Annotated in this window: 51 protein-coding genes, 1 tRNA gene and 2 pseudogenes (2 of these 54 only partly in view); 32 read left to right on the forward strand and 22 right to left on the reverse strand. The window is 73.8% G+C overall.

Annotation, left to right across the window (positions count from 1 at the left end; translation table 11 throughout):
• From ACFYYN_RS28560 to ACFYYN_RS28575, 4 genes are all read left to right on the forward strand, one after another.
• Positions 1 to 655, forward strand: the final stretch of a protein-coding gene (locus ACFYYN_RS28560) for a molybdopterin oxidoreductase family protein (RefSeq protein ID WP_500548050.1). Its footprint begins 1,580 nt before the window's first position; 655 of the gene's 2,235 nt are visible here — the last part of the coding sequence; its start codon lies off the left edge, out of view; it ends in the stop codon at positions 653 to 655.
• A gap of 88 nt (positions 656 to 743) precedes the next feature.
• Complete coding sequence (locus ACFYYN_RS28565; RefSeq protein WP_500548051.1) at positions 744 to 2,138, forward strand: aldehyde dehydrogenase family protein; 1,395 nt, start codon at positions 744 to 746, stop codon at positions 2,136 to 2,138.
• A gap of 17 nt (positions 2,139 to 2,155) precedes the next feature.
• On the forward strand, positions 2,156 to 3,238 hold the full coding sequence (locus tag ACFYYN_RS28570) for a zinc-binding dehydrogenase (protein WP_500548052.1): 1,083 nt from the start codon (positions 2,156 to 2,158) through the stop codon (positions 3,236 to 3,238).
• Between the two features lie 589 nt (positions 3,239 to 3,827).
• Positions 3,828 to 4,133, forward strand: a complete 306-nt coding sequence (locus tag ACFYYN_RS28575) for a hypothetical protein (RefSeq protein WP_500548053.1) — start codon at positions 3,828 to 3,830, stop codon at positions 4,131 to 4,133.
• A 3-nt stretch (positions 4,134 to 4,136) separates the two neighbouring features.
• Here the strand turns inward: ACFYYN_RS28575 and ACFYYN_RS28580 are convergent, their stop codons facing one another.
• On the reverse strand, positions 4,137 to 4,793 hold the full coding sequence (locus tag ACFYYN_RS28580; protein ID WP_500548054.1) for a TetR/AcrR family transcriptional regulator: 657 nt from the start codon (positions 4,791 to 4,793) through the stop codon (positions 4,137 to 4,139).
• Between the two features lie 68 nt (positions 4,794 to 4,861).
• Between ACFYYN_RS28580 and ACFYYN_RS28585 the strand changes: the two genes are divergently transcribed.
• Entirely contained in the window at positions 4,862 to 6,013 is a 1,152-nt protein-coding gene (locus tag ACFYYN_RS28585; RefSeq protein ID WP_500548055.1) for an acyl-CoA dehydrogenase family protein, read from the forward strand.
• A 71-nt stretch (positions 6,014 to 6,084) separates the two neighbouring features.
• Complete coding sequence (locus ACFYYN_RS28590; protein ID WP_500548056.1) at positions 6,085 to 6,717, forward strand: TetR/AcrR family transcriptional regulator; 633 nt, start codon at positions 6,085 to 6,087, stop codon at positions 6,715 to 6,717.
• On the opposite strand, the gene ACFYYN_RS28595 is transcribed toward ACFYYN_RS28590, so the two are convergent.
• A complete protein-coding gene (locus ACFYYN_RS28595; RefSeq protein WP_499511013.1) occupies positions 6,708 to 7,169 on the reverse strand; it encodes a MaoC family dehydratase in 462 nt (153 codons plus the stop codon). The two genes, ACFYYN_RS28590 and ACFYYN_RS28595, sit on opposite strands and share 10 nt — an antisense overlap.
• A gap of 126 nt (positions 7,170 to 7,295) precedes the next feature.
• Between ACFYYN_RS28595 and ACFYYN_RS28600 the strand changes: the two genes are divergently transcribed.
• Both ACFYYN_RS28600 and soxR read left to right on the forward strand, forming a co-directional pair.
• On the forward strand, positions 7,296 to 8,633 hold the full coding sequence (locus ACFYYN_RS28600; RefSeq protein ID WP_500548057.1) for a glycosyltransferase 87 family protein: 1,338 nt from the start codon (positions 7,296 to 7,298) through the stop codon (positions 8,631 to 8,633).
• Positions 8,634 to 8,642: 9 nt separating this feature from the next.
• Positions 8,643 to 9,188 (forward strand): redox-sensitive transcriptional activator SoxR, encoded by a 546-nt coding sequence (gene soxR / locus ACFYYN_RS28605; protein WP_500439033.1) that lies wholly within the window; start codon positions 8,643 to 8,645, stop codon positions 9,186 to 9,188.
• Here soxR and ACFYYN_RS28610 read toward each other — a convergent pair.
• Positions 9,121 to 10,566, reverse strand: coding sequence for an amidase (locus tag ACFYYN_RS28610; RefSeq protein WP_500548058.1), 1,446 nt, complete (start codon positions 10,564 to 10,566; stop codon positions 9,121 to 9,123). The two genes, soxR and ACFYYN_RS28610, sit on opposite strands and share 68 nt — an antisense overlap.
• Before the next feature lie 257 nt (positions 10,567 to 10,823).
• The gene (locus ACFYYN_RS28615) at positions 10,824 to 11,423 is read right to left on the reverse strand and encodes a hypothetical protein (RefSeq protein WP_499511009.1); all 600 of its coding nucleotides are present in this window, start codon (positions 11,421 to 11,423) and stop codon (positions 10,824 to 10,826) included.
• A gap of 190 nt (positions 11,424 to 11,613) precedes the next feature.
• Here ACFYYN_RS28615 and ACFYYN_RS28620 point away from each other — a divergent pair, with 190 nt between their 5' ends.
• A complete protein-coding gene (locus ACFYYN_RS28620) occupies positions 11,614 to 14,361 on the forward strand; it encodes a penicillin acylase family protein (protein ID WP_500548059.1) in 2,748 nt (915 codons plus the stop codon).
• 44 nt (positions 14,362 to 14,405) lie between these two features.
• Here the strand turns inward: ACFYYN_RS28620 and ACFYYN_RS28625 are convergent, their stop codons facing one another.
• Complete coding sequence (locus ACFYYN_RS28625; protein WP_500548105.1) at positions 14,406 to 15,710, reverse strand: lipase family protein; 1,305 nt, start codon at positions 15,708 to 15,710, stop codon at positions 14,406 to 14,408.
• Between the two features lie 181 nt (positions 15,711 to 15,891).
• On the opposite strand from ACFYYN_RS28625, the gene ACFYYN_RS28630 reads away from it, so the two are divergent.
• From ACFYYN_RS28630 to ACFYYN_RS28645, 4 genes are read left to right on the forward strand one after another with little or no spacing between them, the layout of a single operon-like run.
• The gene (locus ACFYYN_RS28630) at positions 15,892 to 16,659 is read left to right on the forward strand and encodes an SDR family oxidoreductase (protein WP_500548060.1); all 768 of its coding nucleotides are present in this window, start codon (positions 15,892 to 15,894) and stop codon (positions 16,657 to 16,659) included.
• Positions 16,656 to 18,311 carry a long-chain-fatty-acid--CoA ligase gene (locus ACFYYN_RS28635; RefSeq protein ID WP_500548061.1) on the forward strand — a complete coding sequence of 552 codons (1,656 nt, stop codon included), beginning with the start codon at positions 16,656 to 16,658 and terminating at the stop codon, positions 18,309 to 18,311. The genes ACFYYN_RS28630 and ACFYYN_RS28635 overlap by 4 nt, the downstream gene beginning before the upstream one ends.
• 53 nt (positions 18,312 to 18,364) lie before the next feature.
• On the forward strand, positions 18,365 to 18,973 hold the full coding sequence (locus ACFYYN_RS28640; RefSeq protein ID WP_500548062.1) for a TetR/AcrR family transcriptional regulator: 609 nt from the start codon (positions 18,365 to 18,367) through the stop codon (positions 18,971 to 18,973).
• A gap of 21 nt (positions 18,974 to 18,994) precedes the next feature.
• A complete protein-coding gene (locus tag ACFYYN_RS28645) occupies positions 18,995 to 19,981 on the forward strand; it encodes an NADPH:quinone oxidoreductase family protein (protein WP_500439035.1) in 987 nt (328 codons plus the stop codon).
• A gap of 277 nt (positions 19,982 to 20,258) precedes the next feature.
• Here ACFYYN_RS28645 and ACFYYN_RS28650 read toward each other — a convergent pair whose 3' ends face one another.
• Together ACFYYN_RS28650 and ACFYYN_RS28655 are read right to left on the reverse strand one after the other, a co-directional pair.
• Positions 20,259 to 21,482: an acyl-CoA dehydrogenase family protein gene (locus ACFYYN_RS28650; protein WP_500328430.1), complete on the reverse strand. Its 1,224-nt coding sequence runs from the start codon at positions 21,480 to 21,482 to the stop codon at positions 20,259 to 20,261.
• A 3-nt stretch (positions 21,483 to 21,485) separates the two neighbouring features.
• Positions 21,486 to 22,511 carry a phosphotransferase family protein gene (locus ACFYYN_RS28655; RefSeq protein WP_500548063.1) on the reverse strand — a complete coding sequence of 342 codons (1,026 nt, stop codon included), beginning with the start codon at positions 22,509 to 22,511 and terminating at the stop codon, positions 21,486 to 21,488.
• A 129-nt stretch (positions 22,512 to 22,640) separates the two neighbouring features.
• On the opposite strand from ACFYYN_RS28655, the gene ACFYYN_RS28660 reads away from it, so the two are divergent.
• Positions 22,641 to 23,558 (forward strand): ADP-ribosylglycohydrolase family protein, encoded by a 918-nt coding sequence (locus tag ACFYYN_RS28660; protein WP_500548064.1) that lies wholly within the window; start codon positions 22,641 to 22,643, stop codon positions 23,556 to 23,558.
• Between the two features lie 112 nt (positions 23,559 to 23,670).
• Positions 23,671 to 24,960 carry a glucarate dehydratase family protein gene (locus ACFYYN_RS28665; RefSeq protein ID WP_500548065.1) on the forward strand — a complete coding sequence of 430 codons (1,290 nt, stop codon included), beginning with the start codon at positions 23,671 to 23,673 and terminating at the stop codon, positions 24,958 to 24,960.
• Between the two features lie 12 nt (positions 24,961 to 24,972).
• Here ACFYYN_RS28665 and ACFYYN_RS28670 read toward each other — a convergent pair whose 3' ends face one another.
• The 3 genes from ACFYYN_RS28670 to ACFYYN_RS28680 all read right to left on the reverse strand — a co-directional run bounded on the left by ACFYYN_RS28670 (position 24,973) and on the right by ACFYYN_RS28680 (position 27,956).
• Positions 24,973 to 25,893 carry an MBL fold metallo-hydrolase gene (locus ACFYYN_RS28670; protein ID WP_500548066.1) on the reverse strand — a complete coding sequence of 307 codons (921 nt, stop codon included), beginning with the start codon at positions 25,891 to 25,893 and terminating at the stop codon, positions 24,973 to 24,975.
• 75 nt (positions 25,894 to 25,968) lie between these two features.
• On the reverse strand, positions 25,969 to 27,372 hold the full coding sequence (locus ACFYYN_RS28675) for a GntP family permease (protein WP_500548067.1): 1,404 nt from the start codon (positions 27,370 to 27,372) through the stop codon (positions 25,969 to 25,971).
• Between the two features lie 62 nt (positions 27,373 to 27,434).
• Positions 27,435 to 27,956, reverse strand: coding sequence for a gluconokinase (locus ACFYYN_RS28680; protein ID WP_500328421.1), 522 nt, complete (start codon positions 27,954 to 27,956; stop codon positions 27,435 to 27,437).
• Positions 27,957 to 28,069: 113 nt separating this feature from the next.
• On the opposite strand from ACFYYN_RS28680, the gene ACFYYN_RS28685 reads away from it, so the two are divergent.
• Complete coding sequence (locus ACFYYN_RS28685) at positions 28,070 to 28,777, forward strand: FadR/GntR family transcriptional regulator (protein ID WP_500548068.1); 708 nt, start codon at positions 28,070 to 28,072, stop codon at positions 28,775 to 28,777.
• 10 nt (positions 28,778 to 28,787) lie between these two features.
• On the opposite strand, the gene ACFYYN_RS28690 is transcribed toward ACFYYN_RS28685, so the two are convergent.
• Complete coding sequence (locus tag ACFYYN_RS28690; protein ID WP_499510995.1) at positions 28,788 to 29,324, reverse strand: nucleoside/nucleotide kinase family protein; 537 nt, start codon at positions 29,322 to 29,324, stop codon at positions 28,788 to 28,790.
• A 152-nt stretch (positions 29,325 to 29,476) separates the two neighbouring features.
• Between ACFYYN_RS28690 and ACFYYN_RS28695 the strand changes: the two genes are divergently transcribed.
• The gene (locus tag ACFYYN_RS28695) at positions 29,477 to 30,424 is read left to right on the forward strand and encodes a hypothetical protein (RefSeq protein ID WP_500548069.1); all 948 of its coding nucleotides are present in this window, start codon (positions 29,477 to 29,479) and stop codon (positions 30,422 to 30,424) included.
• 3 nt (positions 30,425 to 30,427) lie between these two features.
• Here the strand turns inward: ACFYYN_RS28695 and ACFYYN_RS28700 are convergent, their stop codons facing one another.
• The 3 genes from ACFYYN_RS28700 to ACFYYN_RS28710 all read right to left on the reverse strand — a co-directional run bounded on the left by ACFYYN_RS28700 (position 30,428) and on the right by ACFYYN_RS28710 (position 31,728).
• On the reverse strand, positions 30,428 to 30,886 hold the full coding sequence (locus ACFYYN_RS28700; protein WP_500328415.1) for a MarR family winged helix-turn-helix transcriptional regulator: 459 nt from the start codon (positions 30,884 to 30,886) through the stop codon (positions 30,428 to 30,430).
• A 102-nt stretch (positions 30,887 to 30,988) separates the two neighbouring features.
• The gene (locus ACFYYN_RS28705) at positions 30,989 to 31,324 is read right to left on the reverse strand and encodes a DUF202 domain-containing protein (protein WP_500548070.1); all 336 of its coding nucleotides are present in this window, start codon (positions 31,322 to 31,324) and stop codon (positions 30,989 to 30,991) included.
• Entirely contained in the window at positions 31,324 to 31,728 is a 405-nt protein-coding gene (locus ACFYYN_RS28710; RefSeq protein WP_500548071.1) for a YidH family protein, read from the reverse strand. Before ACFYYN_RS28710 ends, ACFYYN_RS28705 begins: the two co-directional genes overlap by 1 nt.
• 99 nt (positions 31,729 to 31,827) lie before the next feature.
• On the opposite strand from ACFYYN_RS28710, the gene ACFYYN_RS28715 reads away from it, so the two are divergent.
• On the forward strand, positions 31,828 to 32,403 hold the full coding sequence (locus tag ACFYYN_RS28715) for a TetR/AcrR family transcriptional regulator (RefSeq protein ID WP_500548072.1): 576 nt from the start codon (positions 31,828 to 31,830) through the stop codon (positions 32,401 to 32,403).
• A gap of 53 nt (positions 32,404 to 32,456) precedes the next feature.
• Positions 32,457 to 33,227 (forward strand): annotated as a pseudogene (locus ACFYYN_RS28720) (DUF817 domain-containing protein); the annotation flags it as partial.
• Here the strand turns inward: ACFYYN_RS28720 and ACFYYN_RS28725 are convergent.
• A complete protein-coding gene (locus ACFYYN_RS28725) occupies positions 33,178 to 33,714 on the reverse strand; it encodes an NUDIX hydrolase (protein ID WP_500548073.1) in 537 nt (178 codons plus the stop codon). The pseudogene ACFYYN_RS28720 and the gene ACFYYN_RS28725 overlap by 50 nt on opposite strands.
• A gap of 127 nt (positions 33,715 to 33,841) precedes the next feature.
• Here ACFYYN_RS28725 and ACFYYN_RS28730 point away from each other — a divergent pair, with 127 nt between their 5' ends.
• The 4 genes from ACFYYN_RS28730 (at position 33,842) to ACFYYN_RS28745 (ending at position 39,603) form a co-directional block, all read left to right on the forward strand.
• Entirely contained in the window at positions 33,842 to 35,206 is a 1,365-nt protein-coding gene (locus ACFYYN_RS28730; RefSeq protein ID WP_500548074.1) for a cytochrome P450, read from the forward strand.
• Between the two features lie 208 nt (positions 35,207 to 35,414).
• Positions 35,415 to 36,776 carry an NAD(P)/FAD-dependent oxidoreductase gene (locus tag ACFYYN_RS28735; protein ID WP_500328405.1) on the forward strand — a complete coding sequence of 454 codons (1,362 nt, stop codon included), beginning with the start codon at positions 35,415 to 35,417 and terminating at the stop codon, positions 36,774 to 36,776.
• A gap of 93 nt (positions 36,777 to 36,869) precedes the next feature.
• Positions 36,870 to 38,627 carry an acyclic terpene utilization AtuA family protein gene (locus ACFYYN_RS28740; protein ID WP_500548075.1) on the forward strand — a complete coding sequence of 586 codons (1,758 nt, stop codon included), beginning with the start codon at positions 36,870 to 36,872 and terminating at the stop codon, positions 38,625 to 38,627.
• 7 nt (positions 38,628 to 38,634) lie between these two features.
• Entirely contained in the window at positions 38,635 to 39,603 is a 969-nt protein-coding gene (locus tag ACFYYN_RS28745) for a pirin family protein (RefSeq protein WP_500548076.1), read from the forward strand.
• A 1,039-nt stretch (positions 39,604 to 40,642) separates the two neighbouring features.
• Here the strand turns inward: ACFYYN_RS28745 and ACFYYN_RS28750 are convergent.
• The 3 genes from ACFYYN_RS28750 to fahA form a co-directional block, all read right to left on the reverse strand.
• Positions 40,643 to 42,121, reverse strand: a complete 1,479-nt coding sequence (locus ACFYYN_RS28750; protein WP_500548077.1) for a pyridoxal phosphate-dependent decarboxylase family protein — start codon at positions 42,119 to 42,121, stop codon at positions 40,643 to 40,645.
• Complete coding sequence (locus tag ACFYYN_RS28755) at positions 42,111 to 43,535, reverse strand: MFS transporter (protein ID WP_500548078.1); 1,425 nt, start codon at positions 43,533 to 43,535, stop codon at positions 42,111 to 42,113. Before ACFYYN_RS28755 ends, ACFYYN_RS28750 begins: the two co-directional genes overlap by 11 nt.
• A gap of 145 nt (positions 43,536 to 43,680) precedes the next feature.
• Positions 43,681 to 44,940, reverse strand: coding sequence for a fumarylacetoacetase (gene fahA / locus ACFYYN_RS28760; protein WP_500548079.1), 1,260 nt, complete (start codon positions 44,938 to 44,940; stop codon positions 43,681 to 43,683).
• 229 nt (positions 44,941 to 45,169) lie between these two features.
• Between fahA and ACFYYN_RS28765 the strand changes: the two genes are divergently transcribed.
• A complete protein-coding gene (locus ACFYYN_RS28765) occupies positions 45,170 to 46,462 on the forward strand; it encodes a chloride channel protein (protein ID WP_500548080.1) in 1,293 nt (430 codons plus the stop codon).
• A 48-nt stretch (positions 46,463 to 46,510) separates the two neighbouring features.
• Here ACFYYN_RS28765 and ACFYYN_RS28770 read toward each other — a convergent pair whose 3' ends face one another.
• Positions 46,511 to 47,911, reverse strand: coding sequence for a DUF2252 domain-containing protein (locus ACFYYN_RS28770; protein WP_500548081.1), 1,401 nt, complete (start codon positions 47,909 to 47,911; stop codon positions 46,511 to 46,513).
• A 259-nt stretch (positions 47,912 to 48,170) separates the two neighbouring features.
• Between ACFYYN_RS28770 and ACFYYN_RS28775 the strand changes: the two are divergent.
• The 3 genes and pseudogenes from ACFYYN_RS28775 (at position 48,171) to ACFYYN_RS28785 (ending at position 50,270) form a co-directional block, all read left to right on the forward strand.
• Positions 48,171 to 48,752: pseudogene (locus ACFYYN_RS28775) on the forward strand (GAP family protein).
• Between the two features lie 61 nt (positions 48,753 to 48,813).
• A complete protein-coding gene (locus tag ACFYYN_RS28780; RefSeq protein ID WP_500328390.1) occupies positions 48,814 to 49,770 on the forward strand; it encodes a DUF389 domain-containing protein in 957 nt (318 codons plus the stop codon).
• Positions 49,771 to 49,826: 56 nt separating this feature from the next.
• Complete coding sequence (locus tag ACFYYN_RS28785; protein ID WP_500328388.1) at positions 49,827 to 50,270, forward strand: DUF6325 family protein; 444 nt, start codon at positions 49,827 to 49,829, stop codon at positions 50,268 to 50,270.
• A gap of 10 nt (positions 50,271 to 50,280) precedes the next feature.
• Here the strand turns inward: ACFYYN_RS28785 and ACFYYN_RS28790 are convergent, their stop codons facing one another.
• Positions 50,281 to 50,634 carry a hypothetical protein gene (locus ACFYYN_RS28790; RefSeq protein ID WP_500535594.1) on the reverse strand — a complete coding sequence of 118 codons (354 nt, stop codon included), beginning with the start codon at positions 50,632 to 50,634 and terminating at the stop codon, positions 50,281 to 50,283.
• A 196-nt stretch (positions 50,635 to 50,830) separates the two neighbouring features.
• Here ACFYYN_RS28790 and ACFYYN_RS28795 point away from each other — a divergent pair, with 196 nt between their 5' ends.
• Complete coding sequence (locus tag ACFYYN_RS28795; protein ID WP_500328384.1) at positions 50,831 to 51,142, forward strand: SHOCT domain-containing protein; 312 nt, start codon at positions 50,831 to 50,833, stop codon at positions 51,140 to 51,142.
• Positions 51,143 to 51,224: 82 nt separating this feature from the next.
• On the opposite strand, the gene ACFYYN_RS28800 is transcribed toward ACFYYN_RS28795, so the two are convergent.
• Positions 51,225 to 51,312, reverse strand: a tRNA-Leu gene (locus ACFYYN_RS28800).
• 173 nt (positions 51,313 to 51,485) lie between these two features.
• Between ACFYYN_RS28800 and ACFYYN_RS28805 the strand changes: the two genes are divergently transcribed.
• The 3 genes from ACFYYN_RS28805 (at position 51,486) to ACFYYN_RS28815 (ending at position 54,290) form a co-directional block, all read left to right on the forward strand.
• Positions 51,486 to 52,814, forward strand: coding sequence for a M20/M25/M40 family metallo-hydrolase (locus ACFYYN_RS28805; RefSeq protein WP_500439832.1), 1,329 nt, complete (start codon positions 51,486 to 51,488; stop codon positions 52,812 to 52,814).
• A 141-nt stretch (positions 52,815 to 52,955) separates the two neighbouring features.
• Positions 52,956 to 53,189 carry a chaplin gene (locus tag ACFYYN_RS28810; RefSeq protein ID WP_018559022.1) on the forward strand — a complete coding sequence of 78 codons (234 nt, stop codon included), beginning with the start codon at positions 52,956 to 52,958 and terminating at the stop codon, positions 53,187 to 53,189.
• A gap of 189 nt (positions 53,190 to 53,378) precedes the next feature.
• Positions 53,379 to 54,290: a chaplin gene (locus ACFYYN_RS28815; protein ID WP_500548082.1), complete on the forward strand. Its 912-nt coding sequence runs from the start codon at positions 53,379 to 53,381 to the stop codon at positions 54,288 to 54,290.
• Positions 54,291 to 54,359: 69 nt separating this feature from the next.
• Here ACFYYN_RS28815 and ACFYYN_RS28820 read toward each other — a convergent pair whose 3' ends face one another.
• Positions 54,360 to 54,548 carry a DUF5703 family protein gene (locus ACFYYN_RS28820; RefSeq protein ID WP_319133625.1) on the reverse strand — a complete coding sequence of 63 codons (189 nt, stop codon included), beginning with the start codon at positions 54,546 to 54,548 and terminating at the stop codon, positions 54,360 to 54,362.
• A gap of 47 nt (positions 54,549 to 54,595) precedes the next feature.
• Between ACFYYN_RS28820 and ACFYYN_RS28825 the strand changes: the two genes are divergently transcribed.
• Positions 54,596 to 54,788, forward strand: partial view of a hypothetical protein gene (locus ACFYYN_RS28825; protein ID WP_500548083.1) — the start only. It continues 419 nt past the right edge of the window; the window shows 193 of its 612 coding nt (coding positions 1-193); its start codon is at positions 54,596 to 54,598; the stop codon falls past the right edge of the window.

A 54,788-nucleotide genomic window follows, 5' to 3' on the forward strand; every position in this document is an offset into this window, starting at 1 on the left:
CGCCGCGCTCACCGGAGGCACCGGCTACGAGCGGCGGCTCGACATGATGCTGCGGCTCGGCCCGTACGGCGACGGCTTCGGCGCCGACCCCGACGGCCTCACCCTGCGCAGCCTCCTCGACCGGCCGCACGGCATCGACCTCGGCCCGCTGCGCCCCCGCGTCCCCGAGGTGCTGCGCACCGTCTCCGGCACGATCGAACTGGCGCCCGCGCCGCTCACCGCCGACGTGCCCCGGCTGCTGGCGGCGGTCACCGGCAGGTCCGGGGACGGGCTGGTCCTCATCGGCCGCCGCCACCTGCGCTCCAACAACAGCTGGATGCACAACGTGCCCGCGCTCACCGGCGGGAGCAACCGCTGCACCCTCCAGGTGCACCCCGAGGACGCCACCCGCCTCGGCCTCACCGACGCGGCGCCCGCCCGCATCAAGGGCGACGGCGGCGAGATCGAGGCCCCGGTCGAGATCACGGACGCGGTCCGGCCCGGCGTGGTGAGCCTGCCGCACGGCTGGGGGCACGACCGCGCGGGCACCCGGCTGACGGTCGCGTCCCGCGAACCGGGCGCCAACCTCAACCAGTTGCTCGACGGCACCCTGCTCGACCCGCTGTCGGGCACGGCCGTCCTCAACGGATTCCCCGTCCAGGTCGCCCCGGCGTGACCCACCGCACGGGGTGCCGCCCTGGAAACGGAAAACTATCGGCGCTAGTTTGGGCGGGCCACGGCAGGTCCGCCCGGGAGGACAAGGGATGAAGCCGCACGACGGGATGTACATCGACGGCGAATGGCGGCCCGCCGCCGGCACGGAGACGATCGACGTCGTCAACCCCGCCGACGAGCAGGTGTTCGCCACCGTGCCCGCGGGTACCGCCGCCGACGTCGACGCGGCGGTCAGCGCCGCCCGGGCCGCGTTCCCCGGCTGGGCCGCCACGCCGCCCGCCGAACGGGCCGCCCGGATCGCCGCGCTGCGCGACACCCTCGCAGCGCGCCGCGACGAGATCGCCGAGACCGTCACCGCCGAACTGGGCGCGCCGCTGCCGTTCAGCCAGGCGGTCCACGCGGGGCTCCCGGTCGCGGTCGCCGGCTCGTACGCCGAACTCGCCGCCGGCCACGCCTTCGAGGAGCGGATCGGCAACTCCACCGTCCTCCACGAGCCCGTCGGAGTGGTCGGCGCGATCACCCCCTGGAACTACCCGCTCCACCAGATCGTCGCCAAGGTCGCCCCCGCGCTCGCCGCCGGCTGCACGGTCGTCCTCAAGCCCGCCGAGGACACCCCGCTGGTCGCCCAGCTCTTCGCCGAGGCCGTCCACGAAGCGGGCGTGCCCGCGGGCGTTTTCAACCTCGTCACGGGTCTCGGCCCGGTCGCCGGACAGGCCCTGGCCGCCCACGAAGGAGTCGACCTGGTCTCCTTCACCGGATCCACCGCCGTCGGCCGGCAGATCGCCGCGACCGCGGGCGCCGCCGTCAAGCGCGTCGCCCTGGAACTCGGCGGCAAGTCCGCCAACGTCATCCTCCCGGGCGCGGACCTCGCCAAGGCCGTCAACGTCGGCGTCGCCAACGTCATGTCCAACAGCGGCCAGACGTGCAGCGCCTGGACCCGGATGCTCGTCCACCGGGACCGGTACGAGGAGGCGGTGGCCCTCGCCGTGACGGCCGCCGCCAAGTACGTGCCCGGCGAGCGCATCGGCCCCGTCGTCAACGCCAAGCAGCACGAGCGCGTCCGCGGCTACATCGCCAAGGGCGTCGAGGAGGGCGCCCGCCTCGTGGCCGGCGGCACCGACGCCCCCCGGGAGCGCGGCTACTGGGTCAGCCCCACCGTCTTCGCCGACGTCACCCCGGAGATGACGATCGCCCAGGAGGAGATCTTCGGCCCCGTCCTGTCGATCCTGGCGTACGAGGACGAGGAGGACGCGCTGCGCATCGCCAACGGCACCGTCTACGGCCTCGCCGGGGCGGTCTGGGCGGCCGACGAGGCGGCGGCCGTCGCCTTCGCCCGGCGCATGGACACCGGCCAGGTCGACATCAACGGCGGCCGCTTCAACCCGCTGGCCCCGTTCGGCGGGTACAAGCAGTCCGGTGTCGGGCGCGAACTCGGCCCGCACGGCATCACCGAATACCTCCAGACCAAGTCCCTCCAGTTCTGAGCGCAGGAGAAAACACCGTGGTCCGCGCCGCCGTACTGCCCGCCGTCAACGCGCCCCTGACCCTCGCCGAGATCGACCTGCCCGAACCCGGGCCGGGCCAGGTACGGGTCAGGCTCGCCGCGGCCGGGGTGTGCCACTCCGACCTGTCCCTGTCCAACGGGACGCTGCGGCAGCCCGTGCCCGCCGTCCTCGGCCACGAGGGCGCCGGCAGGGTCGTCTCCGTGGGCGAGGGCGTCACGGGCGTGACGCCGGGCGACCCCGTCATCCTCAACTGGGCGCCCTCCTGCGGCGCCTGCCACTACTGCGGGCTCGGCGAGCCCTGGCTGTGCGCCGCCGCGGGCGCGGCGGCGGGCGTGCCCTACGCCAAGCTCGTGGGCGGCGGGGACGAGCTCTACCCGGGGCTCGGGACGGCCGCGTTCGCCGAGGAGACCGTGGTCCCGGCGGCCGCGGTGCTGCCCCTCCCGGACGGGGTGCCGCTCACCGAGGCCGCGCTCCTCGGGTGCGCCGTGCTCACCGGCTACGGGGCGGTCCACCACAGCGCCGGGGTGCGCCCCGGGGAGTCCGTCGCCGTCTTCGGCGTCGGGGGCGTCGGCCTCGCCGTCCTCCAGGCCGCCCGCATCGCGGGGGCGGGCGCCGTCGTGGCCGTCGACGTCTCCCCGGCGAAGGAGGCCCTGGCGCGGGCCGCGGGCGCCACGGAGTTCCTCCTCGCGGGGGATGACGTCGCGAAGCGCATCCGCGCGCTGACCGGCGGGCACGGGGCGGACGTCGCCATCGAGTGCGTGGGGGGCGGCGAGACGATCCGCTCCGCGTGGTCCTCGACGCGGCGCGGCGGGCGCACGACGGTGGTGGGCATCGGCGGGAAGGGGGACCTGGTCTCCTTCTCCGCGCTGGAGCTCTTCCACTTCGGGCGCACGCTGTCCGGGTGCGTGTACGGGAACAGCGACCCGGCGCGGGACCTGCCGGTGCTGGCGGAGCACGTGCGGGCGGGGCGGCTCGACCTGTCGGCGATGGTCACGGAGCGGATCGGGCTGGAGGGGATTCCGGGGGCGTTCTCGGCGATGCTTTCGGGGAAGGGCGGGCGGGCGCTGGTCGTCTTCTGACCGGTTCGTCGCCGTCCGCGGGTTCGTTGCGCCTGCGGCGGGCATCCCCCGCCCTCCCGCCCTCCCCCAGCCTTCGGCCGGGGGGACCCCCATCCGGCGCGGTCAGTGCGGGTCTCGCATCGTGTGCCTGGGTCGGGGCCGCGCCGGCGCACTCCCCCAGCCTTCGGCCGGGGGGACCCCCACAGCGCTCGCGGTTTGGCCCTACGTCATTCGGCGCCCGGGTCCGCCGCTCGTCGCTTCCGGGCGCACCCCGCCACACCCCCTCCCGTAGTGCGGGCGCATGACGGCCGGGGGGGGGTGAGTAAGGCACTTGCGGCGACCCCGGACCGCCTTCTGAACCCCGTCCGGCCGTTAGTCGCCGCACGATACGGAGGGCGCGGGGCGGGGCACTCCCCCGGCCGAAGGCTGGGGGAGGGAGGGCGGGAAACTCCCAACCGCAACCACAACTGCGCCGCACCCGCACATGGACGCCTCAACCGTGTCAAGCCACGAAATGAAGGGGCGTGACCGGGAGGGGGCACGCACCGCCTACTGGAGGGAGTCCAGATACGCGGGCCGCACAGGCGGCCCCCGCCCGAGGGGAACTCCCATGCCGCACAAGATCCTGACCCGCCGCTTCTTCGCGCTCGCCGCCGCCTCCGCCTTCGTGACGGGAGGCGCGCTGCTGCCCACGACCGCGTTCGCCGATGACTCCGGGTCGTACTCGACGCTCCTCCACACCGACGACATGAGCCAGGACGGTTCCGGCGGCCGGATCGGGTCCGACGGCTGGGACGGCGGCCACTGGGACCCGGGCCGCGGTGACCACGACGGGGACGGCTACGGCGGCGGCGTGGACGCCGACGACGACTGGCGCACGCACCCCGTCTGCTTCGCCGCCCCCTGCGAGCTGTGAGGCCTACTGGGCCTCGGGGGCCGGTGCCCGGCCGAGCGCAGCGAACTGCACCGCGAGGCCGTCGACGAGGGCGCGCAGGCCCGTCTCGAAGGCGCCCTCGTCCACCTGTGCCTGCCGCTGCGCGAGCAGGTGGGCCTGCCCGAGGTGCGGGTAGTCCGCCGGGTCGTACGCCGACGGGTCGTCGACGAACCCCCGCGCGAAGGACCCCAGCGCCGAACCCGCCACGAAGTACCGCATGAGCGCGCCCACGCGGGTGGCGTGGGCCGGGGGCCAGCCGGCGGCGGTCATGCCGCCGAAGACCGCGTCGGCCATGCGCAGGCCCGCCGGACGGCGGCCCGGGCCCTGCGCGAGGAACGGGACGATCTGCGGGTGGGCCGCGAGCGCGGCGCGGTAGGAGCGCGCCCAGGCGACCAGGGCGTCGCGCCAGTCGCGGCCGTCGTCGAACATGGAGAGGTCGACCTCGCCGACGACCGCGTCGGCGACCGCGTCCAGGATCCCGTCCTTGGTCGTGAAGTGGTTGTAGAGGCTCGGCCCGCTGACGCCGAGCTCCGCCGCGAGACGGCGCGTGGAGACGGCCTGCAGTCCCTCCCCGTCCACGAGCGCGAGTGCCGTGGCGACGATGCGTTCTCGGCTGAGCAGGGGCTTGCGGGGGCGGGCCATGCGGCACATAGTAGAGGCTGCCGCCAGGAAACTAGCAGTGATAATTTAAGGCCGAACCGAGGTGCGCCGTGAATCTTGAGCTGTCCGAGGAGCAGGCCGCGGTCCGCGCGCTGGCCGCCGAGTTCGCCGAGCGCGAGATCGTGCCGCACGCGGCCGCGTGGGACCGGGCGGAGCGCGTGGACCGGGGCATCGTCAAGAAGCTGGGTGCCGTGGGCTTCCTCGGGCTGACCATCCCGGAGGAGTACGGCGGCTCGGGCGGCGACCACCTGGCGTACTGCCTGGTCACCGAGGAGCTGGGGCGCGGTGACTCGTCCGTGCGCGGGATCGTCTCCGTCTCGCTCGGGCTGGTGGCGAAGTCCGTCGCCCACTGGGGCACCGAGGAGCAGAAGCGGGCCTGGCTGCCCCGGCTGGCCTCCGGCGAGGCGGTGGGCTGCTTCGGGCTGACCGAGCCCGGCACCGGGTCGGACGCCGGCAGCCTGACCACGCGGGCTCGGCGCGAGGGCGGCGACTACGTGATCAACGGCGCCAAGATGTTCATCACGAACGGCACCTGGGCGGACGTGGTCCTGCTCTTCGCCCGCACCAACGACCTCCCCGGCCACAAGGGCGTCAGCGCCTTCCTCGTGCCCACCGGCACCCCCGGCCTCGCCCGGCACGAGGTGCACGGGAAGCTGGGGCTGCGCGGCCAGGCCACGGCGGAGCTGGTGCTGGAGGACGTGCGCGTGCCGGCCTCGGCGATGCTCGGGCCCGAGGGGAAGGGCTTCTCGGTGGCGATGTCCGCCCTGGCCAAGGGCCGCATGTCGGTCGCCGCCGGGTGCGTGGGCATCGCGCAGGCGGCGCTGGACGCGGCCGTGGGCTACGCCAAGGACCGCGTGCAGTTCGGCAAGCCGATCGCCGCGCACCAGCTGGTGCAGGAGCTGCTCGCGGACATCGCCCTGGACGTGGACGCGGCCCGGCTGCTGACCTGGCGGGTCGCCGACCTCATCGACCGGGGCCGGCCCTTCGCGGCGGAGTCGTCCAAGGCGAAGCTCTTCGCGAGCGAGGCGGCGGTGCGCTGTGCCAACAACGCGCTGCAGGTGTTCGGCGGCTACGGCTACATCGACGAGTACCCCGTGGGCAAGCTGCTGCGGGACGCCCGCGTGATGACCCTCTACGAGGGCACGAGCCAGATCCAGAAACTGCTGATCGGCCGGGAGCTGACGGGGATCGCGGCCTTCTGACGGGGCCGGCCGGCGCCGACCGACCGCTCGGTATCTAAGCGCTTGCTCAGCGTCCATGTAGGGTGTCCGCCATGGACGTGGAGGCGGAGCAGTCGGAGCGGACCGAGGCGTGGACCGGCATCACCCCTGATGCCGCCAGGCGGCTGGTGATCGCCGCGGTCGAGGCGTTCGCGGAGCGCGGCTACCACGCGACGACCACGCGCGACATCGCGGGCCGGGCCGGCATGAGCCCCGCGGCGCTCTACATCCACTACAAGACCAAGGAAGAGCTGCTCTACCAGATCAGCGTGGTCGGGCACCGGCTCTCCCTCGGGCTGCTCCAGGACGCCGCGGACGGCGGGGGCGGCCCCGCCGAACGGCTGGCCACGGCCGTGCGCTCCTTCGTCCGCTGGCACGCGGAGCACCACACCACGGGCCGCGTCGTGCAGTACGAGCTCGGCGCGCTCGGCCCCGAGCACTACACCGAGGTGGTGGAGCTGCGCCGGGAGAGCGAGGCCGCGGTCCGCTCGGTCATCCACGACGGCGTGCAGGCCGGGGACTTCGACGTGCCGGACGTCTCCGGGACCACCGTCGCGCTGCTGTCGCTCTGCATCGACGTGGCCCGCTGGTTCAACCCCGGCGGGCGCAGGACGCCGGACGAGATCGGCGCGCTGTACGCCGATCTCGCCCTGCGCATGGTCGGGTACGCGCCCCGTCAGAGGTAGAAGCGGACGACCGTCTCGGCCACGCACACCGGCTTGTCGCCGCCCTCCCGTTCCACGGTGATCGCCACGACGAGCTGGGCGCCGCCGGGGACCTCGCTCACCTCGGCGATCCGGCCGCCGGCCCGCAGCCGTGAGCCGACCGGCACGGGGGAGGGGAAACGGACCTTGTTCACGCCGTAGTTGACGCCCATCTTCACGCCCTCGACCCGCAGCAGCTCCGGGGTGAGGGACGGGATCAGCGACAGCGTCAGGTAGCCGTGCGCGATGGTGGTGCCGAAGGGGCCCTCGGCCGCCTTCTGCGGATCCACGTGGATCCACTGGTGGTCCCCGGTGGCGTCCGCGAACAGGTCGATCCGCTTCTGGTCGACCTCCAGCCAGCCGGTCGTCCCGAGGTCCTCCCCGATGGCGTCCTTCAGTTCGCCGACCGAGGTGAAGATCCTGGGCTGTCCCATGTCATGCCTCCCGTACTGTCCAAGCGCTTGCTCAGCATGGTCTCCGCGGAGGATCCGTGTCAACGCCCCGCACCCGGCGCGTATCAAGGGCCGTTCATCCGGTTTGTGACTATCTTTCATCTCCGTATGCCCCTGTTCGCGCCGGTGGAGGAGACGGAAGTGGCCGAGGCCCCCACGGAGACCAGCCCGTCCGACTGGCACCCGGTGGAGGTCCGAAGCGGCGACGGCACCCCTTCCCCGGCGGCCGTCCGCACCGTCCTGCTGCGCCCCGCGACCTGGCCCCAGAGCTGGCTCGCCCTCGCCGTCTACTGGCTCGCCAGCCGGGTGGTCATGCTGGCCCTGCTGCGCAGCGGGCAGGGCGACATCGCCCGCGAGGTGCACTTCCTCTACCGCCACTGGAGCGAGGGCTTCGCGCACGGGACCTTCCCCGTGGGCGACGTGACCTGGCAGTACCCGCCCGGGGCCGCGCTGGTGATGCTCGCCCCGGCGCTGCTGCCCGGGCTCAGCTACCTGCAGGGCTTCGTCCTGCTGTCGCTCGCCGCCGACGCCGTCGTCCTGCTCCTCCTGCTGCGGGCCGGGACCGGCCGGCCCGGACGCAGCACGGCCGGTGCGTGGCTGTGGGCGCTCGCCCTGCCGCTGCTGATGCAGCTGCCCTACGCCCGGTACGACCTGATGGTCACCGTCGTCGCCGTCGGCGCGCTGCTCGCGCTGCCCGCGCGGCCGCGGCTCGGCGGCGCGCTCGCCGGGCTCGCCGCCCTGATCAAGCTCTGGCCCGTGCTGACCGTGCTCGGCACCCCGCGCGGCCGGACCACCCGGCAGGCCTGGACCGCGCTCGCCCTGTCCGCGGGCGGGCTGCTGCTGGTGCTGTGCACCGCGTTCCGCGGCGCCCTCGGCTTCCTGTCCGCGCAGCACCACCGCGGGGTCGAGATCGAGTCCCTCGGCGGCACCTTCCTGCACGTCGCCGAGATGTTCGGCTGGCCCGGGCGCGTGGTCGCGCACTACGGGTCGCTGGAGTTCACCGGCCCGTACGTCGCCGAGATCACCACCGCCTCCCTGCTGCTCACCGGGATCGCCCTGGTGTGGCTGCTGATGTGGCGCGTGAGGGCGGCCCGTTGGACCCCGGCCACGCCGTACGACGCGGCGCTCACCGCCGTGCTCCTGTTCACCGTCACCAGCCGGGTCATCAGCCCCCAGTACCTGGTCTGGCTGATCGGCCTCGGCGCGGTCTGCCTCACCGTGCGGCAGACCACCCAACGGCCGGTCGCCGCGCTGGTGCTGCTCGCCACCGCCGTCACCACGGTCGACTACCCGCTGTTCTTCACGGACGTCACCGCCGCCACCTGGCAGGGCGCCGCCATCGTCGCCGTCCGCAACGCGCTGCTGGTCGCCGCCGCGCTCGTCTCCTGCGTCCGGCTGTGGCGCACGAGCGTTCCGCACCGCAAGCGGCTCGCCCAGCTCCCGTAGAGTCGGCACGTGGCGAGGATCCCGGGCGAGCACCGCGAACTGACCGTCGGCCAGCTGAGCGGGCGCAGCGGGGCCGCCGTCTCCGCGCTGCACTACTACGAGGCCCAGGGCCTGATCCGCAGCCGCCGCACAGCAGGCAACCAGCGCCGCTACACCCGCGACACCCTGCGCCGCGTCGCCTTCATCCGGGCCTCGCAGCGGGTCGGCATGCCGCTCGCCGCGATCCGCGAGGCGCTGGACGGCCTGCCCGAGGGCCGCACCCCGGACCGGGCCGACTGGGCCCGGCTCTCCGCGGGCTGGCGGGCCGAACTCGACGCCCGCATCGACCGGCTCACCGCCCTCCGGGACAGCCTCGACGACTGCATCGGCTGCGGCTGCCTCTCCCTGGACCGCTGCGCCCTGTCCAACCCCGGCGACACGCTCGGAGACCAGGGACCGGGCGCGCGGCGGCTGCTCGGTACGGAGCCGCCGCCGCGCCCCGCGCCCGCTACCAGATCGCGGGCCTGCGGCCGACCCACGGACGGGCCGCCTCCAGCTGCGCCGACAGCGAGATGAGCGTGGCCTCGTCCCCGTAACGGCCGCCGAACATCACACCGATCGGCAGCCCCTCCTCCGTCCAGTGCAGCGGCACGTTCACGGCCGGCTGACCGGTGGCGTTGAAGATCGGGGTGAACGGCGTGTAGGCGGCCAGCCCCGCGAACTCCGCCGCCGGGTCGTCGTCGTCCCGCAGGCCCGCGCTCCCGACGAACGCCGGGAGCTGCGCCAGCGTCGGGGTCAGCACCAGGTCGTACGAGGACAGCAGCGCGTCCGCGATCAGCTGCCCCAGCGCCCGGAACGCGTACAGCGACGCCGCGAAGTCCGGGCCGCTCACCTTGCCGCCCTCGGCACGCAGGTGCCGCGTGAGCGGCATCAGCAGCTCCTCCTGATCCGGCGCCACCGGGTAGACGGTGGCCATCACGCCCCACACCCGGGTGAAGGCGTGCAGGATCGCGTCGTCGACGGGCAGTTCGATCTCGTCCACCTGGTGGCCGAGCCCGCGCAGCAGTTCCGCGGTCCCCTCGTACGCGGCGCGGCAGTCCGGGTGCAGTTCGACCCCGGGCACGGGGGGCTGCGGCAGCCCCACCACGCGCAGCGTTCCCGGCTCACGGGTGACGTACGAGGAGAAGGACTCACCGGGCGGCAACGACGGCGCGCTGTACGGGTCGCCCGGCATTGGGCCCGCCAGGACGTCGAGCAGGGCCGCCGCGTCCGCGACCGTACGGGCTATCGGGCCGCTGCCGCTCAGACCGCTGACGTCGTGCTGCACCGGGCCCGCGCTCACCCTTCCGCGGCTGGGCTTGATGCCGAACAGGCCGCAGACGGAGGAGGGGATGCGGATCGAGCCGCCGCCGTCGCTGCCCTGCGCGACCGGCGCCAGCCCCGCGGCGACCGCGGCCGCCGCGCCGCCGCTGGAGCCGCCGGCGGACCGCTCCAGGTCCCACGGGGTGCGGGCGGGCGGGGCGAGCTTGTTCTCGGTGTAGCAGGGCAGCCCGAACTCCGGGGTGTTGGTCTTGCCCAGCAGGACCGTCCCGGCCGCGCGCAGCTTGGCGGCGACGTGGTCGTCGACGTCCGGCACGTGGTCGGCGTACGCCTGCGAGCCGAGGGTGCAGCGCACGCCGGCCACGAAGTTGAGGTCCTTGACCGGAACGGGGACGCCGTGCAGCGGCGACAGCTGCCCTTGGCGGTCCTCACGGCGGGCCGCGAGCGCCTCCGACTCGGCGTCGGCGGCCTGCTTGCGGGCGATCTCCGGGGTCACGGTGATGAACGCCCCGAGGGTGTCGTTGTGCCGGTCGACGCGGTCCAGATAGTGCTCGGCGAGTTCCGTCGGGGAGACCTCCCCGGCCTTGATCGCCTTCCCCTGCTCCAGCGCCGTCAGATCGTGCAGCTCCGCCATGTGCCGGTCCCGTCCCGTCGCGCGAGGGTGTGCGTTGCCTGGGGTGGCATCGTCGCACCACGGCCGCGGGGTGTCAGTAGCGCGGTGTGTTCGTGGGGCCCGGTGCCTCGTGTGCGGGATGCCCGCCGCAGGCGCAAACAACCGGCACACAAACACCCGGGCAGCCCGAAGCAGCCGCTCGCAGGCGCAACGCACCCGCACACAAGAACAGGCCGCGAGGGGCACCGCGGGTCGCAAGCCGGGCACCGCGCGCAGGCTCACCCCGTGGGGGCGAGCGCACCGCGCGCCTCCGCGAGCGCGGCCTCGCAGAGGACCGGGAGCGGGACCACGATCCCGCACCGCCCGCACACGGGCCCCGCCCCGGGGTAGTGGTTGAGCCCGTTCCGCCACCGCAGGTGCGACTCGCCGCAGACCGGGCACCCCGTACCGGGCCCCGCGTCGATCGCCGCGATGATGCGCCGCAGTACGTCGGCCAGCCGGTCGTCGGGGTGGACGCGGGGGTCCTCGCACCAGGCGACCCCGTTGCCGCCCCAGGTGCGCCGGTGCCAGTCGTCGAGCGCGCCGGGCTGCCGGATGCCGTAGAACTTCTCCTCCTTGCGGCGGGCCGCGAACTCCCCCTCGTAGGTGAGCCAGACCGCTCGCGCCTCCTCCAGTTCCGCGAGGGCCGTGACGAGCCGGACCGGGTCCGGCTCGCGGTCGTCGGGCGCGATCCCCGCGCCGGCGCACAGGTGGTCCCAGGTCGCGCGGTGCCCGTACGGCGCGAAGCGCTCGAGGCACCTGCGCAGGTAGGTGCGGCGCTGGGTGGGGGAGCGCCGGGGATCGCGCACCTGTCTGGCGAGGCTCCGGAATCCGGCCATGGTGTGTGCCACCTCCGTCGTCGGTGTCGCATCGCTGTCGAATGGACGTAACGGACGGCGTTCCGGATCCATCCCCGGGGCGGCGAGTTCCAGCCGGGATGGCGTAGCTCAAACGTGACGCATGTTCATCTTACCGGGGGGTCATATTTCGAAGTAACCTGCGTCACACCGCGCTTCGTGAGGAGTGGTCATGCGAGCCAGATTTGGCAGGTTCAGGACAAAAATCAGAACGACCGCCGCAGCGGCGGTCCTCGCGCTGGGTGCGAGCCTCGTCGCGCCGTTGCCCATGGCGGCGCACGCCGCCCCCGTCACCGACTACTGCCAGGGGCGGTGCTCGGACATCCTGCCGCCGGGTGAGAACGGCAACGCCACCCTCGCCCAGATCCTGCTCAACCAGATCTTCGGCACCCAGCCGGAGCACGCGGAGGACCAGCTCGGGCCGTACGCGAACCTGGCCGGCGGGTACCAGAACCTCACCGACGCCACGATCAACACCTTCTTCAACGACGCCTCCTTCGGCGTCCCGTCCGGGCAGGTCGCCTCGACGACCTCGCCCCGCAGCGACGTGACGATCACCCGGGACAAGAAGACCGGGGTGCCGCACATCTCCGGCACGACCCGGTACGGGACGGAGTTCGGGGCCGGGTACGCCGCGGCGCAGGACCGGCTCTGGCTGATGGACCTGTTCCGGCACGTGGGACGCGGCCGGCTGACCTCCTTCGCCGGCGGCGCCCCCGCGAACCAGGGGCTGGAGCAGGAGTTCTGGCGCGCAGCGCCGTACACCGAGGAGGACCTGCAGGCCCAGGTCGACTGGATCGCCACGCAGAACGGGGAGCGCGGCCGGCAGGCGCTGGCCGACGTCAACGCCTACGTCGACGGGATCAACGCCTACATCGAGGCCTCCGACAGCGGCCGCTACTTCCCCGGTGAGTACGTGCTGACCGGCCACAAGGACGCCATCACCAACGCCGGCACCATCGAGAGGTTCAAGTCCACCGACCTGATCGCCCTGGCGTCCGTGATCGGTGCGCTGTTCGGCACCGGAGGCGGTGGCGAGGTGACCAACGCCCTGTCCCTGCTGGCCGCCCAGCAGAAGTACGGGGTCACCGAGGGCACCAGGGTCTGGGAGTCCTTCCGCGAGCGCAACGACCCCGAGGCGGCCCTGACCGTGCACGACGGCCGGAGCTTCCCGTACGCCGTCCGGCCGGAGAACCCGCAGGGGAGGGCGCTGCCCGACGCCGGGAGCGTGACGGTGGAGCCGCTGGTCTACGACCGCACCGGCAGCGCGGGCACCGCGAAGGCGTCCGCGGCCTCGAAGAGCGCCACCACCACGGCCCTGTCCGCAAACACCCGGGGCATGTCCAACGCGCTGCTGGTCAGCGGCGCACACACCGCGAGCGGCCACCCGATCGCCGTCTTCGGCCCGCAGACCGGCTACTTCGCGCCACAGCTGCTGATGCTCCAGGAGATCCAGGGCCCCGGCATCAGCGCCCGCGGCGCCTCCTTCGCGGGGCTGAGCATGTACGTGGAGCTGGGCCGTGGCCAGGACTACGCGTGGAGCGCGACCACCTCGGCCCAGGACATCACCGACACCTACACGGTGGAGCTCTGCCAGGACGACGTCCACTACCTCCACCGCGGCACCTGCACGGCCATGGAGAAGCTGGAGCGCAGCAACTCCTGGAAGCCGACGACCGCCGACGGCACCGCGGCCGGTTCCTACCGGATGCAGATCTACCGCACCGAGTACGGCCCGGTGACGCACCGTGCCACGATCGGCGGCAAGAAGGTCGCCTACGTGTCGCTGCGCAGCTCCTACATGCACGAGGCCGACTCGGTCGTCGGCTTCCAGATGCTCAACGACCCGGCCGCCGTCACCGACGCGGCCTCCTTCCAGCAGGCCGTCCAGCACATCAACTACACCTTCAACTGGTTCTACGCCGACTCCCGGCAGGCGGCCTACTTCAACAGCGGCGCCAACCCGGTGCGGGCCGCGGACGTCGACCCGACCTTCCCGGTCCTGGCCGAGCCCGCCTACGAGTGGCGCGGTTTCGACCCCGCCCACAACACCGCCGACTACACGCCCGCCTCGGAGCACCCGCAGTCCGTCGGCCAGGACTACTACGTCTCCTGGAACAACCGGCAGGCCAAGGACTACGACGCGGCCGGGTTCGGCAACGGCTCGGTGCACCGCGGCAACCTCCTGGACGACCGGGTGAAGAAGCTGGTCGCGGCGGGCGGGGTCACGCGGGCCCAGCTGACCAGGGCGATGGCCGATGCGGCCCTGACCGACCTGCGCGGCGAGGACGTGCTGCCCGACCTGCTCAAGGTGCTGCGCAGCGGCACGGTCTCCGACCCCGCGGTGTCCGCGGCCGTCACCAAGCTCTCCGACTGGGTGACCGCCGGCGCCAAGCGCCGGGAGACCTCGCCGGGTTCGCACGCCTACGCCAACGCCGACGCGGTGCGGATCATGGACGCGTGGTGGCCGCTGCTGGTCCGGGCCGAGTTCGAACCGGGCCTGGGGAGCGAGCTGTACGCGGCGCTGACCGCCAACCTCACCGTCGACGAGGCGCCCTCGGCCGGGCACGGCCCGACCGGGTCGCACGCCGGCAGCTCCTTCCAGTACGGCTGGTGGTCCTATGTCGACAAGGACATACGGACGGTGCTCGGCGAACCCGTGCAGGGCGGCCTGGCGCGCCCGTACTGCGGCGGCGGCGACCTCGCGGCCTGCCGGGACGTGCTGAGCGGCACCCTCAAGCAGGCCGCCGCCAGGACCGCCGCCCAGGTGTACCCGGGTGACGAGAACTGCTCGGCCGGCGACCAGTGGTGCGCCGACACGGTCATCCACCGCACCCTCGGCGGCATCAAGCACGGCAAGATCAGCTGGCAGAACCGCCCGACCTACCAGCAGGTCGTGGAGTTCCCCGCCCACCGCTGACCCGTCGTGCACGGCCCGCGCGGGCCGGCGCCCGGCCCACGGCCTCAGGCCAGGAGCCGGCCCGCGCGCAACACGATCCGCGCCAGCTCGGGGTGGCAGATGTCGCTGTGCGCCCCGGAGGGCGGCCCCCCTCTGCGCACCACGGCCGAGGCGTCCACGCTCACGCACCCGGCCCGGGGGAACGCCCCCCGCAGCGCCTCGGCCAGCGGCACGTCCATGGTGTCGTCGACCGCCTTGATGCCGTCGTGGCCCGTCGCGCCCCAGCGGTCGTCGAGGTCGGGCCCGAACCCCCGATCGTCACCCGCCAGCCGGGAGGCGATCGGGTACATCGTGCCGAGCGCCGTGTCGTGGCGGGAGTAGCAGGACACCACCGGACCTGCCACCTTGAGCCGGGCGGCGCTCAACGCGCCGCCGTGGGCCCCGTCGTGGGGGAGCCGTGACGCGAACGCGTAGTGCGAGAAGGCGCCCTGGAGCAGGGTCACCGACTTCACGGCGCGTACCCCGTCGGGCAGTCCGCGCAGCGCGTAGGAGACCAGCCGGCCGCCGAAGCTGTGGCCGACCAGGTGGACGGAGAGCGAGGGGTGGGCCCGCGCGAGCCGGCCCAGGAGGGGGCCCAGTCCGCGCTCGCCCACCGTCCCGGCCCGCCGCTTCATCGCGTAGTACGTCGCCTGGCGCAGCATCTCCTTGGCGCCGTTCCACAGCCGCGTCCAGCCGCCGCCCGCCAGCGGCAGCCCGGAGCCGCCCTCCAGGGCCGCCGCGTACTCCTCGCAGGCGGCCACGGGGTCGCCGCACAGGACGGCCGGTTCGGCCCCCGGCGCCGCGTCGGAGGTGTCGTCCGCGCACAGCCCCGCCACGGCCTGCGGCGGCACCCCGGTCAGCCGCCGCACCAGGGCGGCGAACTCCGCGAACGGCTCTTCGCCGTCGGGGCGTTCCTCCAGCAGTTCGGCGATCCGGCGGATCTCGTCCTCGTGGCCGGGGAAGACCGCCACGAGCGCGTCACGGGTGGCCGCGTCGAGCGCCGGCTCTGGCCGCCGCGGTTCCGGGCCGGGCAGGAGGGCGTCGAAGTCGGGGATCGGCTCGTCGGAGAAGCGCATGGAGGGCCACAGCACGCCCGCGTAGCCGATGACCGCGCCGGGTCGGGCGCGGCCGGCGAGCAGTCCGGGGACGGGGGCGAGGAAACGGTCGTAGAGGCTGGTCGCGCCGGAGCGGTCGCTGTTCCAGCCGTGCGAGAAGACCAGCAGGTCGGTGAGGCCCTTCGCGCCGACGCCCGCGGTGAGCCGGTCGCGCTGTGCCCGGTCGGGATCGCCGTCCGCGTCGAAGGTCAGCTCCCAGTACGGCTCGACACTCATTTCCGGCATGACCGTCCCCCTGGCTCGCCCGGACCGATGCGGTCGCATCATCCCAATCCGGCGGGGATGCGGCCATACACCGCGCGAGGGGAATTCCGGCACCTGCGCGGCGCGCCCTTCCCAAGTTCTGACCGACCGCTTAGTATGCCGACGGGAGCCGTTCCGAGCCGAAGGAGACGCGATGGAAGCGCTGCGCGATGCCCGGGTGGTGGTCACCGGTGCCGGAGGCGGGATCGGGGCGGCGCTGGCCCGGAGATTCGCGGCGCAGGGCGCGCGCGTCGTCGTCAACGACCTGGACGAGGACGCCGCCAAGACCGTCGCGGACGAGATCGGCGGCATCTGCGTCCCCGGCGACGCCTCGGCGGTCGTCGAGCCGGCCCGCGCGGCGCTCGGCGGGGGCATCGACGTGTTCTGCGCCAACGCCGGCATCGGCGCCATGGCCGGGGCCGAGGCCGACGACGCGGTCTGGGAACGGGTCTGGGACGTCAACGTCATGGCGCATGTGCGCGCCGCCCGGGCGCTGCTCCCGGAATGGCTGGAGCGCGGCGAGGGCCGCTTCATCGCCACCGTCTCCGCCGCCGGGCTGCTGACGATGGTCGGCGACGCCCCCTACTCGGTCACCAAGCACGGCGCCCTCGCCTTCGCCGAGTGGCTCGCCGTCACCTACCGCCACCGGGGCGTGCGCGTCCACGCCGTCTGCCCCCAGGGGGTGCGCACCGACATGCTGCGCGCGGCGGGGCACGCCGGCGACCTCGTGCTCGCCCCCACCGCCATCGAGCCGGAGGACGTCGCCGAGGCCGTGTTCCAGGGCATCGCCGACGAGCGCTTCCTGATCCTGCCGCACCCCGAGGCGGGCGCCTACTACACCGCCCGCGCCGGGGACACCGACCGCTGGATCGACGGCATGAACCGGGTGCAGCGGAAGCTGGAGGAGGGCCGCGACGCGTGAGCCCGTACGACGGCAAGCCCTGGCTGCGGCACTTCGCCGAGGAGCTGCACACCCTCCCCGACCCGCCGGTCACCCTGCTGCACGCGTTCCGCGAGGTCGTCGCCCGCGTCCCCGGCCGCACCGCGCTCGCGTACTTCGACGGCCGGCTGACCTACCGCGCGCTCGACGAACTGTCCGACGGGCTCGCCCGGCACCTGGCCGCCCGCGGCTTCGCGCGCGGCGACCGGCTCGCGATCGTCCTGCAGAACGTGCCGCAGTTCGCCGTCGCCCTGCTCGGCGCCTGGAAGGCCGGCGGTACGGTCGTGCCCGTCAACCCCATGTACAAGGAGCGTGAACTCGCCCACGTACTGGAGGACGCCGGGGTGACCGCCCTGGTCTGCTCCGACCGCGCCTGGGACACGCACGTCCGCCGGACCGCGGCCGGTTCACCGGTGCGGATCCCGCTGACGACCAGTGAACTCGACCTGCAGACCCGGAACGACGCGCGCGTCCTGCCGGAGCGGCGCACACCGGCGGACGACGCGGAGGACCTGCTCGCCGCCGCCCGCGCGGGCACCGCAGGACCGGCGCTGCCCGACCCCGGCCTGACCGCCGGCGACATCGCGCTGATCAGTTACACCTCGGGCACCAGCGGCGTCCCCAAGGGCGCGATGAACACCCACGGCAACATCAGCTACAACGCCGACCGGCAGCGCGCGCACAGCGTCCTGCCCGACGGCGCCACGCTCTTCGCGCTCGCCCCGCTGTTCCACATCACCGGCATGGTCTGCCAGCTGGCCGCCGGCCTCGCCGCGGGCTCCACCGTGGCACTGGCCCACCGCTTCGAGCCGGGCGTCGTCCTCGACGCGCTGCGCGAGCACCGTCCGGCGTACATGGTCGGCCCCTCCACCGCCTACATGGCGCTCATGGCCCGGCCCGACGCCACCGCCGAGGACTTCTCCTCCTTCCATCTGCTCTACTCCGGCGGCGCCCCTGTGCCGCCCGCGCTGGTCGCCGCCTTCCGCGACCGCTTCGGCCACTACCTGCGCAACGGATACGGCCTCACCGAGTGCACCGCGCCCTGCGCCAGCGTCCCGGCCGGTCTGGAGGCCCCGGTCGACCCGGTCTCCGGGACGCTCTCGGTCGGCGTCCCCGGCCCCGGCACGCTGGTGCGCATCGTCGACGACAAGGGCGCCGACGTGCCCTTCGGCGAGCACGGGGAGATCGCCGTCCGCGGGCCCATGGTCGTACCGGGCTACTGGAACCGGCCCGAGGCCTCGCAGGAGGCCCTGCCCGGCGGCGAGCTGCGTACCGGCGACATCGGCTTCATGGACGAGGAGGGCTGGCTCTACGTCGTCGACCGCAAGAAGGACATGATCAACGCGTCCGGCTTCAAGGTGTGGCCCCGCGAGGTCGAGGACGTCCTGTACACGCACCCGGCCGTGCGCGAGGCGGCCGTGGTCGGGGTCCCCGACGCCTACCGGGGCGAGTCGGTGAAGGCCTTCGTCAGCCTCCGGCCGGGGGCCGCGGCGGACCCGGCCGAGCTGATCGGGTACTGCAGGGAGCACCTCGCGGCGTACAAGTACCCTCGCGAGATCGAGGTCCTGCCCGAGCTGCCCAAGACGTCGAGCGGCAAGATCCTCCGCAGGGAGCTGCGCGCACGGCGGGATTGAGCCACATACCGGTCGGTATGCTGTCCCGCACCGGTACGGAGAGAGGGCAGGCCATGGCACGGAGCACCACCCCACCCAAGGCGACCACGACCGCGGTACCCCAGCGGCTGCTCGCCGAGGCCACCCGCCTCTTCGCCGAGCGCGGATACGACCGGACGTCGGTGCAGGAGATCGTCGAGGCGGCCGGCGTCACCAAGGGCGCGCTCTACCACTACTTCGGCAGCAAGGACGACCTCCTGCACGAGATCTACGGGCGCGTGCTGCGGCTGCAGATGCAGCGCCTGGAGGCGATCGCCGGCAAGGAGACGGCTCCGGTGGCGGGACGCCTGGTCGAGGCCGCCGCCGACGTCGTCGTCACCAGCATCGGCAACCTCGACGACACCAAGATCTTCTTCCGGTCGATGCACCAGCTCAGCCCGGAGAAGCAGAAGGCGGTGCGGGCCGACCGCCGCCGCTACCACGAGAAGTTCCGCGCACTGGTCGAGGAGGGGCAGCGCGAGGGCGTGTTCCGGCAGGAGGTCCGGCCGGATCTCGTCGTCGACTTCTTCTTCGGCGCCGTGCACCACCTCGGCACCTGGTACCGGGAGGACGGGCCGCTCTCCGCCGACCAGGTCGCCGCCGACTTCGCAGACATGCTGCTGCACTCCGTGCGGCAGCCCTGAACCGAACCGGGAGCAGACCGCATGAAGGCATGGCGAGTGCACGAGAACGGGGAGCCGCGCGCGGCGATGCGCCTGGACGAGGTCCCCGACCCGCAGCCGGGCCCCGGTGAACTGCTCCTGAAGGTCCGCGCGGCCAACGTCAACTTCCCCGACGCGCTGCTCTGCCGCGGGCACTACCAGGTGCGGCCGCCGCTGCCGTTCACCCCGGGCGTCGAGTTCTGCGGTGAGGTCGTCGCGACCGGCGAGGGGGTCACCGGGCACGTCGCCGGCGACCGGGTCATCGCCCCGGCGGCGCTGCCCGGCGGTGCCTTCGCCGAACTCGCCGTCGTCCCCGCCGCGAGCGTGCTGCCCGCGCCCCCCGCGCTGGACGACGCCGAGGCCGCCGCCCTCCACATCGGCTACCAGACCGGCTGGTTCGGGCTGCACCGGCGGGCGGGGCTCCGGGCCGGCGAGACCCTGCTCGTGCACGCAGCGGCGGGCGGTGTCGGCAGCGCCGCCGTCCAGCTCGGCAAGGCGGCGGGCGCCACGGTGATCGGCGTGGTCGGCGGGCCCGAGAAGGCCAAGGCCGCCCGCGAACTGGGCGCCGACGTCGTCGTGGACCGGACCTGCGAGGACTTCGTGGCCGTCGTCAAGGAGGCCACCGGCGGACGCGGCGCCGACGTCGTGTACGACCCGGTGGGCGGCGAGGCCTACACCCGGTCCACCAAGTGCATCGCCTTCGAGGGCCGCATCCTGGTCGTGGGCTTCACCAGCGGCACGATCCCCAGCCCCGGCCTCAACCACGCGCTGGTCAAGAACTACTCCATCGTCGGCCTGCACTGGGGCCTGTACAACGCCCACGACCCCGCCGCCGTGCGCGGCTGTCACGACGAGCTCACCCGTCTCGCCGCCGAGGGCGCGATCAAGCCCCTCGTCAGCGAGCGCGTCGCCCTGGAGGGTGCCGCGGACGCCGTCCAGCGGGTCGCCGACGGCACGACGACCGGCCGCGTGGTGGTCCTGCCCGGCTGATCGCGCACCGCGCGGGGCCGGAGCGCCGTGGCCGGGTGCCGTCGCCGCAGCCGTGCCCCCGCTCGCCGAAGCGGTCGCCGAGGGGTACGCCCAGGGGTTCGGACGTCACGCGACGCGGGCCGGCGCGCGGACGGACCGAGGTGGAGGATCGGCCCCGGGGGCGTGCCGCCCGCGCGTCCGGCGGCGGCCGTGACACCGGTTGGGCGGAATCCGCACCGCGCGGGGGCGGCTCCCCCGGGGGCAGGAGCCCGGGGGAGCCGTCGTCCTGCGTGCCGCGTCAGGCGTTCTCGGCGTACCGCTTCAGTTCACGGCGGGCCAGGGAGCGCTTGTGGACCTCGTCGGGGCCGTCGGCCAGCCGCAGGGTGCGGGCCGCCGCGTACAGCTCGGCCAGCGGGAAGTCCTGGCTGACGCCGCCCGCGCCGTGCAGCTGGATGGCGCGGTCGAGGATCAGCCCGACCTTCTCCGGGGTGGCGATCTTGATGGCCTGGATCTCGGTGTGGGCGCCCCGGTTGCCGACGGTGTCCATCAGCCAGGCGGTCTTGAGCACCAGCAGCCGCAGCTGCTCGATCTCCACCCGGGCCTCGGCGATCCACTCCTGGACGACCCCCTGCGCCGCCAGCGGCCTGCCGAAGGCCACACGCCCCGTGGCACGCCGGCACATCAGCTCCACCGCCCGTTCGGCCATGCCGATCAGCCGCATGCAGTGGTGGATGCGGCCCGGGCCCAGCCGCGCCTGGGCGATGGCGAAGCCGCCGCCCTCCTCGCCGATCAGGTTCTCCGCGGGGACGCGCACGTCGTGGAAGACGACCTCCGCATGGCCGCCGTGGTCGCCGTCGTCGTAGCCGAACACCCGCATGCCGCGGCGCACTTCGAGGCCGGGGGTGTCGCGCGGCACCAGGACCATGCTCTGCTGGCGGTGCCGGTCCGCGGCCGGGTCGGTCTTGCCCATGACGATGAAGATCTGGCACCGAGGGTTCATCGCGCCGGAGATGTACCACTTGCGGCCGTTGATGACGTACTCGTCGCCGACCCGCTCGATCCGCGTCTCGATGTTGGTCGCGTCGGAGGAGGCGACGTCGGGCTCGGTCATCGCGAAGGCCGAGCGGATCTCGCCGGCGAGCAGCGGCTCCAGCCAGGTCTTGCGCTGCTCCTCGCTGCCGAACTCGCTCAGCACCTCCATGTTGCCGGTGTCCGGCGCGGCGCAGTTGAGGGCCGGCGGGGCGAGGTGCGGGCTGCGGCCGGTGATCTCGGCCAGCGGCGCGTACTGGAGGTTGGTGAGCCCGGCGCCGCGCTCGCCGGGGAGGAAGAGGTTCCACAGTCCGCGCTCGCGCGCCATGGCCTTCAGTTCCTCCACGACCGGCGGCGCCGACCACACGGCCTCTCCCTCGGCCTCCTCGCGCTGCCGGTGGAAGACCGGCTCCGCCGGGTACACGTGCTCGTCCATGAACGCGAGCAGCCGCTCGCGCAGTTCCTCGGTCCTGGCGTCGTACGCGAAATCCATGGCTCAGCCTTCCTGAAGCGTCCGCAGGCCGTTGTCGATGAAGGCCGGGACCAGGGCGCCGATCCGGTCGAAGCCGGCGCCGAGGGTCTGGCCGAGGGTGTAGCGGTAGTGGATGCCCTCGAGGATCACCGCGAGCTTGAAGTAGGCGAAGGCGGTGTACCAGGCGACCGAGGACACGTCCCGGCCGGAGCCGGCCGCGTAGCGCTCGACCAGCTCGGCGGGGGAGGGGTGGCCGGGCGCGCCACCGGTGACGGAGACGGGGGTGCCGGGGGTGGGGCGCAGCTCGCTGTACATGAGCAGCAGCCCGAGGTCGGTGAGCGGGTCGCCGAGGGTGGACATCTCCCAGTCGAGGATGGCCCGGACGGTGTCGTCGGCGCCGATCAGGACGTTGTCGAGCCGGTAGTCGCCGTGCACGACCGCCGCCGGCGCGGAGGCGGGCAGGCGTGTGCCGAGCAGCGCCGCGAGTTCGTCGATGCCCGCCAGCTCGCGGCTGCGCGAGGCGTCGAGCTGCTTGCCCCAGCGGCGCAACTGCCGCTCCAGGAAGCCCTCGGGCCTGCCGAAGTCGTCCAGTCCCACCGCTTGCGGGTCCACGGCGTGCAGCGCCACCAGGGTGTCCACCAGCCGCAGCACGATGTCCCGGGTGCGCTCCGGCCCGAGCGCCGCGAGCTGTCCCTCGGTGCGGTAGGGCGTGCCCTCGACGAAGTCCATGACGTAGAACGGCGCGCCGATGACCTCGGGGTCCTCGCAGAGGAGCACCGCCCCCGGGACGGGGACGGGGGTGTCGTGCAGGGCGCTGATGACCCGGTGCTCACGGGTCATGTCGTGCGCCGTCGCCAGGACGTGGCCGAGCGGGGGGCGCCGGACGACCCAGCGGGAGACGCCGTCGGTCACCGCGTAGGTCAGGTTCGACCGGCCGCCCTCGATGAGCTCGCCGTCGAGCGCGCCCGCCACCAGCCCGGGCCGCTCGGCGTCGAGGTGCCGCCGCAGCCGCTCCAGGTCGAGTCCCGGTGGGTTCTCCGTCCCGCTCATCCTTGCTCCTCGCCACTGCCAAAGCTGTCCCGGCTATCATGCCGACCAGTCGGTATGTCGTCCAGTCCGCCGCCCCGTCCGCCGCGAAAACCAGGTGCCCACGGTTCCCGGCGCTGCGAGACTGACGCCATGATCCCGCCCGCCGCCCTCGACTCGCTGTACGGACTGGCCCATGGCGACGCCTTCGGCGACCGCTGGTTCTTCGTCCCGCGCGAGGAGCGGGAGGGCGGCATCGCGCGGCGGATCACCCCCGAGGACGTTCCCTGGTACTGGACCGACGACACCGCCCAGGCCCTGGCGCTGTTCGGGCACCTCGAGGCGCACGGCGGAACCGTCGGGCAGGACGCCCTCGCGGCCGGTCTCGCCGCGACGTACGCCGCCGACCCGTATCGCAAGTACGGCCCCTCCATGCACGACGTCCTGCGCCGCATCGGCGCCGGGGAGCCCTGGGCGGACGTCGTGGGCGGGCAGTTCGGCGGGCAGGGCTCGTACGGCAACGGAGCCGCGATGCGGGTCGCCCCGCTGGGTGCGTGGCTCGCCGCCGACCTGGAGGGTGCCGCCCGCGCCGCCGCCGCGCAGGCGGCCGTGTCCCACCACCACCCCGAGGCCGCCGCCGGAGCCGTCGCCGTGGCGCTCGCCGCCGCGCTCGCGGCCCGCAGCCGTGGCGGCCCGGCCCCGGAGGACCTGCTGACGGCGGTGGCCGACCGGCTCCCCGACAGCGACGTGCGCTCCGGCCTGCGCACCGCGGGCCGCTTCCCCGAGGGCACCTCGGTGCGGCACGCGGCCGAGGTCCTGGGCTCCGGTTATGGGGTCTCGGCGCCCGACACCGTCCCCTTCGCGCTGTGGTGCGCCGCGCGGCACCTGGACGACCTGGAGGGCGGCCTGTGGCACACCGTCGCCGGGCTCGGCGACATGGACACCACCTGTGCCATCGCCGGCGGGGTCATCGCCGCCCGGACGGGTGTCGCCTCGCTGCCGCCCGACTGGCGTGCGGCGTTGGAGCCGCTGCCGGACTGGGTCCCGGCGCCGTGCGGCGGACCGGCGTAGCGCCGCCGACCTGCGCGTTCTTGACGGACATCCGGACGCCGCCTAGGGTCGCGTTCTGGTAGACGTATGGAATTCACATATGTGAACGGGATGACGCGAGGGGTGGCGTGCAGTGACACAGCACAGGGACCTGACGATCACGGGGGTGCGTCTCACCCCCGTCCTCATCTCCGACCCGCCGCTGCTCAACACCCAAGGCGTGCACCAGCCCTACACCCCACGCCTGATCGTCGAGGTGACCACCGCGAGCGGGGTGAGCGGCGTCGGGGAGACCTACGGCGACACCCGCTACCTCGAACCCGCCCGGCAGCTGGCGGATGCCCTGCCGGGCTGCCGCGTCGACGACCTCAACAACCTGCCGTCGCTCGCGGCGCTGGTGTGCGCGCCCCCCGAGGGGACCTCCGACGCGGTGGACGCGGGCGGACTGCGCGGTGTCCAGACCGCCGACAAATTGCTGCTCTCGGTGGTCTCGGCCTTCGAGGTGGCCTGCCTGGACGCCCTCGGCAAGGTGCTCGGGCTGCCCGTGCACGCCCTGCTCGGCGGGAAGGTCCGCGACACCGTCGACTACAGCGCCTACCTCTTCTACCGCTGGGCCGGACACCCCGGCGGCCAGGGCGAGAAGGACGACTGGGACGCCGCGCTGGACCCGGCCGGGGTGGTGGCTCAGGCCCGCAGGCTGGTGCGCGAGCACGGCTTCACCTCGTTCAAGCTGAAGGGCGGGGTGTTCGCGCCGGAGGAGGAGATCGCCGCCGTACGGGCCCTGGCGGAGGCGTTCCCCGAGCAGCCGCTGCGGCTGGACCCCAACGGCGCCTGGTCGGTGGAGACCTCGCTGCACGTGGCGCGGGAGCTCGGCGACGTCCTGGAGTACCTGGAGGACCCGGCCACGGGCACCGCCCTGATGGCCGAGGTCTCCGCCGGCACCGACGTGCCGCTCGCCACCAACATGTGCGTGACGACCTTCCCCGAGATCGCCGAGGCCTTCGCCAAGGACGCGGTCCAGATCGTGCTCTCCGACCACCACTACTGGGGCGGGCTGCGCAACACCCGCGAACTGGCCACCATCTGCCGCACCTTCGGGGTCGGCCTGTCGATGCACTCCAACACCCACCTGGGCATCAGCCTGGCCGCCATGACCCATGTCGCCGCCACCGTGCCCGGGCTGCACCACGCCTGCGACTCGCACTACCCCTGGCAGACCGAGGACGTCATCACCCGCCGCCACGAGTTCCGCGGCGGCCGGCTGCCCGTCTCCGACGCCCCCGGCCTGGGGGTGGAAGTGGACCGTACGGCCCTGGACGCCCTGCACCGGCGCTGGCTGGACGACGACGGCACCTTCCACGAGCGCGACGACGCCGCCGCCATGCGCAAGGCCGAGCCCGGCTGGGTCGCCCGCCGCTGGTGACCCGGGCGGGCCTCAGGCCAGGCACTCCGGGATCCGGCCGCCGTTCAGCACGGCCATGTCGGTGATCACGGGCATCAGGTCCAGCGGCGAGCCGAGCGGCAGGCCGTCCAGCTCCGCGTACGCGCGGTGCAGGTTGGCGACCAGCCGCTCCGGCTCGCGCAGCGTCGCGAACTCGCCGAGGTCGGCCGCCCGCGCGACCTCCATCGGCGTCCGTCCCGCCTTGTGGCCCTCGGCCGCCAGTTCGGCCACGAAGCGCAGGTAGCCCTCGACGGTGGCGTAGACCGAGGGGTCGCAGATGCCGCCGTGCCCCGGCACGACGACCTCGGCGTCGAGCGAGCGCAGAACCTCCAGGGCACGCAGCGAGCCCTCCAGCGAGCCCATGGGGACGAACGGGGCGCCGCCGTTGAAGACCAGGTCGCCGGTGAAGACGACCTTGCGCCCCGGGAGCCAGACGATCGTGTCGCCGAGGGTGTGGGCCACCCCGGGGTGCAGGAGCTGGACCTCCTCCTCGCCGACGTGGAGGGTCAGCCGGTCCTCGTAGGTGACCGTCGCCGGGAGCACCGGCACCTCGCCGTACTCCACGTCCGGCCAGATCGCGTGGAGCTGGTGCCCGGCCGCGACCTGCTCGGTGACGCATGCGGAGTGCCCGACGATCCGGGCCCCCTCCGCGAAGACGGCGTTGCCGTAGGTGTGGTCACCGTGGTGGTGGGTGTTGACCACGTGCGCGGGCATCGGCGCGCCGGAGGCGAGGAGGGCCTCGCGCAGCAGCAGGGCACGGCGCTCGGTGGCCGCGGTGTCGACCAGCAGCGTCGTGTGCCCGTCGGTCACCCAGCCCGCGTTGTTGAGGCACCAGCCCCCGTCCGGCTGGACGTAGGCGTGGACCCCGGGAGCGACCTCCACGGTGAACGGGTGCTCGGTGTGCAGCTGTGACATATTGACGCCCTTCCCTGGTCAGACGCATGGAACGTATCAGGGAAGGGCGTCCGGACGGCGACGCGGGGGCGTCGCCTACAAGACGAGCGAGAGCAGCAGGACGAAGACGATGCCGACGACGGAGATCACGGTCTCCATGGCGGACCAGGACTTCAGGGTCTGCGGGACGTTCATCCCGAAGTACTCCTTCACCAGCCAGAAGCCCGCGTCGTTGACGTGCGAGAAGAACAGCGAGCCGGCGCCGACGGCGAGCACCAGCAGCGCGGCGTGCGTCGAGGTCATGCCCTCGGCCAGCGGCGCGACCAGACCCGCGGCGGAGATGGTAGCCACGGTGGCGGAGCCGGTGGCGACGCGGATCAGGACGGCGATCAGCCAGGCCAGCAGCAGCGGCGAGATGTTCCAGCCGTCCGACCAGTTCAGGATCATGTTGCCGATGCCGGCGTCGATGAGGGTCTGCTTGAAGCCGCCGCCCGCGCCGACGATCAGCAGGATGCCGGCGATCGGGCCGAGCGACTTCTCCACCGTCGTGGAGATCCGCTCCTTGGTGAAGCCGGCCGCCCGGCCCAGGGTGAACATGCCCAGGACCACGGCGGACAGCAGGGCGATCAGCGGCGAGCCGATGACGTCGAAGATCCGGAAGACCAGGCTGCCCTGGTCGTCGACGAGGACGTCCACCAGCGCCTTGCCGAGCATCAGCACCACCGGCAGCAGCATCGTGGCCACGGTGGCGGTGAAGCCCGGACGCTTCTCCAGGTCGTCCGAGGCCCGGGTGGGGGTGAGGTGCTGGGGCGGGGTGACCTTCACCCAGCGGTCGGCGAACCGCCCGAAGAGCGGGCCGGCTATCGCCACGGTGGGCAGCGCGACGAGCACGCCGAGCGCGAGGGTGGTGCCGAGGTCGGCGTGGATGGAGTCGATCGCGGCGAGCGGGCCGGGGTGCGGCGGCACCAGTCCGTGCATCACGGACAGACCCGCCAGTGCCGGGACGCCGATCCGGATCAGGGAGTGGTTGCCGCGCCGGGCCACCAGCAGCACGACCGGGATCAGCAGCACGATGCCGACCTCGAAGAAGAGCGGCAGCCCGATCAGGCCGGCGATCAGCGCCATCGCCCACGGCAGCCGCCGTTCGCTGGTCCTGGCGAGGATCGTGTCGACGATCTGGTCGGCGCCGCCGGAGTCGGCGAGCAGCTTGCCGAGGATCGCGCCGAGCGCGATGAGGACGCCCACGCCGGCGACGGTCGTGCCGAGGCCGGTGGTGAAGCTGGTGATGGTCTTGGCGAGGGGGGCGCCCGCGACGGCACCGAGGACACCGGTGCCGATGGTGAGGGCGAGGAAGGCGTGCATCTTCCAGCGGGTGATCAGCAGGACGATCACCGCGATGCCGGCGAGCGCGGCGAGGGCGAGCTGGGTGTCGCCCGCGCTGGTGATCGGCTCCGTCGCCGCCGGCGCCGCGGCCAGCAACTCGGCGCTGAGTGCAGACACGTTCTACTCCGTGGGGGGAGAGGGGGTGGGGGGAAGGGGAGGACGGATGGTCGGGAGGGGGTTCAGCGGGGGAGGGCGGCCAGGGCGCGCTCGGTGATCTGCTGGGGACCGCCGTCGACCGGGACGACGGCACCGGCCTCACCGGGCTCCAGTGGTTCGAGCGTCGCGAACTGGGAGTGCAGCAGGCCCGCGGGCATGAAGTGCTCCATCCGCGCCGCCAGGCGCGCGGAGATCAGCTCCTCGGACCCGTCGAGGTGGAGGAAGAACAGCCCGGGGGTGTCCCGGCGCAGCCGGTCGCGGTAGCGGCGCCGCAGCGCCGAGCAGCTGACCACGCCGCCGCGGTCGCCGCGCTCGACGATCCACGCCGCGATGGCGTCCAGCCAGGGCGCCCGGTCCTCGTCGTCCAGCGGGTGCCCGGCCGACATCTTGGCGATGTTGGCGGGCGGGTGGAAGTCGTCCGCCTCGGCGTAGGGGACGCCCAGCCGCTCGGCGAGCAGCCCCCCGACGGTGGACTTGCCGGAACCGGACACGCCCATCACCACCACCAGGGGGCGGTGCGGGCCTTCCGGGCCTGCCTCGGTCATCACAGGTACCTCCTCGTCCGCATGACCGCCCCAGGAAACGCCATAGGTACTACTTATTCAAGTGCCTGAGATGAAATCGTCATACGAAGGAATCCCCGCATAGGCTGTCGCCCATGGATCGGCACGGAGAGCACGGCGGCCTGCACGCCCGTGTGCTGGCGGAACTCGGCCCCGCCATCGCCTCGGGCGCGTACCCGCCCGGCACCGTGCTGCGCATCGACGAGCTGGAGCGGCAGTACGGCGTCTCCCGCACCGTCGTCCGCGAGGCCGTACGCGTCCTGGAGGCCATGCACCTCGTCGAGTCGCGGCGCCGGGTCGGCATCACGGTGCGCCGCACCGAGGAGTGGAACGTCTTCGACCCGGCCGTCATCCGCTGGCGCCTCGCCGGCGCGGACCGGCCCCGGCAGTTGCGCTCGCTCACCATGCTGCGCACCGCCGTGGAGCCCGTCGCCGCCGCTCTGGCGGCGGCCGCCGCGAGCCCGGAGCAGTGCCGCGAACTGACCGTCCTCGCCGCCGAGATGGCCGCGGCCGGACGGGCCGCCGACCTCGCCGAGTACCTGGTGCACGACGTGGCCTTCCACCGCGTGATGCTCACCGCGTCCGGCAACGAGATGTTCGCCCGCCTCGGCGACGTCGTCGCGGAGGTGCTCACCGGGCGCACCGAGCACCACGTCATGTTCAGCGCCCCCGACCCCGAGGCGGTCACCCTCCACGTCCGGGTGGCCGAGGCCGTCCGCGCCCGCGACGCGCGGTCCGCGGAGCGCCTGATGCGCGAGATCTGCCTCGGCGCGCTGCGCGAACTGGACGTCCTGGCCCCCTGACCGCACGGGGTCAGCCGGTGGGCCCGGCGTGGCGGAGGATCGCGTCCACGGTCTCCTCCGGGGTCTGGCGGGAGGTGTCCAGCCAGAGGCCGATCCGAGGGGTGCCCGCGCGCAGGGCGCGGTCGAGGTCAGCGGGTGTCCATGCGCCGTAGGCCCGTTTGGCCCGGCCGGCCTCGCGGGCGGCGATCGCCTCGGGGGAGGGGACGAGGACCACGACGTGCAGCGGCCGGGTGCGCAACAGGGCTATCGTGCGCGGCAGTTCGTCGCCGAGGATGACGTCCTGCAGGACGGGGGTGAACCCTGACGCCGCGTACGCGTCCGCGCTCGCCGCCGCCAGGGAGTGACGCAGCCGCAGTTGCCGCAGCGCCTCCTCGGTCAGGCCCGCGACGTCCCCCGAGCCGTCGCCGGGCAGCGCCTCGGCCCGCCCGCCGACGATCATCCGCCGGAACGCGTCGCCCCGGACGTGCGCCGAGCGGGGCAGTCGCTCGGCCAGTGCCTGCGCCACGGTCGACTTCCCCGCCGCGGGGATCCCGGTGATCAGGAACATCGCTCGCACCTCACCGCTCTGCTCTTTCCGTCACCCCGCCGGACGCCGCGTGACGCCCAGGGCGACTCTATGTTCGAGACACGTCAAGCGGAACGTTTCGGCGGACCGAAAACCAGGTGACCGGCGGAGATGGGGGTGGTGCACTGGGGATCATGACCACCGCGCCGGCCGCCCCGCCGCCCCAGCCGTACCGCTGGGTGCTGACGCGCGCCCGCGACGGTGCGCCGCCGGACCGGCTCGGCACCCTGACCGAGGGCGCCGCGCGCCCCCGCCTGTGGTACCTCCCCGAACTGGCCGCGTGCACGGGGAAGGTGCTCGCCCGCATGGGCGGCGCCGACCTGTGCTTCGTCGGCCGCTCCCTGGACAGCATGTACGACCTGCTGACCGGCGCCTTCGAAGGCTCGTCCCGGGAAGGGCGGTTGCTGCGCCTGCCACTGTCGTTGCGCCTGAGCCCGGTTCCGGCGCCCGCCCACACGGCCCGCCTGCGCGAGCACCTCGCCTGCGCCGGGCTCGCGCCGCACGCCCTGGCCCGCCGCACCCGGCCGGTGGCACTGGTCGACCTGGTCTCCGAGGGCGGCACCTACGACACGCTCTTCGCCGCCCTCGCCGACTGGGTGCGCGAGAGCCGCGAGCCGTGGCCGGTGATCCGGCGCAAGCTGCGCTTCGTCGGGGTGACGGCCCGCCGGCGGACCAGCCCCCACACCTGGCGCTGGCAGCAGCACACGGCGGGCGGCTGGGCCCGGGCCCTGCCGGCCGGGCACGTCGTCGGGGTGTCCCTTGACCCCTGGGTGTGGTCGTACCTCGGGAACGAGCAGGCCAAGCTGCAGCCCTCCTTCCCGCCGCCGCGCTGGTTCGACGCGTACGCCGCGGACCCCTGGCACGGACCGGACCTCCCGGCGGCGCTGGCCGAATCGCTGGCCCTGGTCCAGGCGGGGCGCGGACGCCCGGTGCGCGAGGAACTGGTGCGGGTGATCGCGGGGGAACCCGGTTACGCGGACCGCGAGGTCCGCGCCCTCGTCGCCCCACTGCGCGGCCTGAAGCCGCCCCGCTCCCGTCCTCGTGCCGGTTCCCGCGCCCGGCCCGGCCGGCGCCGGGCCTGAGGCCTAGCGGTCCTTGCCGCGTGCCTCCATGACCGGGCGGAGCCGCTCCAGCAGTGCGTAGAGGGCCGCCTGCTCCGCCGCGTCCAGGGTGTCCAGCGCCCCGTGGGTGGCCTGCATCTCGTCGCGGACGCGGCGGATGGTCTCGCGCCCGAGATCGGTGGCCACGACGTTCTTGACCCGGCGGTCGCTGGCGCTCACCTCGCGGCGGACGAAGCCGTGCGCCTCGAGACGGTCGACGATGCCGGTGACGTTGGACGCGTCGCACACCAGCCGCTCGGCCAGGCCGCGCATGGGCACCGGGCCGCCCAGCTGGGCGAGCACCTTGGCCTGCATGGAGGTCAGCCCGTGCCGGGCGGCCGCGGCGGCGAAGTCCTGCCATTGGGCGGTGCCGATGGCGGCGAGCAGCTCCAGCAGCTCGATCTTGGTGGGCTGCGCGGTCGTCGCGGCGGTCGGGGCGCTCATGTCTGCGAGTGTACTCAAAAGCTTGAAATGGTAAATCATTAGCTTGACGTCTTCAAGCGTCGGCCCACGGGCGGGCCGCCCCCCGCCGGGACGTGCACGCCCTCAGCGGGGCGTGAGGAAGACCAGCAGCGCGCCCGCGACGGCCAGGACCAGGACGCTCAGCACAGCCCGGGCCGCCGTCCCCGGCGTCATCGCGGCGGGCCGCGCGGAGCCCAGGGCGGCGATCCGCCGCTGGGCGGTGACGGTGAACGCCAGCCACACCAGGGTGCACAGCGAGAGCCCCAGCAGTCCGGCCGGCGGCGCCCCGTGCAGCACCGCCTCGCGTCCGGCCAGCAGCGCCGCCACCGCGAAGGCCAGCGTGGTGCGCCGCCAGGCCAGCCGGGTCCGCTCGGGCTGCAGGCCCGGGTCCCGCGGGGTGTCGCCGCCAGGGGCGGTCATCAGCCCGCCCACCCCAGCGTCACCGTGAGCAGCATCGCCACGGCCACCAGGGCCACCAGCACCGCCAGCAGGGCGGGGAAGCGCGAGACGGGCAGGTCCTCCCCGCGCCGCATCGCCCGCTCGCAGCGCACCCAGTGGTTCACCGCGCGGACCGCGCACATCGCGCCGCCGACCACCAGCACCACCGCGAGTGTCACCCGGACCGGCCGGCGCAGGTCCCGCAGGAACTGGTCGACCACGAAGCCGCCGCCCACCAGCGCGAGCGCGGTGCGCAGCCAGGCGAGGAAGGTCCGCTCGTTGGCCAGCGAGAAGCGGTAGTCCGGGGTCGTCCCCTCGGTCCCTACCCGTGCCGGGGCGAACCAGAGGGCGACCGCCCCGGCCGCGGCCCGCACATGCTTGATCACGGCCCCACAGTACCGAGCGCCATCGCGGTGGGCGCGTCCTGGGACGGGCCTCCGGCCGCCGTAGTGTATCAACTGATCCAGAAATGGTACGCTCGCGCCATGGCGCGCACCAGGGAGTTCGACATCGACCAGGCCCTCGACCGTGCCATGGACCTGTTCTGGCGCCGCGGCTACGCGGCGACGTCGCTCCAGGACCTGCTGGCCGAGCTCTCCATCGGCAGCGGCAGCCTCTACGCCGCCTTCGGCTCCAAGGACAAGCTCTACGCCCGCGCCCTGGAGCGCTACTGCTCCCGGTACGCCGGCGGGCTCGTCGAACTGCTCGAGAACGCGGACGAGGTCCGCCCCGCCGTCCGCACCGCGCTGGAGCAGATGGTCGAGGCCGACCTGGAGGACCCCGAACGGGGCTGTCTGCTGGTCAACGCCGCCACCGAGCGCGGCGACGACCCCGACACCGTCGACCGTGTCACCGTCACCATGCGCCTGCTGGAGTCCGCCCTCGCGGCGGCGCTGGAGAAGGCGAAGGCCCGGGGGGAGCTGTCCGCCGACAAGGACCCGGTGGAACTGGCCCGTTTCCTCACCACCTTCGTCCAGGGCCTGCGCGTCGTGGGCCGGGCCCGCCTCGGCCGGGCCTTCGTTGAGGACGCCGTCGGGACCGCCCTGCGCTCCCTGGACTGAACGCTCCGGACCCGCCCGGAACCGGGGCGGCGCCCGGCGGTGTCCCCCTCACCATGGGACCGATCGTCACTGGCGTCCGCCGGCTCGTGCTCTTCGGCTGGACGGAGGCACGCTGCTGCGCCTTCGCCGTCGCGCTGATGGCGGGCGTGGCCGGCTCGCGGCTGCTGCCGCCGCTGCCCGTCGCCCGCTACGACCTGCTGCTCTGCTACGGGGTGGCGCTCAGCGCGCTGTTCTGGGCCTGCGGCTGGGAGCGCGGCCGTGACGTCGCCGTCATCGCGGTGTGCCACGCCGTCGGGCTGCTCTTCGAACTCGTCAAGGTGCACCTGGGCTCCTGGAGCTACCCCGAACCCGCGCTCACCAAGTTCGGCGGCGTCCCGCTGTACGGGGGCTTCCTCTACGCCGCCGTCGGCAGCTACGTGTGCGCGGCCTGGCGGCTGTTCGAGCTGGGCCTGACCGGCTACCGCCGCCGCGCCATGACGATCCTGGCCGCGGCGGTCTACCTCAACTTCTTCACCCACCACTGGCTGCCGGACGCGCGGTGGCTGCTGGCCGTCCTGCTGCTCTGGACGACGGCGGGCACCTGGGTGCACTTCACGGTCGACGGGGTGCGCCTGCGGATGCCGCTGGCGCTCTCCTTCGTCCTCATCGGCTTCTTCCTCTGGGTCGCGGAGAACGCCGCCACCTACGTCGGCGCCTGGCGCTACCCCGACCAGGAGCACGGCTGGGTGCCGGTGTCCCTCGCCAAGTTCGGCGCCTGGGCGCTGCTGATCAGCGTCACCTTCGTCGTCGCCAGTCGCGCAGTCGGTGCCAGGCCTCCAGGCCGTCGGGCACCCATTCCCGCTCCGGCAGGAGGCGTTCCAGTTCCTCCTCCGTCACGAAGTCGTACCAGGCGACCTCCTCGGCCTGCGGTACGACCGGCGGATCGCAGCGCACCTCGTACACCCGGGACCACCAGGTGTGACCCGCCGCCGCCCCCGTCCCCTCGTACAGGAAGCTGAACAGCGGCGTCGGACGCGGCAGACCGCAGACCCCCAGCTCCTCCTCCGCCTCGCGCAGCGCCGCGTCGTCGTACTCCTCGCCCGCGCCCACCACACCGCCGACGAACATGTCGTGGAGGGAGGGGAAGACCAGCTTCTCCGCGGTGCGGCGGTGCACGAACACGCGCCCCTCGCCGTCCCTGGCCAGGACGAAGACGCAGCGGTGCCGCAGGCCGCGCGCGGTGGCCTCGCCGCGCGTCGCCCGGCCGACCACGCGGTCCTGCTCGTCCACGATGTCCAGCAGCTCGTCCGCCGAGCGCGGAGCGTCCGCCATGGTGCCTCCCGTCCTTCGCCGTGCCCGTGGGCCGGGTACGCGCCCCCATGATCGGCCCCGGGGCGGGTTCCGGCCAAGCTCCCCGGCCCGGGCCCCGGCGCCGTCGTACGCGCGCAGAATCGGGGTCATGACGACCGCTCACACGAAGGTGCCGGGCCCGGCGGGGGTGCCGCTGCTCGGGTCGATGTTCGACCTGCTGCGCGAGCCCCTCGACACCTACGAGCGCGCGCGGCGCGACCACGGGGACCTCGTCCGCTTCAGCGCCGGCCCACCGGGGCTGCGCGCCGAGGTGCACGCGGTGTTCTCACCCGAGGGCGCCCAGCAGGTGCTGGCGACCGAAGCGGCCGGCTTCCGCAAGGACAGCCCGTTCTACGAGGAGGTCCGGCAGTCCTTCGGTAACGGGCTCCTCACCAGCCAGGACGCCGACTACCAGCGGCAGCGCAGGCTGCTGCAGCCGCTGTTCACCCCGCGCCGCGTCGACGGCTACGCGAGCGCCGTCACCGCCGAGGCCGCCGCCCTCGTCGCCGACTGGCACCACGCGCCCGACGGCACCGTCGACGTCCTGGAGGAGATGCACGGCCTCACCCTCCGCACGATCGCCCGCGTCCTGTTCGGCGGCGCGATCGAGCCGGCCGTCGACACCGTCCGCCGCCGCATGCCGGTCGTCAACGACTACGTCCGGCGGCGCGGCTTCGCCCCGGTGCGGACCCCCCGCCACTGGCCGACCCCCGGCAACCGGAGGGCGGCGGCCGCCACCGCCGAGCTGTACGCGGTCTGCGACGCGATCATCGAGCGCCGCCGCGCGGAGGGCGGTGACGGCCAGGACCTGCTCTCCCTGCTCGCCTCGGCCCGGGACGAGGACGGACGTCCCCTCGACCCCGCCGAGATCCGCGACCAGGTGCTGATCTTCCTCCTCGCCGGCCACGAGACGACCGCCACCTCGCTCGCCTTCGCCCTGCACCTGCTCGCCCGTCACCCCGAGGCACAGGCCCGGGCCCGGGAGGAGATCGACCGCGTCCTCGGTGGACGCGTCCCGGCGGCCGCGGACCTCGACGCCCTGCCGTACCTCACGGCGGTCCTCAAGGAGGCCATGCGCCTGTACCCGGCCGCGCCCGTCATCGGCCGCCGCTCGGTCGCCGCCACCCGCGTCGGCGGCCACCTCGTCCCGGCCGGCGCGGACGTCATCGTCGTCCCCTGGGTGATCCACCGCCACCCCGGCCACTGGCCGGAGCCCGGGCGCTTCGACCCCGGCCGCTTCACCCCGCAGGCGGAGGCCACCCGCCACCGCTACGCCTGGCTCCCCTTCGGCGGCGGCCCCCGCGCCTGCATCGGCAGGCACTTCTCCCTGCTGGAGTCCGTGCTCGCCCTCGCCGTGCTGCTGCGCGGCCACGAACTCACCGCCGTCGACCACGACGTCCCCCTCGGCGCCGGCATCACCCTCCAGGCCCGCGGACCGGCCCGCTGCCGCCTCACGCCCCGCGCGGGGGTGTGACCGGCGGGCCGCCGGACCGCGCCCCGGACCCCGGGGCCGGTCCGCCGGAACCCTTCATCCGCGCACGCCCGGGCCGGTAGCGTGCCGCACGCGGGCGCCGCCGCTCCGTTCGCGCCGCGACGAGGCGTGTGCGAGCGTGGCCGGAGGCGTATCCGCACACGCCGCGGGTAGGGAAACGGGCCCCGAACGGTCCTACGGGAGGCGAGTGATGAAGCGACCCAGGATCCTGGTCGTCGGCGGCGGCTTCGCGGGCATGGAGTGCGTGCACCGGCTGGAGCGGCGGCTGACCCAGGACGAGGCCGAGATCACCCTGGTCACGCCCTGGAGCCACCAGCTCTACCTGCCCCTGCTCCCGCATGTCGCCGCCGGCGTGCTCACCCCCCAGGCGGTCGCCGTCCCGCTGCGCCGCATGGTGCACCGCAGCGAGGTCATACCCGGGCGGGCGATCGGGGTCGACCCGGCCGCCAAGGCCGTCGTCATCAAGAAGATCACCGACGAGGAGCTCGTCAGGGAGTACGACTACCTCGTGCTGGCCCCCGGAAGCGTGACCCGCACCTTCGACATCCCCGGCCTCAGCGAGTACGGCCGCGGCATGAAGACCCTGGCCGAGGCGGCGTACATCCGCGACCACGTCATCGCCCAGCTGGACCTGGCGTCCGCCACCACGGACCAGGCCGAGCGTGAGTCGCGGCTGCAGTTCGTCGTCGTCGGCGGCGGCTACGCGGGCACCGAGACGGCGGCGGTCCTGCAGCGGCTGACCACGGCGGCGGCCAAGCGCTACCCGCGCCTCGATCCGGCCCTCATCAAGTGGCACCTGATCGACATCGCGCCCCGCCTGATGCCAGAACTCGGCGAGAAGCTCGGCCTGAAGGCGCTGCAGATCGTCAGCGAGCGCGGGGTCGAGGTCTCGCTCGGCGTGTCCGTCGCCGCGGTCACCCCCGACACCGTGACCTTCACCGACGGACGCAAGCTGCCCTGCCGCACCCTCATCTGGACCGCCGGCGTCGTCTCCAGCCCCCTGGTGGCCACGCTGGGCACCGAGACCGTCAAGGGCAGGCTCGTCACCGACCCCGAGATGTGCATCCCCGGTGCCGACGGGGTCTTCGCCCTCGGTGACTCGGCCGCCGTCCCCGACCTCGACGTGGGCGGTGGCGCGGTCTGCCCGCCCACCGCCCAGCACGCCATGCGGCAGGGCAAGGCCGTCGCCGAGAACGTCGTCGCGGCACTGCGCGGCCGCCCCCTTCAGCCGTACCGGCACAAGGACCTCGGGCTCGTCGTCGACCTCGGCGGGGTCGAGGCGGTCTCCAAGCCGCTCGGCATCCCGCTCAGCGGCCTCCCCGCGCAGGTCGTCGCCCGCGGCTACCACCTCGGTGCGCTGCGCACCTTCCCCGCGCGCTTCCGTGCCGCCGCGGGCTGGTTCCTCAACGCCGTCGCCGGGGACGACTTCGTCCGCACCGGCTTCCAGGCCCGCAGGCCGGCCGCGCTGAAGGACTTCGAGGTCACCGACATCTACCTCTCGCCGGAGGAGATCCGCCGCCACGTCGAGTCGCTGCGCGCGACGGCCGCCTGACCGCCCCACACGTGCACCACCCCCACCCACATCTCGAACGCCCACATCTCGAACGCCCACATCTGAACACCGACACCGCCGACGGCGAGGGACATGACCCAGCGACGTGAGACCCTGCGCATCGCCAACTGCTCCGGCTTCTACGGCGACCGCCTGTCGGCCGCCCGCGAGATGGTCGAGGGCGGCCCGATCGACGTACTGACCGGCGACTACCTCGCCGAGCTGACGATGCTGCTGCTCTGGAAGGCCCGGCAGCGCGACCCCGAGGCCGGCTACGCCCTGTCCTTCCTGGCCCAGATGGGCGACGTCCTCGCCACCTGCCTGGACCGCGGCATCAAGATCGTCGTCAACGCGGGCGGGCTCAACCCCGCAGGTCTCGCCGGAAAACTCCGCGAACTGGCCGCTCTGGCAGGGCTGAGCCCCTCCGTCGCCCACCTGGAGGGCGACGACCTGCTCGACCGGCTGCCCGGACTCCAGCAGGAGGGCCATCCGTTCGCCCACCTGGCCACCGGACTCCCGCTCGCCGACGCGGACGTGCGCCCGCTCACCGCCAACGCCTACCTCGGCGCCTGGGGCATCACCGAGGCGCTGCGCGCCGGGGCGGACGTCGTCATCTGCGGCCGCGTCACCGACGCCTCCCTGGTGGTCGGACCCGCCGCCTGGGCCTTCGACTGGGCCACCGACGACTGGGACCGGCTCGCCGGCGCGGTCACCGCCGGGCACATCATCGAGTGCGGGGCCCAGGCCACCGGCGGCAACTACTCCTTCTTCACCGAGGTCGAACGGCCCGTGCGCCCCGGTTTCCCCCTCGCCGAGCTGCGGCCCGACGGCTCCAGCGTCATCACCAAGCACGCGGGCACCGGGGGCGCGGTCACCGTCGACACGGTCACCGCCCAGTTGCTGTACGAGATCGACCGCCCCGCCTACCTCAACCCCGACGTCGTCACCCGCTTCGACACCGTGACCCTGGAACAGGAGGGTCCCGACCGGGTCCTGGTCTCCGGCGCCCGCGGCGAACCCGCCCCCGACACCCTCAAGGTGTGCCTCAACCACCATGGCGGCTACCGCAACACGGCCACCTTCGTGCTCACCGGCCCCGACATCGAGGCCAAGGTCCGGTTCGCCGAGGCGTCCCTGCTCGACGCGACCGGCGGCCCGTCCGGCTTCGAGACGTACGACGTCCGCACCGAACCCACCGCCACCGGCGCCCGGCTCACCCTCACCGTCAAGGACCCCGACAAGGACAAGGTCGGCCGCTCCCTGTTCGGCGCCGTCGTCGGCACGGGCCTGTCCACCGCGCCCGGGCTGCACATGGAGCACTTCTCGCCCAGGCCCACCGAGTACGGCGTCCACTGGCCGGCCCTCGTCCCCGCCGCCCTCGTCCATCCCGAGGTCGTGCTGCAGGACGGCACCCGCGTCCCCGTGCCGCGCCCGCCCGTCACGTCGGTACGCGTCCCCGCGCAGCCCCCGGCCCCGCCCGCCCGGCCGGCCGAGGGCCGCACCGTGCGCGCCCCGCTGGGCCTGCTCGTCGGCGCCCGCTCCGGCGACAAGGGCGGCGACGCCAACGTCGGCCTGTGGGCCCGCGACGACGCCGCCTACGGCTGGCTGCGCGACTGGCTGGACGTCGAACGGCTGCGCGCCCTGCTCCCGGAGACCGCCAAACTCGCCGTCAGCCGCTACGAGCTGCCCAACCTGCGCGCCCTGAACTTCGTCGTCCACGGCCTGCTCGGCGACGGCGTCGCCGCCTCCACCCGCCCCGACCCGCAGGCCAAGGGGCTCGGCGAGTACCTGCGCGGGCTGGAGGCCGACATCCCCGCGGTGCTCGTACCCGGGCAGCGCCGCGAGGCATGATCGCGCCATGAGCAACCTCGACCTCCATCCCGCGCCCGCCACGTGCGGCGGGCGTGAGGACGTGTCCGCGAAGCCCGTCCACGACCTGCTCACCGGACGCCTCGTGCCGCTCGGCGAGAGCAGCGTCGTACGCCGTCTGCTGCCCAACCTCGGCCGCCGCATGGTCGGCGCCTGGTGCTTCGTCGACCACTACGGTCCCGACGACGTCGCCGACCAGCCCGGCATGCAGGTGCCCCCGCACCCGCACATCGGGCTGCAGACCGTCAGCTGGCTCCACGAGGGCGAGGTGCTGCACCGCGACACCCTCGGCAGCCTGCAGACCGTACGGCCGAGGGAACTGGGCCTGATGACCTCGGGCCGGGGCATCGCCCACTCGGAGGAGTCCCCGCGCGAGCACGCCCGCCTCCTGCACGGCGCCCAATTGTGGGTCGCCCTCCCGGACGCGGCCCGGCACCGCGAGCCCGCCTTCGAGCACCACGCCGACCTGCCGGTGCTGAACGGCGGCCAAGGGCTCACCGCCACGGTGATCCTCGGCGAGGTGGACGGCGCGGCCTCGCCCGGCACCGTGCACACGCCCCTCGTCGGCGCCGACCTCGCCCTCGCCGCGGGCACCGACGTGACGCTGCCGCTGGAGCGGGACTTCGAGTACGCGGTGCTGTCGATGTCCGGCCGGGCCGACGTCGACGGGGTGCCCGTCGAGGCCGGCTCGATGCTCTACCTGGGCTGCGGCCGCACCGGACTGCCCCTGCGCGCGGACACCGACGCGGGCCTGATGCTGCTCGGGGGCGAGCCGTTCGAGGAGAAGCTCGTCATGTGGTGGAACTTCGTCGCCCACGACGGCGAGGAGATCGCCCGTGCCCGCGAGGAGTGGAACTCCGGCAGCGCCTTCGGCACCGTGCACGGCTACGACGGCGACCGCCTCCTCGCCCCGGAGCTCCCCGCGACCCCCCTCAAGCCCCGCGGCCGCGAACGCTGACCGCCGCGCGGCCAGCCGGTTCCGTCTGCGCGGCGGTGGCCGCCTCGACCGCCTTGGAGGGACCGGCGACGGGTCAGCGCTGGGCCGACCGCATGCACTGCGTCCATTGGGGTCTCCCTGGCCGGTTGCATGGGCCGCGCGGAGGCGTGCGGTCGCGTGAACTCGCCAGCCAGGGCAGGCCTCCTGGGCGGCGTCCGGATTCTCGAGGTCCGCGCGCGGGGGCGGCGGACGCCCGCTGGGCGCTGACCGGCCGTGAGGGCCCGCGGCCGCCGACGCGTGTGCGCTTCGCGAACTCGCTCACCGTCTCGGCGTCCTGGAGTGCCCTGCTCGCCGGTCCCCCGCTCGCTGCGGCGGGCGTACTCCGGGTACTGACCGGCCGCGAGGGGCCCGCGGTCCTCTGCGGCGCCGTCGCGGCCTCCGCGGAGGCGCTGCGCCGCGCCGTCGCCGTGTGCGGTTCCAAGGGTCCCCCCGAGGCATGCGCGAACTCGCCCACCGGGCCGGTCTCCTGGGCGCGCCCGGTTCGCGGTGGCGTCGCCGCGCCGACAGGGACGTGCCGACCTTGCGGACTGCGCGGCTGTGGCCGCCTCGACCCTCGTGGAGGGCCGGTGCTCCCGCGCAGGGCGCGGGCGCGTCGTGCCGCTCCGTCGCGGAGACCTGAGGCCCCTGGCGTCCCCCTCGCGATCGGTGCGGCCGTGGTACTGCGCCGCACGGCCGGCCCGGCGGGCTCCGTGGGTCCCGCCGAGGCGTGCGTGTCACGCGAACGCGCCTGCCGCGCGGCCTTCCGGGACGGCTCCCCGCCGCGGCGCGGGGCGGGGGTGCCTCCTGGCATTTCCCGGGCACGGGGCCCGAGACGCCGGGCGGCGGTTCGCCGCGTGGCGGGTCCGGCCGACTCGGAGGACCCTGCGGACGCGTACGCGCCGCGCGAACTCGCCCACCGCCCGGCCTTCCCAGGCGCCGTCCGGGCCGTCACGTCCGCGAGGCGCCGGGGGTCCCGTGCCGCCCGGCGGACCGGGCCGTCCGCCGGCAAGCGCCCGCGCCGTCAGACGCGGAAGACCGCCCCGACGAACTCCGTCAGCAACCGTTCCTTGAGCGGTACGGGCAGTACGTCGAGCAGCGCCAGTACCGGGGCCATGCGGCGTGGCAGCCCGGTGCCGTCGCCCATGCCGGCGAAGGCCAGTACCGCCTCCACCTCCTCCGGCCCGAGGGTGGCCGGGTCGAGTTCCGCAGCGAACTGCGCGACCGCCGGGTCCACCGTCACCGGGTCCAGGGCGCGGGCCGCCTTCAACGCCGCGTCCAGGTCGGTGAGGAGCGCGTCCACCAGACCCGCCGCCGCGGGGGTCAGGGTCAGGTGCAGATTGGGCGGCAGCCCGTCGAAGGACAGTTGCGGCTGCAGGTACCAGCCGCGTTCGCGCATCTCGTCGGCGAGGTGGAGCAGCAGGCTCAGGTCCGGCGTGCCGTCGGCGCCGAGCAGCGTGAACGCGACGAGCCCGGCCTGGGGATCGCCCAGCACCCGCACGCCCTCGACGGCGCGCAGCCCCGGCAGCAGCCGGTCGGCGGCCGCGGCGGTGCGCTCGGCAAGCGCGCGGTAGCCGTCCTCGCCGATGTGCCGCTGCACGGCCCACGCCTGGGCCAGCAGCCCGGCCGACTTGGTGCCCTGCACGGTGGGGTTGACCACGGGGTAGCCCGGCCAGCCCGCGTGCGCGAAGTACTGGTGGCGGCGCAGTTCGGCGTCCCGGTAGAGCACCACGGAGGCGCCCTTGTCGGCGTAGCCGTACTTGTGCAGGTCCACCGAGAGCGAGGTCACCCCGGGCACCGACAGGTCGAAGGCCGGCACGTCCCGCCCGGCGCGCCGCAGGTAGGGCAGCAGCCAGCCGCCGATGCACGCGTCGACGTGGCAGAGCACGCCGCGGCCGGCCGCCGCGGCGGCGATCTCCGCGACCGGGTCGACCACTCCGTGGGCGTACGAGGGCGCCGAGGCCACCACCAGCGCCGTGCGGTCGGTGATCGCGGCCGCCACGGCCGCCGCGTCGGCCCGCAGCGTGTCCCGGTCCACCGGCACCACCACGGTCTCCAGACCGAGGTAGGCGGCGGCCTTGTGGAAGGCGGCGTGCGCGGTGGAGGGCAGGACCAGCTGCGGCGCGGTCACCGCGCGCACCGCGCGGGCGTGGTCCCGGGCGGTCTTCACGGCCAGAAGGATCGACTCGGTGCCGCCGCTGGTGAAGGTGCCCTGGGCGCCGGGCGTGCCCAGCAGGGCCACGGCGGCGGCGATCAGGTCGTTCTCCAGCCGGGCGACGCTGGGGAAGACCGTCATGTCCAGCCCGTTGACGGTGGCGAACGCCGCGTACGCCGAGGCGGCCAGCTCGTCCACGCCGGACAGCCCGGAGTCGTAGACGTACGCGAAGGTGCGGCCGCCGCGGGTGGGGGCGTCGTCCGCGCACAGCTCACGCAGCTGCGCCAGCACCTCGCCGGCGGGGCGGCCCTGGGGGAGGGCGGGGGAGGGAACGGGCTCAGTGGGCATGGTCGTCGGTGTCCTCGGGCGGGTCGGTGCGGTCGGGGGTCTGCGGGGCCGGGCCGGAGTCCACGGGGTCGTCCCGGTAGCGGTGGAGCAGCCACAGGCTCGCGGCGGCGAGCACCGCGGGCAGCACGCTCATGCCGGCGGTGATGCCGGTCAGGGCCGAGTCCGGCTGGTCGACGTGGTGCGCGGCGTCCGAGGAACGGAACCCGCTCACCGCCAGCACCAGCGCGAAGGCCCCGGCGCCCAGCGCGAACGCCAGCGTCTCGGCGGCCGTCCACAGCCCGGTGAAGGTGGCCGCCCTGCGCCGCCCGGTGCGGACCGCGTCCGCGGCCAGGGTGTCGGCGAGCATCGTCAGCGGCAGCAACTGCAGCCCCGCGTAGGCGATCCCGACGGCGGCGACCGCCGGGTAGCCGAGCCCCGGCCCCGCGTACGGGGTCAGGGCCAGCAGGGCGGCACCGGCCACGAAGAGCAGCGAGGCGCACCACTGCGCGTACGTCACGCCGCGCACCCGGGCCAGCCGGTTCCACAACGGCATCACCAGCACCAGCGGGCCGATCATGCAGACGAACAGCGGGGTGACGGCCCCCGCCGAGCCCAGGGTGTACGTGGCGAAGTACTGGACCCCGGCCAGCATGATCCCCACGGCGAGCGCCTGCAGCGTCCACATGCCCACCAGGAACAGGAACGGCCGGTTGTCGCGGGCCGCCGCCAACTGTGCCCACAGCGAAGCCTCCGACTCGCTGCGGGCGACCGACGGCGCGTGCCGGGTGAAGCGCCAGGCGCCGAGCATCCCCACCAGCAGAAGGACCGCCACGACCGCCCCCATCAGCCGGTAGCTCGCGGGCGTGTCGCCGTATCCGTGGGCGACCGCGGGGGCCAGCGCGCCCGACAACAGGATCGCCACCCCGAGGAACGCCACGCGCCAGCCCAGCACCCGGGCGCGCTCGCCGGCGTCGTCCGTCATCTCGGCGGGCATGGTCACGTACGGCACCTGGAAGACGGCGTAGGCGGTGGCGGCCAGCAGGAAGAGCACCGCCACGTAGCCCGCGGCGGCGGCCCCGCGCAGCGGCGGCGCCGCGAAGACCAGCGCGAACAGCGGCGGCAGCGTGAGCGCCCCGGCCAGCAGGAACGGCCGCCGGGAGCCGCCCTGGAGCCGGCTGCGGTCGGCGGCCGCGCCCACCAGGGGGTTGACCAGCACGTCCCACGCCTTGGGGAGGAAGACGGCCGCGCCCGCCACGGCCGCCGGGACGGCCAGCACATTGGTGAGGTAGTAGAGCAGGATCAGGCCCGGCACCGTGCCGAAGGTGCCGGTGCCCAGCGATCCCAGGCCGTAGCCGATCCGCACCTGCCGGGGCAGCGGCGGGGCGGACGCTCGGCCGGCGTCCTCGGCGGGTGCGGAGGGCAGCGTCTCGGACATGGCTCCCCTGCGGGTCCGGGTCGACTCGGGGCGGCGTACGTGACGGCGTGGCGTACGCGACGGCGCGGCGTGCCGTGGCCGGACGCCGCGCCGTCAGGCGTAGGAGATCACGCCGACCCGGGACTCGGACAGACCCCTGAACAGGTCAGTTCACGAAAAGGGCCGGTCCCGCCACCACCCGGCCCGCGACCTCGCCGAAGCCGATCCGGGTGCCGTCCGGCCCCGGGGCGGTCGCCGAGATGACGAGCTCGTCGCCGTCCTCCAGGAACGTCCGCTTCGTGCCGTCCGTCAGCACCAGCGGCTCCTCGCCGTTCCACGTCAGCTCGATCAGCGCGCCCCGCTGCTCGCGCCGCGGGCCGCTGATGGTCCCCGAGGCGAAGAGGTCGCCCGCCCGCAACGAGGCGCCGTTCACGGTCATGTGGGTGAGCATCTGGGCGTACGTCCAGTACATGGTGGAGAACGGCGGACGGGAGACGACCTCGCCCCGCAGCCGGACCTCCACGGCGATGTCGAGCCCGCGCGGCGGCGTCCCCGTGCCCGGGTCGTCCAGGTACGGCAGCGTCCCCACGTCGTGCGGCGGCGGGGCGACGCGCGCCGCCGACAGCGCGTCGAGGGGGACGACCCACGGGGAGACGGAGGTCGCGAACGACTTCCCGAGGAACGGGCCGAGCGGCACGGTCTCCCAGGCCTGGATGTCGCGGGCGGACCAGTCGTTGAGCAGGCAGACCCCGAAGACGTGCTCCTCGGCCGCCGCCAGCGGCACCGGCTCGCCCTGCACGGTCGGGCCGCCGACGACGAAGCCGAGCTCGGCCTCGAAGTCCAGCCGTTCGCACGGCCCGAAGGACGGGGCGGACAGGGCGGCGCCCCTGCGCTGCCCGTTCGGCCGGACCACCGGCGTCCCCGACACGACGATCGTGCCGCTGCGGCCGTGGTAACCGATGGGCAGGTGCTTCCAGTTGGGCGGCAGCGGCTCCCCGTCCGGGCGGAAGATCCGGCCGACGTTCGTGGCGTGGTGCTCCGAGGCGTAGAAGTCGACGTAGTCCGCGACGTCGAACGCGAGGTGGAGCGTGACGGAGCCGCGCGGCAGCAGGTGCGGCTCGACGGCCGCCCGGTGGGCCTCGTCGGTCAGCCAGGCGGTGACCAGCGACCGCACCGCCGTCCAGGCCGAACGTCCGGCCGCCAGCAACGGGTTGAGCGTCGGTGCCGTCAGCAGCCCGGCCTCCGGCCCGGCCGTTCCCGCTCCGGCGGCCCGCGCGGCGGCGCCCGCGTCGAGCACGTGGTCTCCGATGGCGACGCCGATCCGGCGTTCCTGCGGACGGTCCGCGGTGGTGAACACCCCGTACGGCAGATTGTGGACGCCGAAGGGGGAGTCGTCCGGCACGGCGACCCAGGTGGGGGCGGCCATGGCACCTCCAGATACGTCGGGGCCGCGCTTCCTCGCGCGGTCGGCTCACCCTAACGTCCAGCGTGGCCTTCGCCGCCGTGCGGCCCCGCGTCGGTAGTCTCGCCGGACATCACCCGTTCCGCCCCATTCGCGAACGAGGAGGACGACGATCAGCCCTCCCGGGAACCAGCCCCAGGAAGCCGACCAGCTGCGCGAACTGCTACGCCGGCCGGCGTACCGCAGGACGCTCGTGTTCTCCGCGGTGATCGGCATCCCGGTGTCTTTCCTGGCCTTCTGGTTCCTCGTCGCCCTCCACGAACTCGAGCGGCTGCTGTGGGAGGTGCTGCCCGGGCACCTCGGCCTGCAGTCGCCCCCGTGGTGGTGGCCGCTGCCGCTGCTCACCCTGGCCGGTGCGGTCGTGGGCCTGGTCGTCACCCGCATGCCGGGCCGCGGCGGCCACGTCCCGGCCGGCGGCCTGCACACCGGCGGGATGGCCACCTCCGCCCTGCCCGGCGTGGTCCTCGCCGCCCTGGCGGGCCTGCCGCTGGGCGCGGTGCTCGGGCCCGAGGCCCCGCTCATCGCCTTCGGCGGCGCACTGGCGCTGCTCTTCCGCGACATGGTCCGCTCGCCGGCGACCCCGCAGACCAACGCGCTGGTCGGCGCGGCCGGTTCCGCGGCGGCGATCGCCACGATCTTCGGCAACCCGGTGGTGGCCGCGGTGCTCCTGATGGAGGTGGCCGGGGTCGGCGGGTCCCAGCTGTTCGCCGTGATGCTGCCGGCCCTGCTCGCCAGCGGCGTGGGCGACATCGTGTTCACCGGCTTCGGCCGCTGGACGGGACTGAAGACCACCCACCTCGACATCGGCCTGCCCCGCCCGCCCACCCTCGACGCGGGCGACGTGGCGTGGGGCGTGCTGCTCGCCTTGGCGGTCGGAGTGGCCGTGCACCTGATCCTCACCGGCGGCAAGGCCGCCGCGGTGTTCGTTTCCCGCCGGCCGCTGCCGCACACCGTGCTCTGCGCACTCGCCGCCGGCGTGTGCGCCGCCATGTACGCGCTGGTCACGGGCCGCACACCGGAGGAGGTCGCCTCCTCCGGGCAGGCGGCGCTGGCGCAGATGGCCGCCGACCCGCACGCCTGGCCGGCCGGCGCCCTGGTCGCGGTGCTGCTGTGCAAGGGCGTCGGCTACGCGCTGTGCCTGGGCAGCCTGCGCGGCGGCCCGATCTTCCCCTCGCTCTTCCTCGGCGGCGCCGCCGGGCTGCTGGCCGCCCCGCTGCCGGGTTTCGGGGTCGTCCCGGCGATGGCGGCGGGCATGGCGGCCGCGGGTGCCGCCGCGATGCGCCTGCCGGTGAGCAGCGTGGTGCTCGTGGTGCTCCTGCTCGGCAACACCGCATCGGTGCCGGTCGTGGTGCTGGCGGTGGTGGTCGCCTTCGTGGCGGCCGAACTGCTGCCGCAGGGCCCGGACATCCCGCCCCTGCCGCCGCTCGGCGGCGGGCGGCCGCCCGCGTCCGGCACGGCATCACGGCCCGCGTCGTCGCGCCCCTGAGGAGCGCCGGGTACGCGAACCCCCGGCGGGCGTCGCCATGGTGCCGGTTCAGGTGGCCTCCGCCCGGACGCGTCCGGTGCGGACGGCGTCCACGAGTGCCCGGTGGTCCCGTTCGTTCTGGTCCGCGTACGCCTCGGCGAACCCGGCGACGGCCCGGTCGAAGACGTCGGAACCCCCCAGGTACGCGGCGATCGCGATCCGGTCCCCGGACCGCGCGTGCGCCCGGGCCAGCGTGGCGCCGCACACCTCCCCGAACAGCGTCATCGTCCTGGGCACCAGGCTCTCGGCCACCACGATGCCCTTCCAGTCGCGCAACTGCCGTACGTAGAAGTCGCGCTGCCGCCCGTCGATGCCGTGGAGGCGTTCCCAGCCGAGGAAGATGTCGCTGGTCGCCTGCATCAGGCGCTGCCCGGCGACCACCCGCTCGCCCTGCGTACGGTGCGGGCCGGCCCCCGCGTACGGGGCCAGGACCGACTCCTCGGCCTCCTTCGCCTGCAGGAACAGCGGATCCTCGTCGTCCTTGCCCAGCAGGAGCAGGATCCAGCAGCGGGTCCCCACACTGCCCACCCCGACGACCTTGCGCGCGCAGTCGGCGAGCCGGTACTGCTCCAGCAGGAAGCGGCGGTCGGGCTGCAGGGAGTGGCCGTAGCGCTCGACCAGCCGGGAGATCTCCTTCTCCAGGGCGGCGCGGGCGTCGCCGTCGAGCAGGTCGCGCAGCGGCATCAGCAGCGGGGGATCGGGGGCGATCAGGCGCCTGCCGTCGATCACCCGGGTCAGCTTGTCGAAGACCTGCAGCGTGTCGTGGGCCCGCGCCCGGGCCCGGGCACGCTCCCAGCGCACCACGTCCTCGCCGCCCATCATCGGGGCGAACTGCTGCTGCAACCGGTCCGCCTCGAAACGGGTGTACCAGACCTGCAGGTTGCCCATCCCGGCGAAGCCGCGCATCCGCCGCCGGTACGCCCCCACCGCCGCCCGCACCACCCCCGCGCGCTCGGCCGCCGAGAAGCCGTTGGCACGGCCCGCGATGACCAGACTGGCGGCCAGGCGCTTGACGTCCCACTCCCAGGGGCCCGGCAGGGTCTCGTCGAAGTCGTTGATGTCGAACATCAGCCGCCGCTCCGGCGAGGCCAGCAGCCGGAAGTTGAGCAGGTGCGCGTCACCGCACAACTGGGCCCGCAGGCCCGAGCGGGGCGTGTGCGCGAGGTCCCCGGCCATGACCGCGGCCGCCCCGCGGTAGAAACGGAACGGCGACTCGGCCATGCGGCCGTAGCGGATCGGCACGAGCTCCGGCACACGCCGCGCCGACTGCCCCTCCACGACGTCCACCGGATCGGCCCGGTCCGCCGCGGGGGCGTACTCCGCGTGGGCGGAGCGGGGGGTCCTCTTGCGGGCCGCCTTGCCGCGCGCGGCCCGCTCCCCGGGCGAACTCCACCGGGCGTCCACGGTCATCGCGGTCACCGTCCTCCGGGCCGCACGGACCTCGCCGGGAATGCGTGGGTGCGCCGGCCCCCTCAAACGTAAGCCCGGCCCATGGGCCCGGCGAGCCGGACCCGGGGCCGCGGAGTTGTGCCCCTGGGCGACCCCGGTGACCATGGCCCCATGGACGCGGCCGGCCACCTTCCGGGGCCCCCGGCCCCCGGCGGGGGCGGCGATGGTCCTTGACCTCGTCCTGATCGGGCTGGCCGTCACCCTGTTCCCGTTCCCGCTGATGGCGTTCGTGCTGGTGCTGAGCACCCGCGGCGGGGCGTGGAAGGGACTGGCCTTCATCGTTGCCTGGCTGGCCTGCCTGGTCGCGGTCGTCGCGGCGGTGCTGCTGCTGACCCAGGGCGAGCCCCCGGAGCCGAAGTCCTCGGCCTCGACGGCCGCCCTCGCCGGCAAACTCGCCGTCGGCCTGGTGGGCTACGCCGAGCACCGCAGGCGCCGCGCGGCGCGCCCTCACCGGCCGTCCCGGATGACGAGCCGCCTGGAGCGCGTCTCCGCCTGGTCGTCCGCGGGCCTCGCGGTGCTGCTCCAGCCGTGAGGACTGGTCGCGGCGGGCGCCGCGACCGTCGTCGAGGCCGACCTGTCCCACCTCGAGTCCTACCTGGCGCTCATGGCGTACTGCCTGATCGCCAGCTCCACCCTGCTGACGATGGAGGTCTACACCCTCGTCGCCCCGGACTCCGCCCGCGTCCGGCTGCGCGTCCTGCGCACCTGGCTCGACGGCCACCAGGACCAGGCGATCATCGGGCTGTGCCTGGTCATCGGGCTGGTCCTGGTCGCCAAGAGCCTCTACCAGCTCACCGCCTGAGCCTGCCCCCGCTGCGCCGCGCCGAGTTGCCGCCCCCGCCGGTCGCGGGCGTAATGCAGGGGTGGACATGATCCATGTCCGTGCGGTGAGCCCGCCGGACCTCACGGACCGGGCGCTGACCGCGCTCGGTGCCGATCCCTGCGTGCTCAACCTCGTCCTGCTGCGCGGCGGCGCCCGCCACCCGGACGGCGACGCCATCGAGTGCGACGTGCTGACCGGCGCAGCCAACACCGTCCTGCGCGGGCTGCGCGAACTCGGGATCGACCGCCGTGGATCGCTCGTCCTCGACCCCGTCGACGTCGTCCTCTCCGACACCGCCGAGCGGGCCGGAGCGGCCTCCCCCGGCGCACGGCTGCGCACCCCGGTGTGGGACCAGGTCGAGGCCCGCATCCGGGCCGAGGGCCGCTACCCGCCCAGCTTCCACCTGCTGCTGGTCATCGCCGGGATCATCGGCGCGGTCGGCATCATCAGCAACTCGCAGATCCTCATCGTGGCCGCGATGGTCGTCGGACCCGAGTACGGGGCCATCACCAGCGTCGCCCTCGGCATCGACCGCCACGACCGCGCCCGGGTCCGGGAGGGGCTCCGGGCCCTGCTCGTGGGCTTCGCGCTGGCCATCGCCGCCACGCTGCTCTTCGCCCTGCTCGTACGGGCCTTCGACCTGCAGCCGGAGGCCTTCCGGCTGGGGGTGCGGCCGGTCGCCCACCTGATCAACACCCCCAACTTCTTCTCCCTCGTGGTGGCCGTGCTCGCCGGGATCGTCGGCATCGTCTCCCTCACCGAGGCCCGCACCAGCGCCCTGCTCGGCGTCTTCATCTCCGTGACGACCATCCCGGCCGGCGCCGACCTCGGCGTCTCGCTCGCCTTCGCCTCCTGGGACGAGGCGCGGGGCTCCCTGTTCCAGCTGCTGCTCAACGTCGTCGTGCTGATCCTCGTCGGCACCGGGACCCTCAGGTGCCAGCGCGCCATCTGGCGCCGCATCAGCGCCGGGGCGGCGGCCCGGGCCGAGGTGCGATGACCCCCTCCCGGTGGTCCAATGGCACGGGGGATGGCGCGGGGGAAGGGAGCAGTGCCGTGAGCGACGCGATCGACGAGATGGGCCCCATCGACTACGTGGTGATCGAATTCCCCGGCAACCGCATGACCGGGGAGGCCTTCCCGCTCCTGCTCGACCTCGTGGACCGCGGGCTCGTCCGCATCCTCGACCTGACCTTCGTCCGCAAGGACCTGGACGGGAGCGTCGCCGGCCTGGAGATCGCCGACCTCACCGCCGCGGGACTCGGCGAGCTCGAGGTCTTCCAGGGCGCCTCCTCCGGCCTGCTCGGCGCGGACGACCTCGCGGACGCCGCCGCCGTCCTCGAACCGGGCAGCTCCGCCGCCGTCCTGGTCTACGAGAACCTGTGGGCCGCGCCCCTCGCCGTCGCGATCCGCCGGGGCGGGGGCAGGCTCGTGGCCGGCGGCCGGATCCCCGTCCAGGCCGTGCTCGCCTCCCTGGACGCCGCGGAGTCCGGCCCCTGATGACCCCTGGTCAGGCGTTCCCGCCGACCACGGTGAAACTCATCCACGGCTCCGCGTCGGGGATGCCCGGGTTGCTGGTCTTCGTCGCCAGGTAGGTGCTCTCCGTGCCTTCGAGGTTCTTGCAGCCGGGACCGGTGTGCAGGACCACGTCGTTGAGCGTGTTGTTCACGATCGACCTGGCACCCGTGGGCGGCAACTGGTGGCAGCCGTCCACCGACGGATTGTCCAGCTGCACCACCTTGTTGTCGGGGGTGGTGTACACCACCGTGCCCACCGCTTGGGAGTCCAGTCCGGAGCAGCCCGCGGCGCCGAGCAGAAGGAACAGGGCGCCGGCGCGGATGCCGTGCCGCCGGAGATCTGCCATGGTGAGCGTCCTCGTCTGTGCGGAGAGCGGTGCCAAGGCCACGCTGCCCCGAAAGCGCCCACGCTGTCATGCCGGGCACGCCCAGTCGGCCGAATCGTCCTCCCCCTGGTGGTGACGGCGGACCAGGTGCCGGCGTGCGGCCCGCCCGGCGCGGTGGTCGAATGGAGGTCCAGGAGCCACCGGAAGGGACGGCACCATGCCCGGTCTACTGCGTGGAGCGGTACGTACGGCCGTCGTCGCGGGCACGGCCACCGCGGTGTCGCAGCGGGTGGCGCGACGGCAGCAGGGCCGGTGGGCGGAGCAGGGCTACGGACAGGCGGCGGTCCAGGAGCCCACGGTCCCCGCCCCGCCGCCCGCGGCCGCCCCGCCTCCGCCACCCCCGCCCGCCCCGGGGGGCGACATGGCGGGGAAGCTGGAGCAGCTCAAGCAGCTCGGCGAACTGAAGGAGCAGGGAATCCTCACCGAGGAGGAGTTCCGGACGCAGAAACGCGCCGTCCTCGGCGGCTGACGGCGCGGCCCGCCGGAAGCGCCACAGACGCCTGTGGGCGGCACCACCGGTCTCCCGGTGGTGCCGCCCACAGCCGTCTACGTGGTGTCCGAGGGGGGACTTGAACCCCCACGCCCGATAAAGGGCACTAGCACCTCAAGCTAGCGCGTCTGCCATTCCGCCACCCGGACAAGGTGTTCGCCGCCCGGCACTCGGCCCGGCGACGTGGAAAACAATAGCAAACATCCGGAGGTCCCCGATCACGCGCTTCCCGTGACGGGAGCGTGACGGCCGACCCGGGGCCCTCGCGGGCCGCGGAGGGCGCGGGGGAGGATGGCCGTGACCGACGAACGAAGGAGACAGCGTGAGTGAGTCGAACTCGGCCGCCCGTACGACCACCGGAGAGGACGAGGTCGTCGACCTCTGCCGGGACCTCATCCGGATCGACACCAGCAACTACGGCGACCACTCCGGGCCGGGTGAGCGGGCCGCCGCCGAGTACGTGGCGGAGAAGCTCGCCGAGGTCGGCCTGGAGCCGCAGATCTTCGAGTCGCACAAGGGGCGGGCCTCCACCGTCGCCCGCATCGCCGGCGAGGACCCCTCCCGCCCGGCCCTGCTGATCCACGGCCACACCGACGTCGTGCCCGCGAACGCGGACGACTGGACCCACCACCCCTTCTCCGGCGAGATCGCCGACGGGTGCGTGTGGGGACGCGGTGCGGTCGACATGAAGGACATGGACGCGATGACCCTGGCCGTCGTGCGCGACATGCTGCGCAGCGGTCGCCGTCCGCCCCGGGACATCGTGCTGGCCTTCCTCGCCGACGAGGAGGCGGGCGGCGTCTACGGGGCGCGGCACCTGGTCGACCGCCACCCCGGGCTCTTCGAGGGCGTGACCGAGGCCATCGGCGAGGTGGGCGGCTTCTCCTTCACCGTCAACGAGGACGTGCGCCTGTACCTGATCGAGACCGCCCAGAAGGGCATGCACTGGATGCGGCTGACCGTGGACGGCACCGCCGGCCACGGGTCCATGACCAACACCGACAACGCCATCACCGAGCTCTGCGAGGCGGTCGGCCGGCTCGGCCGGCACGAGTTCCCGGTGCGGGTGACCAAGTCCGTGCGCGGATTCCTGGACGAGCTGGGCGACGCCCTCGGTACCGAGCTCGACCCGGAGGACATGGAGACCACGCTCGCCAAGCTCGGCGGCATCGCCAAGATCATCGGGGCCACGCTGCGCAACACCGCGGCCCCCACGATGCTGGGCGCCGGCTACAAGGTGAACGTCATCCCCGGCCAGGCCACCGCGCACGTCGACGGGCGCTTCCTGCCCGGGTACGAGGAGGAGTTCCTGGCCGACGTCGACCGGATCCTCGGCCCCCGGGTCAAGCGCGAGGACGTCCACTCCGACAAGGCGCTGGAGACCAGCTTCGACGGCGCCCTGGTCGACGCCATGCAGGCGGCGCTGAAGGCCGAGGACCCGATCGCCCGCGCGGTGCCGTACTGCCTGTCCGGCGGGACCGACGCCAAGTCCTTCGACGACCTGGGGATCCGCTGCTTCGGATTCGCCCCGCTGCAGCTGCCGCCGGAGCTCGATTTCGCCGGAATGTTCCATGGCGTGGACGAGCGGGTACCGGTCGACGGACTGAAGTTCGGCGTCCGTGTTCTCGACCGGTTCCTTGCGAACTGCTGAAACGACGCTCGCATTATCGACATTTCTTGCCGCTTAGCCGAAAAGAGTGAATGAATCCCGGCGGCAGTAGCGCGCCTTCTTCCGAGTCGTTGGTTCGTGTGCGGTCCGAGGTCGGGGCCGTTTTGCCAACAAGGAGGAAAAATGATCAAGAAGGTCGTCGCTGCTGCCGCTGTCACCGGAGGGCTCGTGGCTGCGGGTGCCGGCGTGGCCGTCGCCGACTCCGGCGCTCAGGCCGCCGCTGTCGGTTCCCCGGGGGTCCTCTCCGGCAATGTGATCCAGGTGCCCGTCAACATCCCGGTCAACCTGTGCGGCAACACGATCAACATCGTGGGGCTGCTGAACCCGGCCCTGGGCAACGCCTGCTTCAACAACTGACGTCGCGGCGGGCCGCATCGTTGCAGGCCTGATCCCGGCGGCCCCGGATGCGCCATCTCCGCGTTCCGGTGCCGCCGCACCGGCTAGGGGTGGGACACCGGTTTTCCGGCCCCGGGGGGTCATTCATTCCCCCGGCGGGCGATTGTCCGCCGGTTTCCGTATCGGAAAAGCAAGAGGCAGGGACATTCAATGCGACAAGTCGCGAAAAAGGGGCTGCTCACCGCAGTCGCGACAGGCGGCGTGCTCGCCGTCACCGGCGGTATGGCCTACGCGGACTCCCACGCGTCCGGGGTCGCCGCCGGCTCTCCGGGCGTTCTGTCCGGCAACACCATCCAGGCGCCGGTGAACATTCCGATCAACGCCTGTGGCAATACCGTCAACGTCGTCGGGCTCCTCAACTCGGCGGCGGGCAACACCTGCGTCAACGGCTCCATCGACCAGGGCAAGGGCCATGGCTACGGCCAGGGCAAGGGCTACGGGAAGAAGGAGAGCGGGGGCTACGGCAAGAAGGACAGCGGCAGCTACCGCGACAAGGACGGCGGCAAGGGCCACGGCGGCGGCAAGGGCTACGGCCAGGGCGGCAGCAAGGGTTACGGCGGCGGCAAGGGCTACGGCAAGGGCCACAGCGGTGACGACGGCTACGGCTACGGTCACGGTGGCGGCGCCTCGGCGCGCGCCGCAGCGGTCGGCTCCCCGGGCGTCCTGTCCGGCAACGTGATCCAGGCGCCGATCAACATCCCGGTCAACGTCTGCGGCAACACGATCGACGCCATCGGGATCCTGAACCCGGCGACGGGCAACGCCTGCGTCAACAACGGTGGCTACCACCACGGCGGCAAGGGCAAGGGTCACCACCACAAGCCCGGGCACCACGGCAACCGCCACAAGCCGGGCAAGGAGAACAACGGTGGTGGCAACGGCAACGGCAACGGCGGCGGTGGCAACGGCGGCGGCAACCAGCCGCAGTCCATGGGCCACGGCGGCGGTCCGTCCCTGGCCCGCACCGGTGCCGGCGACATCGCCACGGGCCTGCTGACCAGCGCCGGTCTCCTGCTGGGCGGCGCGGTGCTCTTCCGCCGCGCCCGCGCGGTCAGGAACTGAGCCTTCCGGTCTCACCCCTTCGAGCGGGGCCCCGCGGTTCGCGGGGCCCCGTTCGGCGTGCCGGCGACCTCACCAGGTGGCGCGTATCTGCCGGATGATCCGGCGGCGCAGCCGCACCCTGCGGCTGCCGTCCGGGTAGAGGCGGAGCCGGTCGAGCTCCCAGTGACCGTACTCGGCGTGGTCGGTCAGCAGGCGATGAGCCTCCTTGCGGGAGACTCCCCGTGGCACGTACACATCTCTGAATTCGTATTCAGGCATCGCATCTATTGTGCGGGGAGCGCCTCGGTACGGATAGCGTCTTCTGCATGTCTGATGCCGCGCAGCCCACCGTTGCCGAGGTACGAGCCGCCGTCGAGGCGGTGAAAGCCGCGCTGGACCGCCACCTGGACGCGATCGAGAACCGCACCGGGGAGGACGATCCCGCGGTCTACCAGGCCTTCGAGGGCCTCGCCTCGGCCGCCGAGGCCTACGACGAGCTGCTCTACGACACCTACGACG

This window comes from Streptomyces sp. NPDC001902, assembly GCF_042891295.1.
Lineage (GTDB): Bacteria > Actinomycetota > Actinomycetes > Streptomycetales > Streptomycetaceae > Actinacidiphila.

Excerpts from the sequence above, each read along its gene's own strand:
- ACFYYN_RS28745 (WP_500548076.1), top strand. The coding sequence starts at position 38,635 with ATGAGCAACCTCGACCTCCATCCCGCGCCCGCCACGTGCGGCGGGCGT.
- ACFYYN_RS28655 (WP_500548063.1), bottom strand. The coding sequence starts at position 22,511 with ATGAGCGGGACGGAGAACCCACCGGGACTCGACCTGGAGCGGCTGCGG.
- ACFYYN_RS28645 (WP_500439035.1), top strand. The coding sequence starts at position 18,995 with ATGAAGGCATGGCGAGTGCACGAGAACGGGGAGCCGCGCGCGGCGATG.
- ACFYYN_RS28715 (WP_500548072.1), top strand. The coding sequence starts at position 31,828 with ATGGCGCGCACCAGGGAGTTCGACATCGACCAGGCCCTCGACCGTGCC.
- ACFYYN_RS28700 (WP_500328415.1), bottom strand. The coding sequence starts at position 30,886 with ATGAGCGCCCCGACCGCCGCGACGACCGCGCAGCCCACCAAGATCGAG.
- ACFYYN_RS28600 (WP_500548057.1), top strand. The coding sequence starts at position 7,296 with ATGCCCCTGTTCGCGCCGGTGGAGGAGACGGAAGTGGCCGAGGCCCCC.
- ACFYYN_RS28620 (WP_500548059.1), top strand. The coding sequence starts at position 11,614 with ATGCGAGCCAGATTTGGCAGGTTCAGGACAAAAATCAGAACGACCGCC.
- ACFYYN_RS28755 (WP_500548078.1), bottom strand. The coding sequence starts at position 43,535 with ATGTCCGAGACGCTGCCCTCCGCACCCGCCGAGGACGCCGGCCGAGCG.
- ACFYYN_RS28735 (WP_500328405.1), top strand. The coding sequence starts at position 35,415 with ATGAAGCGACCCAGGATCCTGGTCGTCGGCGGCGGCTTCGCGGGCATG.
- ACFYYN_RS28630 (WP_500548060.1), top strand. The coding sequence starts at position 15,892 with ATGGAAGCGCTGCGCGATGCCCGGGTGGTGGTCACCGGTGCCGGAGGC.
- ACFYYN_RS28565 (WP_500548051.1), top strand. The coding sequence starts at position 744 with ATGAAGCCGCACGACGGGATGTACATCGACGGCGAATGGCGGCCCGCC.
- ACFYYN_RS28690 (WP_499510995.1), bottom strand. The coding sequence starts at position 29,324 with ATGTTCCTGATCACCGGGATCCCCGCGGCGGGGAAGTCGACCGTGGCG.
- ACFYYN_RS28595 (WP_499511013.1), bottom strand. The coding sequence starts at position 7,169 with ATGGGACAGCCCAGGATCTTCACCTCGGTCGGCGAACTGAAGGACGCC.
- ACFYYN_RS28815 (WP_500548082.1), top strand. The coding sequence starts at position 53,379 with ATGCGACAAGTCGCGAAAAAGGGGCTGCTCACCGCAGTCGCGACAGGC.
- ACFYYN_RS28820 (WP_319133625.1), bottom strand. The coding sequence starts at position 54,548 with ATGCCTGAATACGAATTCAGAGATGTGTACGTGCCACGGGGAGTCTCC.
- ACFYYN_RS28740 (WP_500548075.1), top strand. The coding sequence starts at position 36,870 with ATGACCCAGCGACGTGAGACCCTGCGCATCGCCAACTGCTCCGGCTTC.
- ACFYYN_RS28660 (WP_500548064.1), top strand. The coding sequence starts at position 22,641 with ATGATCCCGCCCGCCGCCCTCGACTCGCTGTACGGACTGGCCCATGGC.
- ACFYYN_RS28685 (WP_500548068.1), top strand. The coding sequence starts at position 28,070 with ATGGATCGGCACGGAGAGCACGGCGGCCTGCACGCCCGTGTGCTGGCG.
- ACFYYN_RS28810 (WP_018559022.1), top strand. The coding sequence starts at position 52,956 with ATGATCAAGAAGGTCGTCGCTGCTGCCGCTGTCACCGGAGGGCTCGTG.
- ACFYYN_RS28725 (WP_500548073.1), bottom strand. The coding sequence starts at position 33,714 with ATGGCGGACGCTCCGCGCTCGGCGGACGAGCTGCTGGACATCGTGGAC.
- ACFYYN_RS28580 (WP_500548054.1), bottom strand. The coding sequence starts at position 4,793 with ATGGCCCGCCCCCGCAAGCCCCTGCTCAGCCGAGAACGCATCGTCGCC.
- ACFYYN_RS28705 (WP_500548070.1), bottom strand. The coding sequence starts at position 31,324 with ATGACCGCCCCTGGCGGCGACACCCCGCGGGACCCGGGCCTGCAGCCC.
- ACFYYN_RS28795 (WP_500328384.1), top strand. The coding sequence starts at position 50,831 with ATGCCCGGTCTACTGCGTGGAGCGGTACGTACGGCCGTCGTCGCGGGC.
- ACFYYN_RS28590 (WP_500548056.1), top strand. The coding sequence starts at position 6,085 with ATGGACGTGGAGGCGGAGCAGTCGGAGCGGACCGAGGCGTGGACCGGC.
- ACFYYN_RS28625 (WP_500548105.1), bottom strand. The coding sequence starts at position 15,710 with ATGAGTGTCGAGCCGTACTGGGAGCTGACCTTCGACGCGGACGGCGAT.
- ACFYYN_RS28770 (WP_500548081.1), bottom strand. The coding sequence starts at position 47,911 with ATGACCGTGGACGCCCGGTGGAGTTCGCCCGGGGAGCGGGCCGCGCGC.
- ACFYYN_RS28650 (WP_500328430.1), bottom strand. The coding sequence starts at position 21,482 with ATGGATTTCGCGTACGACGCCAGGACCGAGGAACTGCGCGAGCGGCTG.
- ACFYYN_RS28730 (WP_500548074.1), top strand. The coding sequence starts at position 33,842 with ATGACGACCGCTCACACGAAGGTGCCGGGCCCGGCGGGGGTGCCGCTG.
- ACFYYN_RS28750 (WP_500548077.1), bottom strand. The coding sequence starts at position 42,121 with ATGCCCACTGAGCCCGTTCCCTCCCCCGCCCTCCCCCAGGGCCGCCCC.
- ACFYYN_RS28610 (WP_500548058.1), bottom strand. The coding sequence starts at position 10,566 with ATGGCGGAGCTGCACGATCTGACGGCGCTGGAGCAGGGGAAGGCGATC.
- ACFYYN_RS28695 (WP_500548069.1), top strand. The coding sequence starts at position 29,477 with ATGACCACCGCGCCGGCCGCCCCGCCGCCCCAGCCGTACCGCTGGGTG.
- ACFYYN_RS28680 (WP_500328421.1), bottom strand. The coding sequence starts at position 27,956 with ATGACCGAGGCAGGCCCGGAAGGCCCGCACCGCCCCCTGGTGGTGGTG.
- fahA (WP_500548079.1), bottom strand. The coding sequence starts at position 44,940 with ATGGCCGCCCCCACCTGGGTCGCCGTGCCGGACGACTCCCCCTTCGGC.
- ACFYYN_RS28640 (WP_500548062.1), top strand. The coding sequence starts at position 18,365 with ATGGCACGGAGCACCACCCCACCCAAGGCGACCACGACCGCGGTACCC.
- ACFYYN_RS28615 (WP_499511009.1), bottom strand. The coding sequence starts at position 11,423 with ATGGCCGGATTCCGGAGCCTCGCCAGACAGGTGCGCGATCCCCGGCGC.
- ACFYYN_RS28670 (WP_500548066.1), bottom strand. The coding sequence starts at position 25,893 with ATGTCACAGCTGCACACCGAGCACCCGTTCACCGTGGAGGTCGCTCCC.
- ACFYYN_RS28575 (WP_500548053.1), top strand. The coding sequence starts at position 3,828 with ATGCCGCACAAGATCCTGACCCGCCGCTTCTTCGCGCTCGCCGCCGCC.
- ACFYYN_RS28790 (WP_500535594.1), bottom strand. The coding sequence starts at position 50,634 with ATGGCAGATCTCCGGCGGCACGGCATCCGCGCCGGCGCCCTGTTCCTT.